The organism is Georgenia satyanarayanai (assembly GCF_009193135.1).
GTDB classification, from domain to species: Bacteria; Actinomycetota; Actinomycetes; order Actinomycetales; family Actinomycetaceae; genus Oceanitalea; species Oceanitalea satyanarayanai.
The window spans coordinates 1-57,671 of sequence record NZ_VUKC01000007.1 but is presented as its reverse complement, the minus strand read 5'-3'; the positions used below and the strand labels follow the sequence as shown (position 1 = coordinate 57,671).

Below are 57,671 nucleotides of genomic sequence, written 5' to 3'. Positions count from 1 at the left end.
CCACAGCGCCATGGAGGGCGAGACGATCCAGTCGTTGAAGCGGATCGCGCCGTACTCCTTGAGGAGCACCGCGGCCCAGAATACGGGCAGGGAGTACATCATGAACGCGAAGAACGTCACGATGTAGTCGAAGCCGGAGTACTGGCGGATCGCGGTGAGGATGCCGACCGCGATGCCGATGACGATGGCGAGGAGCGTCGAGAGGATGACGAGGCGCAGGGTCGCCGCGGCCGCGTTGCCGAGGAGGTCGATGACCGGGATCCCGGCTCGGTTGAGGCCGAGGTCGCAGGAGCCGACGACGCACTTGCCCACGCCCGCGAGCCACGCGCCGTAGCGCTCGTACCACGGGTCGTCCAGGCGCATGTTGGAGATGCGCTGGGCGATGAGGCTGTCACGGTTGGGGTCGTTCGACTCCCGCAGGTCCGCCAGAGGGTCGCCCGAGTTGATGGTGAGGACGAACATCAGGAGGGACCCACCGAGCAGGACGAGGGAGGATATTCCCAGCCTGCGCAGGATGAACTTGATCACGAGCTTGCCCTTCGGGTCTTCCGGGTGAGCCCGGACAGCCTAGCCCTGTCCTCGTGGGACTCCGGCCCGGCGCCGAGAATTCACGTCAACGCACCGTACACGCGCGCCGGTGGGGCAGGAGGAGGACTCTCCTCCTGCCCCACCGGCGTTCTCGCGTGTCTCAGGTGCTGGGGGTGACAATCACCTCAGCTGAGGTGCGGTCACTCCGCGAGGAGCCACTGCTCAGCGTTCCAGGCCACCTGGTTCTGGGTGGACGTCTGACGGACGTTCTCCATGCCGGCCGTGTAGGCGACGACACCCGGGTGGGCGAAGATCGGGATGCCGAAGAGCGTGTTCCACAGCTCCTCCTCGATGATCTTCGTCTGCTCGAGGTGGACGCTCTCGTCGAGCGACGCGGCGAGGGTGGTCCACGCCTGGTCGACGGTCTCGTTCGAGTAGCCGCCGTAGTTCTGCGGGGCGTTGGTCGAGTAGATGTTCTGGCCCGAGGCGATCTGGCCGGAGCCGGCCCACGCGAAGAGCGCGACCTCGTAGTCACCGGCGGGCAGCGCGTTCGCGAAGAAGTCCGCCGTGCCGACGTCGGTCACGTTGAAGCCGGCCTGGTCGCAGCTCGACTTGATGAGCTCGATCTCGGAGGTACGGCGCGGGTTGGGCGCCGAGTAGCCGATGCGGACGTCGATCGGGGTCTCGATGCCGGACTCCTCGATGAGGCGGGTGGCCTCCTCGAGGTTCACCTCGTCGTAGCGGCCGTCGTAGGCGGCCTCGACGACCTCGTCGTACGCGGGCTGGAACGGGAAGACCTCGCGGGCGTTCATGACGACGGCCTCGGGGTCGATCGGCTTGATGAGGTTGTCGACGATCTGCTGACGCGGGACGCAGTAGGCGAAGGCCTCGCGCAGCGCCTGGCCGCCCTCCTCGTCGGAGAACACGCCGTTGTTGAAGTTGAAGTCCAGGTGCTCCCACGTGAGGGTGGAACCGGTCTGGATCTCGACGGCGTCGCCGAGGCCCTCGAGCTGCGGCAGGGTGTCGACCGTGGCCTGCGGCTCGATGACGTTGAGGTCACCGTTCTGCAGGGCCTGGTTGTGGCCCGAGGCGTCGAGGAAGCGGAAGGTGATGTTCTCGGTCGCCGCGGGCGGACCCCAGTAGTTGGGGTTCGCCTCGATCGTGATGGACTGACCGGCGGTCCAGCCGCCCTCCATGAACTGGTAGGCGTTGCCGGACGGCGCGATGGCCGGGTCCGGGACCTGGCCGGGGCTGGAGAGCCAGCCCTCGTTCCAGAACTCCGCGGCCTGCGTGAGGGTGTCGACGTCCTCGTCGAGGATCGCCTGGACGAGCTCCTCCTCGGTGATCCCGATCTGCTCCGCCACGACGTGCGCCGGGAGCAGGTAGGCACCGGTGACCAGACGCCAGTCGGGGTACTTCTCCTGGTACTCGACCGTGAAGGTCTTCGCGTCGAAGCTGTCGGCCTGCGGGCCGGTGGGGACGTTCGTCTGGGTGTAGTCGGTGCCCGAGACGTGGTTGAAGACCGGGTTCGCCGGGTCCGGGGAGAGCCATGCCGGGTTCTGCGAGACCCACTCGAAGAGGAAGTCCGCGAAGTCGATCGCGTTGCCGTCGGACCACGCGGCGTCGTCGGCGACGGTGTACTCGATGACGAGCGGGTCGTCGCCCTCGAGGCCCGAGGTGACGTTCGCGGTCCCGAAGACCTCGTTCTCGTAGATCGTGCCGTCGGTGCCGAAGTAGAAGAAGCCCTCGGGGCGGATCCGGTCCATGATGACGCTGTTGTACGTGCTGTACGTGTCAGCGGTCAGCGAGTTGTACCCGGTGAACTCGTCCTGGCCGGTCGAGTAGAAGATGTCGCCCTCGACGGTCTGGATGTCGCCGAGGTCCTCCTTCGCCGTGGAGCCGGCCTCGCCGGAGTCGGTGGTCTCTTCGGTGGCGTTGTCGCCGCCGTCGCCCGTGGTCTCGTCGTCGCTGGGGCTGGTGCACGCCGCGAGGACGAGCGAGCCTGCCACCAGCACGGCGGCCGCCTGGGCCGTACGCCTGATCTTCAATGTTCCTCCTGGATGCTGGGACGTGACCACGGGCTGCGCCGGGGGTACCCGGTGGCCGTGCCGCAGTGCACGCCGAGGTGCCGTCACGGTACACACGGGTCAGTGGTCCATACGACGGACGAAACAATCCGGCAACCGTTTCGTTATGGACTTGAGACAGCCTGTGGGGCAGATCTCACCATGTGGACCGGGGCGTCGCCCCACCCCTCCATCTCGCCAATTGGTCAGTTGACCGACGGTTCCGGCGGACGGAGCGTCAGCCAGCCGACCAATTGCGAAGGTGGCGGGCGGGGAGGTGGCCGAAGCGGTGCCGCGTGCGCGACACCGCCTGCTCCCGCACGACGGCGAGAAGCTCGCGGCGGCCGGTGGCGAGGACCGGGCCGGCCAGGACGGTGACCTGCGGTGACCACAGGGCGTCGAGGAGCGCACCGGCCTGCGGGCCGACGACGCGCACCCGGTCGATCCCCTCCTCGTGCACCCGCGCGAGGAGCTGCGCGTCCGTCTCGGCGCGGGTGACGTGCCGGCCCAGACGGCGCAGGCCGGCGTGGGTCTCGCGCCCCCGCAGCGCGCGGAGGGCCGCGCTCGTCACCGGGTCCAGGCTCACCCGCACGTCCGCCCCCACCGCCTCCCCGGCGAGGAGGACGCGCAGGAGCTCGACCGGGGCCGCGCCCGGCACCGTGCGCACCGTGAGCGGCACCGGCCGGTAGCGGAAGGCGTTGGACTCCGCCCGCAGTCCGGTGTGGTCCTGCGCGTCGCGGATCTCGGCGTCCCACGCGGCGGCGTCGGAGCCGGCGGCGCTCTCGAGCCAGGTCCGCTCCGCGTCGTCGGGGACGAGGGCGGCGTAGTCGGCGAGCGCGGCCCGCACCGCCGCGGACGGCGCGGCGGTCCGCGCCGGGAGCCCGTCCATCGCCCACTCCCCCAGCTGGGCGACGTAGTTCGGTCCGCCCGCCTTCGCACCGGGGCCGACGGCGGAGGACTTCCACCCGCCGAAGGACTGCCGCTGGACGATGGCGCCGGTGATGTGCCGGTTGACGTAGGCGTTGCCGACCTCGACGTGCTCGAGCCAGTGGTCGATCTCCTCCTCGTCCAGCGAGTGCAGGCCACCGGTGAGCCCGTAGGCAGTGGCGTTCTGCAGCTCGATCGCCTCGTCGAGGGTCTCGGCGCGCATGATGCCGAGCACCGGCCCGAAGCACTCGGTGAGGTGGAGGAAGGAGCCGGGCGCGACGCCGTCCTTGAGACCCGGGGACCACAGCCGCCCGGTGCCGTCCAGTTGTCGGGGCTCCACAAGCCAGCGCTCACCCGGCTCGAGGGTGGTGAGGGCGCGGCGCAGCTTGCCGGTGGGCGGCTCGATGACCGGGCCCATCGTCGCGGCCAGGCCCGTGGGCCAGCCCACCCGGAGGGATCGGACGGCGTCGACGAGCTGGCGCAGCAGCCGCTCGGAGCGCCCCGCGGAGCCGACGAGGATCGCGATCGACGCCGCGGAGCACTTCTGCCCGGAGTGCCCGAAGGCGCTCTTGACGAGGTCGGCGACGGCGAGGTCGTAGTCCGCGGCGGGGGTGATGACGAGGGCGTTCTTCCCCGACGTCTCCCCCAGCACGCGCGGGCCCCCGGGCCGGCCGGTGCGCCACGAGCAGAAGAGCTCGGCGGTCTCGGCGGCGCCGGTGAGGACGACGGCGTCGACGCCGTCGTGGGCGACGAGCGCCCGGCCCACCTCGTTCTCGGCGGCGCGGACCACCTGGACGACGTCGTCGGGCACGCCGGCGGCGTGGAGCGCGGCGACGGCCGTCTCGGTGCAGCCGGGGACGGCGGGGGCCGGCTTGATGACGACGGCGCTGCCGGCGGCGAGCGCGGCGAGGACACCGCCGATCGGGATCGCGACCGGGAAGTTCCACGGCGGGGTCACGAGGGTGAGGACGTGCGGGGTGAAGCGGGCGCCGTCGGTGTGGAGGGAGGCGCCGGGCTCGAGCTCGAGGGCCCGGTCGGCGTAGTAGCGGGCGAAGTCGACGGCCTCGGAGACCTCGGGGTCGGCCTGCTCGATCGTCTTGCCGCCCTCGGCCGCCATGAGCGTGACGAGCTCACCGCGGCGCGCCTCGAGCTCGTCGGCGGCGCGGCGCAGGAGCGCGGCCCGGTCCGCGGCAGGTCGCGTGGACCAGCCGGGGTGGGCGGCCCGGCCGCGGGCGACGACGGCGTCCACCTCCGCCGTCGTGCGCAGGACCGGGGAGGCGAGGGGCGCGGGCCGGGCCCGCACCCGCTCCCTCGCCCACGCGCGGACCTCGGGCAGGGCCGGGTCCGCGTCGGTCGTGTTGTCGAAGGACGGGCCCGCCGGCTGCCGGTCGGCGGTGCGCCGGCGCTCGGCGGCGACGGTGCCCATCGCCGCGACGGAGGCCCGGAAGCGTGCCTCCTGGTCGGCCATGGACGCCTCGCCCGCGCCGTCGTCGCCGTCGAAGAGGGCGCGGAGGAAGTTCTGCGGCTGGGCGTTCTCCTCGAGGCGCCGCACGAGGTAGGAGACGGCGACGTCGAAGTCCTCGGGCGCGACGACGGGCGTGTAGAGCAGGACGGTGCCGACGGCCTCCTTGACCGCGCGCGCCTGCGCCGGGGCCATGCCCTGGAGCATCTCGACGTCGAGCATCGCGGTGACGCCGCGGCGCTCGGCGAGCAGGTGGGCGAGGGCGACGTCGTAGAGGTTGTGGGAGGCCACGCCCAGGCGCAGCGCGCCGGCCAGCTCCGGGCGCAGCGACCGCTCGACGAGCCGCAGGTAGTTGGCGTCGACGTCGTCCTTGGTCTCGTACGGCGCCTGCTCCCAGCCGTGCACCTCGGCCTCGACGCGCTCCATCGAGAGGTTGGCGCCCTTGACGAGGCGCACCTTGATCCCGGCGTGCCCGGCGGCGGCGCGCCGCCGGGCGAAGGTGATGAGCCGCTCGAGGGCGGCGACGGAGTCGGGGAGGTAGGCCTGGAGGACGATGCCGGCCTCGAGGTCCGCGAACTCCGGCTCGGCGAGCAGGCGGGTGAAGACCTCGAGCGTGAGGTCGAGGTCGCGGTACTCCTCCATGTCGAGGTTGACGAAGGCGTGCGGGCTGCGGGCCGCGGCGGTGCGGTACAGCGGGCGCAGCCGGTCGAGGACGCGCTCGACGGTGCCGGCGGTGTCCCAGGTGGAGATCTGGGAGACGAGGGAGGAGACCTTGATCGAGACGTAGTCGACGTCGTCGCGCTCGAGGAGGGCGCGGGTGCGCTCGGTGCGGGCACGGGCCTCGTCCTCCCCGAGGACGGCCTCGCCGAGGAGGTTGATGTTGAGGCGGAAGCCGTCGCGGCGGGCCCGGGCGAGGTGCTCGGCGAGCGCGGGGTCGTGGGCGTCGACGACGAGGTGCCCGACGAGCTGGCGCAGCCGGCGGCGCGCGAGCGGGACGACGAGCCGGGGGGCGAGCGGGGCGGCGAGCGCCCCGGCCCCGAGGAGCGTGCGGTCGACCGGGCCGAGGAAGCCGGCGGCGCCGGCGGAGATGCGGGACAGCTCGCGGGCGGCGACCTCCTCGTCCTCCGGGCGCGCGACGCGGTCGACGAAGCTGACGGCGAGGTCCAGGCCCTCCGGGTCGCTGACGAGGGCGGCGAGCTGGGTGGAGGCGGCCCGCTCCCGGCGCGTCTGCCCCTCCTCGGTGGCGGCGAGCCACGCCTCGGCGAGGGCGACGGCGTCCTCCACAAGGTCGGCCACGTCCGGCGGGGTGGCCGGCCGCTCGTCGGTGGGGGTCGCGGTCGTCATGACGCCTCCTCGGGGATCACCCGGCGCGGGAGCTGAAGTCGGTCCTCCCAGGTTCCCACGACCCGCGACGCGGTGGCACTCGGCTCAGCGCAGGTGGAGCCGGCACCGGGCCTCGTAGGCCTCGGTGCCGCCGACGTGCTCGGTCCGCGGGACGCGCGCGTCGCCGACGTCACCGGCGACCGTGCGGACGTGGAAGGGGGCGTCGCGTCCGCACACGGCGCAGACGGCGGTGAGCTTGGTGACGTCGTCGGCGAGCGCCATGAGGGAGGGCAGCGGCTCGAAGGGCCGCCCGTCGAAGGTGACGCACAGCCCGGCGACGACGACGGTGGTCCCGGCCAGGACGAGCGCCTCGACCACGGGGACGAGGCCGTCCCCGAAGAACTGCGCCTCGTCGATCGCGAGGAGGTCCGGCGCGCGGCCGGCCAGGAGGGCCTCGAGCGAGCGCACGTCGGTCGCCGCGCGGGACGGGATGCTCAGCCCGGCGTGCGAGGCGATCCGCCCGGCGCCGTGCCGCTCGTCCCACGAGTGGTTGACGATCTCGACCGTGAGGCCGGCGAGCTGGGCGCGGCGCACCCGCCGCAGCAGCTCCTCGGACTTCCCGGCGAACATCGGCCCGCACACCACCTGGAGCCGGCCCAGCCTCTCCTCGCTCATGCGGCACACCCTAGTGAGCCGGGGATATGTTCGAAGTCGTGAGCAGCCAGACCGAGACCGTCGTCCGTTCCCTCCTCGACCTGCGCACGTGGGTGGCCTTCGACGTCGACGACGCCGGCCGCGTCCTCGCGGGGCACGACGAGCTCGGCACCGTCCAGCTCGTCGAGATCGCGCCGGACGGGGGCCGCACGCCGCTCACCGCGCTGCCCAGCCGCTGCTCGGGCCGCTACGTGCCGGGCCGCCGCGCCGTCGTCGTCCAGCACGACACGGACGGTGACGAGCTCATGCAGCTCTCGCTCCTCGACCTCACCTCCCCGCCCGCGGAGCCGGTGACGCCGGCCGGGCTCACGCCGCTGGTCCACGACCGCCGCTACATGCACGTCCTCCAGGACGTCACCGCGGACTCGCTCGTCTTCCACACCAACCGCCGCAACGGCGTCGACATGGACGCCGTCGTCCGCGACCTCACCACCGGGGCCGAGCACGTGGTGCACGACGGCGGGGGCTACGTCACGGCCGCCGCCGTCTCCCACGACCACACCTCCGTCGCCGTGACGGGGCTGAGCCTGCGTCCCGCCTCGACGCTCGTGCGGGTCTCCGGGCCGCGCGCCGTCGGTGACGGAGCCGTCACCGACCCCGACGAGCACGCCCGCCACGCACAGGTGGCGTGGACGCCCGGTGACGAGGCGCTGCTCGTCGAGTCCAACCACGAGCGGGAGTTCACCGCCGTGGCCCGGGTCTCCCTCGACGGGCGGGAGTGGACGTGGCTCGTGACCGACGACGCCCACGACCTGCACCTGTGGGCCTCCCCGAGCGGGCGGGCGATGGTCGTCGGCACCGTGCGTGACGGCGCCGTCGCCCTCGCCGTGCACGACGGCGACGGCGGCCTCCGCTGCGCCGTCGACCTGCCCGGGGAGGGGGTGCCCGACGTCGTGTGGGCGGCGGACGAGCAGCGGCTCGTCGTCACGCTGTCCACGCCGACGGACCCGTCGAGCCTCCACCTCGTCGACGTGGCGACGGGCGCGTCGACGCCGCTCGCGGCGGTCCCGGTGCCCGGCGAGGTGCGCGGGCGGCTGGTCGCGCCCACCGTGCACCGCGTGCCGACGCCCGACGGCGAGGAGGTGCCGCTGTTCCAGTACTCCCCCACCGGTGAGGACGGCACGCTCGGCGGCGCCTCGGTGCTGCTCGTCCACGGTGGCCCGGAGGCCGCGTCGATGCGGAGCTTCAGCCCGGTGGTCCAGGCGCTGTGCTCGGCCGGGCTCACCGTGCTCGTCCCGAACGTCCGCGGCTCGACGACGTACGGCAAGCGCTGGTACTCCCTCGACGACGTCCGGCTGCGTCTGGACTCGGTGGCCGACCTCGCCGCCGTCCACGAGTGGCTGCCCTCGCAGGGGCTGGACCCGGCGCGCAGCGCCCTGTGGGGCGGCTCGTACGGCGGCTACATGGTGCTGGCCGGCGTCTCGATGCAGCCCGCGCGGTGGGCGGCGGGGGTCGACATCGTCGGGATGAGCTCGCTGGTGACCTTCCTCGAGAACACCTCCCCCTACCGGGTGGCCTACCGGGAGCGCGAGTACGGCAGCCTCGCCGAGGACCGCGAGTTCCTCGAGGCGGCGTCACCGATCACCTACCTCGACGACATCGTCGCGCCGCTGTTCGTCATCCACGGCGCCAACGACCCCCGTGTGCCGCTGAGCGAGGCCGAGCAGATCCGCGACGCCCTCGCCGGCCGCGGCGTGGACTGCGAGCTGCGGGTGTACGCGGACGAGGGGCACGGCCTGGCGAAGCGCGAGAACCGGCAGGACGCCTACCCGGCGGCGATCGAGTTCCTCGGGCGGCACCTGGCGCGGTGAGCCGGACTCCGGCCGGCGTGCCTGGTCCCCCTGGGTGTGGACTTCTCGACCTCTGAGGTCGAAAAGTCCACACTCAGTCCGGCAGGGTCGCTCGGCCGGCGCTCCGTCGCGTTGTCACGCCGCCACCGGCCGGCGTCGCTCGCGGCGCGCCGCGACCCGCTCGGTGACCTTCTCCAGCGGGAGGAAGGCGAACCAGCACACCACCGTGGGGAGGAAGTGGATGCCCATCGCCACGAAGGTGGCGAGGTGGAAGGCGAGGAAGCAGCCGATGGCGAGGTAGAGCCACCGCCCCCGCAGGAAGAGGACCAGGGGCGAGAGGATCTCCAGGGCGAGGGACCCCCACTGGGCCGCGCGCAGCAGCATCGGGTAGGCCAGCGTCCACTCGACGAAGTGGGAGCCGCGGCGGACGATCGCCCAGGTGAGCACCGACCCGTTGGCCCAGGTGACCAGGCTCCCAGCGCGCGACCACTTGGCGAAGACCGAGCCGAAGTAGGTGAGCACCGTGGCGATCTGGACGGTGCGCATCGCCCAGCCGGCGGCCTGCGAGAGGGTGTGGTCGCGGTAGTGGGCGACCCCCGCCGTCGGGAGGACGAGCGTGGCGATCATGAGCGCCATGTGGTCGTGCTGGACGTAGGAGAAGCCCTGCGAGTTCAGCGCCCACACCCAGAAGGTCAGGGTCACCCCCCAGCCCGCCACCCGCTGCGCCCTGCCCGCGATCGCCAGCACGCAGGAGAGCACGAGGGCGGCGAGCAGCGCGTAGGAGACGGCCGTGCTCAGCGGCGGCAGGTGGACGAGCCGCGCCAGCAGCGTGGGCTGGTAGAGCTCGGGGACGTAGGAGTGCTGGATGACGTCGTCGAAGTTGAACAGGACGTCCCAGATGACGAAGGCGTAGACGAGCGCGCGGAACGCGGCAACCCTGGCGAGCGGCACGGGCCGGGCCAGCCAGCCGACGACGGCGCGCACGTCAGTCCTCCTCCGCGGTCGAGTCCCAGCGCAGCAGCTCGACCTCCTCGGGCTCGCCGACGACGTAGCCGTCCTCCAGCTGCTGGATCGAGCGCATGAGGTAGAGCGTCTCGATCGGCTCCCGCCCGGGCCCGAGCGCGGCGTAGCCGTCGACGAGGGACTGCATGAGCCCGGGGTTGTCGAGGATCCGCTGCAGCTGCCCCTCGACCTCGGCACGGGCGACACCGATCGTCCGGTCGTTCATCGGGATGCGCCGGCCCTGCTCCGTCGCGGTGTCGGCGAGCAGGTACGTCGACCGGACCGTGCCGTCGAGGTCGCGCGGTGTCGCGAACTGCGAGAGCGTGCCGAGCGGGAAGAGGTCGTTGGTGTCGGCGACCTGCCCGTAGGCCAGCACCCCCAGGGCGGCGACCGTCCCGGCGACGCGCACCGCCAGCCCCGCGGCCGACAGCCGGCGGACGTCCTGCTTCCCGTCCGCCGGGCGACGCTGCACTCGGGGCGGCTCCATGACCGGCAGCGTATCGGCGCTGTGCGGCGGCGACGCCGACCCCGGCGGGGTGGGTCGGGGGGCTCGCCGTGCCGCAGCGCGGCGCCGGGGCTACCGTGACGCGATGGGACCCGCCACGCGCGCCACCGACGCCCTCATCCGGCTCTACCAGCAGCGCCTGTCCCCGCGGAAGGGGTGGACCTGCGCCCACCTCGTCGCCCACGGCGGTCAGTCGTGCTCCGCCGCGGTGCGCGACGTCGTCGTGAAGCGGGGAGTCGCGAGGAGCGTGGTGCCGGCCGTCGTCCGCTTCGTCGCCTGCTACCAGGCGGCGAGCATGCTCGCGGCCACCCAGGTGCAGGGGGTGTGCTGCTGCGGCGGCATCCCCATCCCGTTCCGCTTCCGCCGCTGACCGACCGGGGTGCTCAGGGGCGCGCGGTCGTGAGACCGGCGCGCAGGTGCTCGAGGCCGTAGTCGAAGGCCTCGTCGACGCTGCCGCCGAGGCGGAAGGCCCCGGCGAGCTCCATCTGGAGGAAGCCGGTGGCCCAGGCGGTGAAGAGGCGGGCGGCGGCGAGCGCCTCCTCCTCCCCCACGAGGTCGGCGGCGGCCCGGAGCACCGGGGCGGACGAGCGCCGCAGCGCCCCCTCCTCGGCGTACGGCGTGAAGACGAGGCGGAACGCCTCGGGCTGCTCGTGGGCGAAGGCCCGGTACGTCGTCGCGAGCCTGCGGAGGTCGGGGGCCGCCTCCTCGAGCCGCGTACCCAGGTCGTCGACCGTGGCGGCGACGACGGCGGTGAGGAGGGCGTCGCGGTCGTGGAACCGCTTGTAGAGCGAGGGCGCCCTCACCCCCACGCGCGCGGCCACCGCCTGCATCGTGAGGCCCGCCGGCCCGGCGCTCTCAAGGATCTCCCGCGCGGCGGTGACGACCTTGGCGTTCGTGGTCCGGTTGGGCGAGGGCATGGGAATACTCCTTGGCTATTGACGTTAGCCATGATGGCTAACTACCGTAGCCATCCTAGCCCGAAGGGACCGCCATGAAGATCGCGCCGCACCTCCACCGCCTCGGCAACGACGTCGTCGCCTCCTACCTCGTCGAGCTGCCCGAGGGCATCACGCTCGTCGACGCCGGCCTGCCCGGACACTGGACCGACCTGCTCCGCGAGCTCAAGGCGATCGGACGGCCGCTCTCCGACGTCCGCGGGCTCGTCCTCACCCACGGCGACAGCGACCACATCGGCTTCGCCGAGCGCCTCCGCACCGAGACCGGTGCGCCCGTCTTCGTCCACGCCGCCGACGCCCACCGCGCGAGGACCGGGGAGAAGCCGAGGACGCCGATGGGGCCGGCCCGGCTCGGGCCGATGCTCGGCTTCCTCGCCTACGGGTTGAAGAAGAAGGCTGTGCGCACCCGTCACGTGGGAGAGGTCGTCGAGGTGGCGGACGGGGACGCGCTCGACCTGCCGGGGCGCCCCGTCGTCGTCGGGATGCCCGGCCACTCGCCGGGGAGCATCGCCGTCCACGTCCCGGCGGTCGACGCCGTCTTCGTCGGGGACGCGCTCACCACCCGCCACGTCCTCACCGGGCGCGAAGGGCCCCAGCCGGCGCCGTTCACGGACGCACCGGAGGAGGCACTGGCGTCCCTCGACCGGCTCGCGAGCGTCTCCGCCTCGTGGGTGCTGCCCGGCCACGGGGCGCCGTGGCACGGCACACCGGCCGGCGTCGCCGCCGCGGTCCGCGCCGCCTGACGCGCCGGCGGCTCCTTCCACGACCGTCGCGTCGTCAGTCTCTCGACGGATGTGTAACCGTGGCTTTACGCTTTGCCGGTGACCGTGTTCGAGGCGCTGGCCGACGAGACGCGACGCCGCCTGCTCGTCCGGCTGGCCGGCGGCGCGCTCTCGGCCGGCGACCTGGCCGCGACCGAGGCGGCCTCCCGCCCGGCGATCAGCCGGCACCTCAAGGTGCTCCGGCAGGCCGGCCTGCTGGAGGTCCGCCAGCACGGACGGCATCGCATCTATACGCTGCGTCCGGCCGGGCTCTCCCCCGTCCGGGAGCTGCTGGACCGGCTCGACACGGGCGACCGGCCGGCCGTCGCGCCACCGGTCTCCGAGGGGCGGCTGGCGGCCCTCGACCTCGAGGTGCGCAGGACGGTGCGCGAGTCTCGCCCGCCCGTCTCCGACCGTCTACCCCAGAGGAGCTCGTCATGACCACGACACCACAGCCGCGCGGACGCCTCGGCGCCGGAGCCCACGGGCGCGAGGTACAGATCGAGCGTCAGTTCCGCGCCCCCGTCGAGGACGTGTGGGTGGCGATGACGGAGTCCGACCGCCTCGAGCGGTGGATCGGGCGGTGGGAGGGGGACCCTGCCACCGGGAGGGTCACGTTCTTCATGACCGCCGAGGGTGAGGACGTGGAGCCGGAGGAGCTGACGATCACCGAGTGCCACGCGCCCCACCGCTTCGCCGCGGACACCAGCGTGGGGGACGGGGTGTGGCACCTGCGCTTCGAGCTGAGCCAGGACGGTGACGTCACGACCCTCGTGTTCGCCCAGGCGCTCGGGGACGACCCGCTCGGCAGCGTCGGGCCGGGGTGGGAGTACTACGTCGACCGGCTCGCGCGGACGCTGGAGGGCGGGGACGCCGCGGACGTCGACTGGGACGACTACTACCCGGCCATGAGCGCCTATTACGACGAGCTCGAGCGCTGACCGTCAGCCGCGCGTCAGCTCCTCGGCGAGCATGACGATGATGCCGCTCGGGCCGCGGACGTAGGTGAGCCGGTAGAGGTCCTCGTAGGTCGCCACGCCCCGGAGCGGGTGGCAGCCGTGCCGTGCCGCCACGGCGAGGGCGGCGTCGAGGTCGTCGACCGCGAAGGCGACCCGGTGCATGCCGATCTCGTTGGGCCGGGTGGGCTCGGTCTCGATCGGCTCGGGGTGGAGGTACTCGAAGAGCTCGAGCCGCGCCTGGCCGTCGGGCGTCTGGAGCATCGCGATGTTCGCGTGGTTGCCGTCCAGCCCGACGGCGGTGTCGGTCCACTCCCCACTCACCGTGTCGCGGCCGAGCACGGTGAGACCGAGGTCGGTGAAGAAGGCGATCGCGGCGTCGAGGTCCCGCACCGCGATGCCGACGTTGTCGAGCCTGATGGCCATGCGCGGCACGCTAGCGAGAGCCGGGTCGGGGGACAAGGGCGTTGCCGGGACCGCGGCGGCAGTCGCCCCTACAGCTCGGTGACCCGGCCGGCGTCGACGTGCCACCGGCGGTCCGTGCGCACCGTGGCGAGCATCCGCCGGTCGTGGGTCACCAGCAGCAGGGTGCCGTCGTAGGACTCGAGCGCCTGCTCGAGCTGCTCGATGGCGGGGAGGTCGAGGTGGTTCGTCGGCTCGTCGAGCACGAGGAGATTGACGCCGCGCGCCTGCAGCAGCGCCAGCCCGGCACGGGTGCGCTCCCCCGCCGACAGGTCATCGACCGGGCGGTTGACGTGGTCGGCCTTGAGCCCGAACTTCGCCAGCAGCGTCCGCACCTCCCCGGACGCCAGGTCCGGGACGCGCTCCTCGAAGGCTGCGACGAGCAGCGCGGACCCGGCCAGCTGGGCGCGCGCCTGGTCGATCTCACCGACGTGCACGCCTGCTCCGAGGCTCGCCGTTCCCTCGTCGGGCAGCTGCCGGCCGAGCAGCGCGCGCAGCAGGGTCGACTTCCCGGCCCCGTTCGGTCCGGTGATGCCGATCCGCTCCCCCGCGTTCACCTGGATCGAGACCGGGCCGAGCGTGAAGGAGCCTTGGCGGAACACCGCCGAGCTGAGCGTCGAGACCACCGACCCGGAGCGCGGCGCCGAACCGATGGTGAACTGGAGCTGCCACTCCTTGCGCGGCTCCTCGACCTCCTCGAGCCGGGCGATGCGGCTCTCCATCTGCCGGACCTTCTGCGCCTGCTTCTCGCTCGACTCACTCGACGCCCTGCGCCTGATCTTGTCGTTGTCCGGGGCCTTCCTCATCGCGTTGCGCACGCCCTGGCTCGACCACTCCCGCTGGGTCCTGGCCCGTGCGACGAGGTCGGCCTTCCTGTCGGCGAACTCGTCGTACCTCTCCCGCTGGTGACGGCGGACGGTCTCCCGCTCCGCGAGGTACGCGTCGTAGCCGCCGCCGAAGACCCGGTTCGTGCCCTGGGCCAGGTCGAGCTCCAGCACCCGTGTCACGCAGCGCGCGAGGAACTCGCGGTCGTGGCTGATGACCACCACGCCGCCGCGCAGCCCGTGGACGACGGCCTCGAGCCGTTCGAGGCCGTCGAGGTCGAGGTCGTTCGTCGGCTCGTCCAGGAGCACGATGTCGAACCGGGACAGGAGCAGCGCCGCCAGCCCGACACGTGCGACCTGCCCTCCGGACAGCGAGGTCATCAGGGCGTCCTCGGGTCGCGCGCCGCCGAGGTCCAGCCCCAGCTCGGCGAGCGCCACCGGGAGGCGCTCGTCGAGGTCGGCGGCACCGCTGGCCATCCAGCGGTCCAGCGCCGCGGAGTAGGCATCGGCGGGGTCGACCCCGCCGACGGCGAGCGACGGGTCACCGAGTGCCGCCGCCGCGGCATCCAGGTCCCGGCTCGCCTCGGCGCACCCCGTCCGCCGGGCGATGTACTCGGCCACGGTCTCACCGGCCACCCGCTCGTGCTCCTGGGGCAGCCAGCCGACGAAGGCGTCCGGCGGCGAGAGCGTGACGGTGCCCGCCTGCGGCTGGTCCCGGCCGGCGAGCAGCTTGAGCAGCGTGGACTTCCCGGCGCCGTTGGCACCGACCACCCCGAGGACGTCACCAGGGGCGACGGTGAGGTCGAGGGAGTCGAAGAGGGTGCGATGGCCGTACCCGCCGGCCAGGCCGTGGGTCACGAGGGTTCCGGTCACCAGCCGATCTTGCCATCGAGGCACGAGCCCGTGCGCTGGACGTCGGGCGGCCGGCGCCGTGCCGTCGTCGGCGGCCTCACCCGCGGCGACAGCGACTCCGGCCCGTCGGGAAACGGATCGGGCCGTCTCGCTGCGCATGAAACCTCGACGACACCGCCCGAAACTCCGTCGAAACAGCACCGTGGAACCGTGCCGATCGGCCGGTCGACATGCCCCGGCTCACGTCGACCGAGGAGCACCATGAGAACCAGAGCACGACTCACCGCGCTCGCCGCTGCACCGCTGGTTGCGGCCGGCCTGATCGTCCCGGCGAGCACGGCGGGCGCCTTCACCTACGTCACCGACGCCGAGGGCACGGCCTGGGGCATCCACACCGCCGCACCGCCTGCCGCCGACACCGGGAGCATCCGGGCCACGCAGAGCGGCACCGGCGTGCAGGCGCCGTACTCGACCATGCTCAACGGCTACGGCGGGATCCGGGTGAGCGTCGATGCGACCGAGAAGCACCGCTTCGACGGCGAGCTGCTGCGTGGGTTCGGTCTGACCGAGCGCAGCGAGGGGCAGTTCGAGACGACCCGGTCGGTCGACCTGAGTGGCGTGCGTGTCTCACGGGCGGTCCACGTCGAGACCGGTTCCACCTTCGGTCGCTGGCTGGACACCTTCACCAACACCACTGGGCAGACACTGACCGTCGAGGCGGCGTTCGGCGGGCAGACCGGCTTCGGGTCCACAGGCACCAACGCGAGCCGCGTCGTCGCGACCTCCAGCGGTGACGAGGAGGTGACGCCGGAGGACTCGTGGACCGCGTCCGCCAGCGGCACCAACGGGGACCGCACGTCCGGCGGTCCGACCGCGACCGTCGTCGGGGAGTTCGACCGCACCGGCAACTGGCTGCGCGAAACCTTCACCCAGCCGATGGGGTCGGAGGGGCACGCCGCCAACTTCCCCGCCTACGTCACCACGCTCACGCTCGCACCGGGCGAGACCGCCTCGCTGCTGCGCTTCGTCGTCGTCGGGCAGCCCGTGACGGCCGACACCCTGGGCGCTGAGATCGACGACGTGAGCGCCGTGGCTGCGGAGCTGGCAGCCGACCCGGAGCTCGACGGCCTGTCGCGCGCGCAGATCTGCTCCATCGTGAACTTCGAGGGCCTCACGCCCGCGGCCGCCGGCGCCGAGCCCGGCCACTGCCTCGGCGACGACGCCACGAAGGTCGAGCAGCCGCAGGCGCCCGCCGCACCGGCAGCGGTCACCACCTCGTCCTACGACGTGGTCGACACGACGATCGAGCAGATGCGGGCGGACCTGGAGGCAGGTCGCACCTCCTCCGTCGAGATCACCCAGGCCTACCTGGACCGCATCGCCGCCTACGACGAGGGTCAGTTCGGGTTCAACGCCTACACCACCGTCGCGAGCGACGCCCTGGAGCAGGCCGCGGAGGCCGACCGTCGTCGGGCCGGCGGTGAGACCGGCGCGATGCTGGGTATCCCGATCGCGGTCAAGGACCTCTACCACACCGCGGACATGCCGACCACGAACGGGTCCCTGACCTTCGACGGGTTCCGACCGGACGAGGACGCCTACCAGGTCGCGCGGCTGCGCGAGGCCGGGGCAGTCATCATCGGCAAGGCCACCATGGAGGAGTACGCGACCAGCGGCTCCTACTCCGACAGCGGCTACGGGACCGTGTGGAACGCGTTCGACCCCTCGCGGTCCGCGCTCGCCAGCTCGGGAGGCTCGGCCGTCGCCACCGCGACCAGCATGGCCGCAGCGGCCCTCGGCTCGCAGACGGGTGACTCCCTCTACGCCCCTGCCACCGCAGCGAGCCTGGTCACGCTCCGCGGCACGGACGGCATGCAGTCCGACCGCGGCGTCATGCCGCTCGTCTGGCTCCAGGACTACGCCGGCGCCATGACCCGTTCGGTCTCCGACCTGGCGGACATCCTCAACGTGACCTCGGGAACCGACCCGTTGAACCCGGAGACGGCCGAGGCCGACGCTCACCGCCCCGAGGACTGGCGCACCGTCCTCGACGAGGACGCCCTGGAGGGCAAGCGCATCGGGATCCTGCCCTCCGTGTGGGTGGACCCGTACGGCACGACCACGACGATCGACGCGTCGGTCGCCGCGCTGCAGCACATCGAGACGGCGGGAGCCGAGATCGTCGAGCTGCCCGACGGCCCGGTCGCACCGCAGCGCGGGTCCTGGAACCTCAACTGGGAGGGCTGGGCCCGGTACATCGAGTCGTTCCCCGAGCTCGGGATGACGTCGCCCGCGGAGATCGTGTGCTCCCAGGACAAGCTTCCGTACACGCGGTACGCGCCCGAGTACTGCGAGGGCATGGAGCGGATGTCGGACGCCGAGGTCGCCGCCTGGCGTGACTACCGCGCCCAGTACAAGGAGAACATCGCCGCCTGGATGGACGAGCACGGCGTCGACGCCGTGGTCTACCCGTCGCTGCTGTCGGAGATCAGCCTCAACGACGGCGGTGGGAACCGTTCCAGCTTCGGGCGTCGTGACACCCCGTCGGGCGGCTCGGGTGTCCCGACGGTCGCCATGCCCGCCGGGACGGACGTCAACGGTGCACCGGTCAGTGTGCAGCTGATGGGCCGCGCGTGGGACGACGCGGAGCTGGTGGGCATGGCCTACGCCTTCGAGCAGGTGGCGAACGGTCACGTCGCTCCGGACACCGCCCCGGCGCTGACGGTCGTCGAGGTGCCCACCGAGGAGCCGACGGAGGAGCCCACCGAGGAGCCCACCGAGAACCCCACGGAGGAGCCCACCGAGCAGCCCACCGAGGAGCCCACCGAGAACCCGACCGAGGAGCCGACAACTGCGGAGCCCACGGAGGAGCCGACAACGGGTGAGCCGACTGCAGGGCCGGCGACGGGCGGGCCGACCGCGCCCGGCGGCAGCCTGCCGAGTACAGGTCCGGAAGGGATCGCGGTGAGCCTCATCGCCGTCGCGCTCCTCCTCGCGGGCGGTGCCGCACTCGCCACACGCCGAAGGACGCACGCCGGATGACCCGGCGGTGAACCACCACCGATGACGAAGGCCGCCGGCCGCAGCTCTCACGACGAGAGCTGCGGCCGGCGGCCTTCCTGCGAAAATGAGCGCTCGGCAGCGCTGGGAACCCTGCGCGAAGGCTCCGATTCACACGTTGAAGCGGAACGAAAGCGGCCGTTTTCGGGTGGTCACGGACATCGTCGGCTGACCCCGGAAAATCCGGGCTGACCTGCATAAACACGCCTCTCGGACCGTTGGGGCTGGATGGTCACCATCGGCCCCCGCCGGACTTCTTGCGGACTGTTTGCGGACCGCTGGACTCACGGCGCGACCCGAACGACCGCCGCCTCGAACAGCATCCGAGCGACCTGCTCAGCCTTCTCGGTCGCCGCGGCACCCACCGGCTTGGCCTCGTAGCGGTCCTGGTTCCGAGCGCGCCGTAGGCGGTCGAACTCCCGCGCCGCCCTCTCGGCGGGCGGCTTGTCGAAGATCGCGCGGAGGTAGCGGCCGAGCGCCTCGTGCTGGCCGGGCCCGTTGGTCGTTCGAAAGCCGTACGCCGCCAGCAGCGCCTCGCCAACATCGTGACAGGCGTCGTAGGCGATGCCGTACCTGACGACGACGCTGGTGAGCAGCGGCAGCTGGGTCAGGCGCTCCTCGGCCTGACGCAGGAATGAGGTGGCACGTGCGAGGTCGGCGGGCACGACGTCGAGGCGTCGCGCCTCGACCAAGGCGAGGATCGTCGCCTGCTGGACGCGGGTGAGTGGGGTCAGCGCCATGGCAGCTCGCGTATCACGGGTACCGCCGGGCCGCTGCGCACGTTGTCCAGGAACGAGGAGCGCTCACCGAACTCCTCTGGGGTGAGGATCGTCGGGTTCACGGGTCGGCGCACGGCGGCCTCCGCCCGGGCGCATGCCTCGTAGACGGCATCGATGTCGGGCTCACCGAGCACCATGACGTCGATGTCGTGCGGTGCCGGACCGGCATCCCCGAGCATCCGCGCTGCGAAGGACCCGTACAAGAACGCCGACTCGATCCGCTCAATATGGGCGAACTCCTCGGCCAGGATCACGACCGGGCCGGTCGCGACCATGAGGATCTCGCGCAAGGGGCGCACCAGCGGGCTCTCGCGGTTGGCGCGGATCAGCCTTGCGCGACCCACCTGTCGCTCGCTCAGGATGCCGGCGTCCAGCAATCGGGCGACCTCGCGGTGCGCGGTCGGGTAGGCGAGGTTGGCCTGTGTGGCCAGATCGGTGATGCTCAGCTCGTCGCCGGTGAGCAACAGAGTCGAGAGCAAGCGCGCCTGACCGTCCGACCGGAAGATCGGAGCGAGGAGCGGCGACTCTGTTCTCATATAACTGAGATTACCCTCCATTATATCGATAGTCAACGCTGGCGCCTTGTTACCCCGAGAAGATCGGTTCCGCACCGCTGTCGATGTAGTCCAGCAGCGCCTTCACGCTCTTGGCAGGTCTCGTGCGCTTGTACTCGTGGAACTTGAGGTTGCGGTCACGCCAGTAGATCGCCAACATGCCGGTCGACTTCGTGTAGCGCAGCCGTGAGATAGGGAATCTCGTGCGCTCGCCGACGCCGTCCCACGCTGGGCGCACCTCGACGATGTCGACGTGGCGGTCAGAGACGTCGGCCTCGACCTGGACCTGATCCCACAAGTGCTCGGGCACACGCACCCGCCCCAGAGTCGGATGCGGTGGAGATCTGTCTCGGGCAGAGCCACCAACCCAGCCTGCCCCTCGGTAAGACGCGCACCAGAGGGCGTCACGGCCCCCCTCGCCGTAATGAATCGAATTGCGCGCCAGCGACGCCTACGTAGCTCCTGCCCCACGGAGTCGGGGTTTATTGCCGAACCGTTGTCAAGCCTCGAAGCGGCGGCGACGGGTCGAACGGCGTGACAGACAGGTTTGCCGATCGGCGGGGGTATCGCCGCAAGACCACCCCTTTACGGGAGGGAGCCCGGTTTGACGACCGGTTCGCAGGTCGACACCGCCGTCCGGCCCCCGATTTGAGGATCGAGTCCGCCGATCACCTCGTCGAAGCGAGCAAAGCCCAGTTCGGCGACGAACACCACGCGAAGTCAGGCGCTGCGGCTCAACGAGTTCGCTCCTACCCAAGCCTTCGGGACGGAACTGAGCAGCGCGACAACGATGCGGATCGAAGTGCGCGGGACTCTTCGCAAACTCCCATGAATCGAGGTACAAAGGCGCAGCGTTGTCGTATCCTCGACAGGTGTCTAGGCATGGGGTGCTGCCCTTCATCAATGGGCTCAGCGAGAAGCTGGCGTCGCGGTCGCGCCACGTCTGCGTCTTTGTCGGCGCCGGGGCGTCGCGTGCGTGCGGGCTCCCGGATGTCGCCGGTCTGGAGGAGCACCTGCGCACGAGCCTGTCCGGCGAGTCTTTGGCCAAATTCGAATACCTCCTCGATGGGCGCAATCTCGAGCAGGTGTTGAGTCGACTTCGACGCATTGCGGCTCTGCTGATGGACACCACAGACCAGGTGGACGGCTTGACCAGCCACCAGGCGAGGGACCTCGATGTCGAGATCTGCAGGCACATCGTCTCCAAGCTCACCATAAACCCGAGCAAGATGGATCCGATGCTCCGGCTGGCGTCGTGGGCCGCACGCGCCGACTATCACCATCCACTGGAGGTATTCACAGTCAACTACGACCTGCTGGTCGAGACCGGCCTCGAAGGGCTCGGAGTGCCCTACTTCGACGGCTTCGCCGGCACGATGCAGGCCCGGTTCCGCAGCGACCTCGTCGAGGCGACCGCCGGGGAGGAGCGCCACTGGCTGCCAGCGTTCCTGGTACGGGTGTGGAAGCTGCACGGATCAGTGAACTGGGCCTGGAACATCACTCCCCGCCCGTCGGTGGTCCGGCTGGGCACAGCTGTCCCCGAGGACCAAGTGGCAGCGATCTACCCCTCGGATGCGAAGTACGACGAGTCCCGGCGAGTACCGTTCGTGGTGCTGCAGGACCGGCTACGCAAGGCGCTCGAACAGCCCGAGACCCTGACGTTGATCACCGGATACGCCTTCGGTGATCAACACCTTAACGAGATGATATTCGAAGCTGCCCGCCGGCGGCCCCGCTCGGAGTTTATCGCCTTCTGCTACTCCACGATTCCTGACGACCTGGCTGCGCTAGCCACAACGGCGCCGAACGTGCAGGTCGCGAGTCCGGCCGAAGCCATCCTCGGAGGAATCCGCGCAGACTGGGATCCGCCGGATGGCGCTCCGGACGACGTTTGGGCAAAGGAGACGTTTCTGCTGGGCGACTTCACCCACCTCACCCGGTTCCTAGCTCGCAGCTCACCACCTCAGGCCGAACTCGAAGCCCGGCTCAACGAGCTTCTAGCGAAAGCGATAACCCCGGATGCCTGAACGCGAACCTACGTGCATAGGGCGGGTCCGGCACGTCCTCGGCGCGCAGGTCACCGTGGCACTCGACCCGGACCTCGCCGGCGTCGCTCCGATCTATCGCGGCAAGTTGCAACGGGTAGGCCAGATCGGCTCGATTGTCCGCATCCCCCAGGGTCTAGTCGACCTGGTCGGACAAGTTAGCTTGCTCGGAATCGCAGAGCTCAGCGGCACCAGCCCGTCCGCGGAGGGAGTCCAGGTCGGCGAACGCTGGCTGCAAGTCGAGCTCCTGGGCGAAATCGACCGCGGTACCAGCGGCTTCCGCCGCGGTGTAGGCACCTACCCCGGCCTAGACGATCCAGTGCATTTCTCCACCCCCGACGACCTCCGGGCGGTGTTCCCGGCCCCTGACGATGGGTCAATCAGGCTGGGCCGACTGGCTGCCGCGGAGGAAGTGCCGGTGTGTGTCACGGCCAGCCCGTTCGTCACTCGGCACGCGGCCGTGGTCGGGTCCACGGGAGCTGGAAAAACCAGCTGCGTGGCCTCCATGCTCCAACGTTTCACCCGCGGCGGATGGGATGCGGCCAACATCGTCGTCATCGACCCCCACGGCGAATACCCCGCCGCACTCGGTGACCATGCCTCGGTCAGATCAGTCCTCGGAAGCGGGAATCAAGGCATCCGTGTTCCCTTCTGGGCGCTCCCCGCCGCCGACATCATGTCCGCCATCGCCGGCACTACCGGTGGCCCAACGACCCAGAGCCGCTTTTCCGAACTCGTCACCGAACAACGCCGAGCCTTCGCCGCCACAGCGAGCTGGCTCAGTCTCGACCCATCCGCTGTCACTGCGGACACTCCGATTCCGTTCAACCTCAAGGCGGTCTGGCACCAGCTCGACGCTGAGAACAACGAGACTCGAGGCAGCGTCAAGGACCCAGCCACCGCGGAGATCGAACAGCAGGGCGACCCGGCCACCCTCACCCCGACCCGATTCGCGCCCTACGGACAAGGGGGTGCGGCGCCCCACAAGGGCCCCTTCCACGGCCACCACGCCACCGTCCCAGAACTTCTGCGTCTTGGTCTGCTAGATCCCCGGCTGGCCTTCCTGCAGCAGCCCCAAGGCGACCCGCATGGGTCCGATCCGCTCGTTGAAGAGCTGGCCAACTGGCTGGGCCGCGACCAGCCGGTTTCCATTCTCGACTTCAGTGGCGTGCCCGAACGGGCCAGCGATGTGGCGATCGGAGTCATCCTCAACCTGATCTTCGAAGCCGCCGTCCGCACCCCGCCCGACGGCGTGGGCATCGGCCGTCCGCGACCGGTGCTGATCGTGCTGGAGGAGGCGCACCGCTACCTCGGCGACGCAGCCGCCGCGATGGCACGCATAGCAGCCAACCGCATCGCCCGTGAGGGCCGAAAGTACGGTGTCGGGCTCATGTTGGTCACCCAACGCCCCTCCGAACTTCCCGACACCGCCCTGGCGCAGTCCGGCACCCTGGTCGCGCTCCGGCTCAGCAATGCAGCAGACCAGGCCAAGATCCGCGCAGCACTTCCGGACAGCGTCACTGGACTGGCCGCCGTGCTGCCCTCCCTGCGCACCGGCGAAGCGATCATCACAGGCGAGGCCGTCGCGCTGCCGGCACGCACCCTCATCGACGCCCCAGATCCTTTCCCTAACGCACACGACCCTTCGCTGACATCGTGGAGACACCCCAGCACAGTCCCCGACGTCAGCGCCGCACTACAGGCATGGCGTGGCATCTACAACGCAGGGGAACAACCATGATCGACTGGCAACCCGTCACTGGCTCCAGCAGGATCATCGCCGAGGCCTATCTGCAGGAAACCGAGACCATTCTCGTTCGGTTCCCTGACGGCGTGGAATGGGCATACCAGGCCTGCCCGCCGACCGTGTGGCAGGAGTTCACCGCTGATTCTCGCGGGAAGTATATTGCGACCGTGCTCGACAGCAAGCCGAACGGCCGATGGACCGGGTGACCTGAAGACACACGAGCGGGAGGACAGAGAACAGCGTCGTCGTAGACGTCGTCGGGTGCTGGACTGGTCCTCGGTCAGGCACCGTCTCCACAGCGGATCCCTTGCTGGGGACAGCGCAACCACGGCCGCAGCCGCTCTGCCTCGGGAGCGGCGGTGGTCTAGATCGCCCAGCACTCTGCGGCGGACGCGGGCTCGCCGAAGGATTAGCCGGCTACGGGATCAGCAATCCGGTCTACTGGGTCGCTGGACCTAGTCATCACACGGCGGACGTCCGCGGGCAGCCCTGCGCAGGGGGTGGCGTGCGGTTGTCCGGGCCCTGTTGACCGTGCCCCCTGGGTGCGGCGTCAACGCCGGGAGCAACTACCCACCGAGCACCTGAGGGCCGAGAGCTGTGATCAGTTGTCCCACCGCTGAGGTCAGTGCGGCAGTCCCCACCCGTTCGGCGATCTCTTGCAGACGCTCTGCGCGACGGCGAACCGTGCCCGGCTCCGGGAAGCCGTCGGCGGCCTCGTCCTCAATCGTCGCGATTGCCCGGCTTGCCGTCGCGCGATCGTCGTCTCCAAGTTCCTCGACGGCTGCGGCGACCGCTTCCAGCGCGGATCGGAGAGCCTCCGGATCGGTGCCCAAGTTCTGCACCTGCTGGAAGTGGCTCCCTTGTGCGATTTGACCGACGGAGCCGTGTATGACGTTCGTGAATGATGGGGTGGAAGTGGCCGGGACGTACAACCTTCCACCCTGCTCCTCGACCAGGCGAAGCCCCCGATCTGTGATTTTCGACCGGACCGGCCCCGCTGATTGTGCCGTGTCAATCCCGGCGATCAGACCCTGATTCTTGAGAAATGCGGCAGCCCGGTCCACCTCCGACTCGGCGAATGGGTCTCCGAAAAAGTAAGCCCGCGTGTCGCCGAGGAAATGACTCGTGACCGGGTAGTGGCTCGGCCTTGGGCCAACCTCGTTCTCATATAGCCAGTCAAGCAGAGCTTCTCGGCACGCGATTGCTCGCTTTGATCGGTCCGACCGCGCTGCCTCGATGCGCTGCGCTTCCACATGCCCGGCGTTCGTGACGTCAGCCCAAGTCTCATCGGCGACCATGAAATCGGGGCGCTCGGTGAAGCCCTCGCTTCGCAGGCGCCGCATGGCGGACAGCAAGTCCTCCGCTGCGAGCCCGCGATCCTCGCGGAAGGGCGCGGTGTCCCCGTCGTGCCCTGACGGCTGCTGCGCCAGCCACACAAGGACCTGCCACGCGATCAGTTCCGCTCGGTCTCTGGTCCAGCCAGCAGCGCTTTGCGTCATCGTCGTCTCCCTCGCCCGGTTCCATCATTTATGCCACGACTCGACCGTACCCAGTGCCACCGACACCCTCACCGCCAGTAGCCGAAGTCCGGCGTCGAGTATCGTTCGCCGGAGTGCCTGGCGCCAAGGGCGGGGGGCCGTGCGTCGAGCCACTGGCTGTAGAGCTTTCTCGCGAACTTCGGGACTCGGCACGTCGCCGCGACGACGAACGCCGTCCGCGGCAGACCCCACTCGCGAACGGGTAACAACTGTGGCAGAACTCGGTGTCCGGCTGGCGAGGGCCGGTGTGCTGCGGGCTGCCCAACCCAAAACGCGCTGCGCCTCAAAGGTCACGCCCGGCGCCGTCGGTCAACGTCGTGGCGCGATTCGTCGGGTGTAAGAGCGCTGTGCGGAGCCCGCAGGGGATCTCCTCCCGGGGCGCCGCTCCGGCCTCCGGGCCCCACAACGTGTTTCGTCCGGACGTTCCTATGTTGAACGGCCTCGGTCGGCCCAGTGCACGTCTCGCCCAATTACGAACGCGGATGCCCGCATGCGAGGCCACGGGGCGGCACCGGGTCAGGAACCTGGTTGGCGCCGCGCACGACGGCCCCGCGACCACGTAACTTGTACCTATGTCGATAGGAGTAGTTGAGCGTAAGCTGTTATGGGGACGAGCCAACAATCTGTGCGCGTTTCCGGGCTGCTCGCAGGAACTCACCATCAACCTCGATGACCCTGAGTCGCGGGTCTTGGGCGAAGCAGGAGCAGTCATTGGCGAAGAAGCCCACATCCGATCGGGCAGGGTCGACGGTCCTCGGCATGATCCCGAGTACCCGCGAGATGAGATCGATACTTATGGCAACTTGATCCTCTTGTGCCCGACGCACCATACGATGGTCGATAAAGACTCAGGTCGCGGCTACAGCATCGAAGACCTTGAACAGATGCGGGTCGACCATGAGGCCGCCATGCGTGCCACGAGATCTACGGCCGACGAGGCGCGTCGGCGAGTCGCAGAGCGCGTAGCCGCCTCGGCGAAGGTCTGGGAAGACAAGATGCTTGTGGAGGAATGGCAGGACCTCACATTCAACCTGAATTACCCGATCCCCCTCCTCCCGGACAGATTTCGATCCGCGATGCTGGAGACCAGTGAGTGGCTACTCGCAAAAGATTGGCCATCGGACTTTCCCGCGATCCGGGAGGCTTTCGGTCGATTTCGCGAGGCTCTCGACGCGATCACTGCTCACATCCTCGAAACCTTCGACCGGGACGGCGAGCAACGATGGGAGCTTGACCGTGAGTACAAGCGGATCGGCTGGAACCCAGAACTATACCAGGAACTCTCCACCAAGTTTCAGTTGGAGTGCGCGATAACTTGGTGCCTCACGATCGAGTTGACGAAGGCAGCTAATCTGGTCGTCCGTGCAGTTCGAGAGGATATTGACCCGTTCTACAGATTCGACGAAGGTGTGCTCCTCGCCCGGGATGGCGACGGGATCATCAGCATGCGGATCGTGCGACTGGAACATGAGGATCACGAGTGGGGCGAGAAACTCCCAGTGATCGATGTGGAGCAGTGGCGGGCGATAATCCAGGCCGAAGCCAAGGAACGTAGCGAGCGTCCGGACGCTATCAGTCCTTATGAAATGGCCTCCATCATTGATAGCAGGATCTCCCGACAGTCCAGGGCAGAATAGGCTGTGACGGTCCGGTTCCGTACGAGGAACCACCAGCGGACGCTCGCCGTGCCAAGAGGTACGGTCGCCGGTCGAGCGTGCCATAAGACCCGACCGACGGCGCAGCTCGCAATGGGGCCACGTACGAGGCGTGGTCTGCCTCCGATGCTCCGTGCTCGGCTCGTGAAGGAGCTCATCCTCAGCGGCCTGACTGCCCCGTGTCCGCATCTGCGCTCACGCCTGACACCGACGCCTGATCTCTAGTTCTCACTGGAATTCGTTGACTCTCCACGGCCGCGAAAATCCGGTCCCACCTAATACTTCAAGTCCTCTCTCAGGGCCTCCCAATCGAGCGGCACGCATGCTACGAATGACGTAGATGGGCCGCCCGGCATCGGGCGGCCCACGCGGCATTTCTGGGGGTCCGTTGGTTGTCGACGGACGTCCGCGGAGGTGGTGGTCCGGGTGCACGGCGGAGTGAAGTTCTACCGCGGCGCGGCGAAGGCCGCCCGGGCTTACGTCGAGCGCGATCGGTCCCGGGCCGACGACTACTACCTCGGTGAGGGGTCCGGCGTCGCCGAGCGATTCACCGCGACGCCGGAGAGCGTTGGGCACGCGGGTTCGATGGACGGCGAGACCTACGAGCGGTGGGTCGCCGGCGTCGACATTGACACCGGCCGCCCGAAGGGCTGGGTCCGCCAGGACGCGAACGCGCTGCGGTTTGTCGAGGTCACCGTCAACGGGCCCAAGACCTGGTCACTGGCCGCTGCGCACCATCCGGAGGTCTCAGCCGCGCTGGACGACGCGCAGGACCGGGCCGCCGCAGAGATCGTCAGTTGGGTCGCCCAGCACGCGACGACGCGGGTCGGGCCACGTGGGCAGCAGGTGCAGGTGCCGGTCGAACGGATCGAGGCCGCCGTCATCCGGCACTACACCTCCCGTGCCGGCGACCCGCACCGGCACCTTCATCTCCAGATCAACGCCCGCGTCTACGCCGCCGGTGCCTGGCGCGGCATCCACTCCGTCGGAATCCGCGACAGCATTGAGGCGATCAACGGCATCGGCCACGCCGCAGTCGCGACCGACCCACAGTTCCGGGCGGTGCTCGCCGCGCACGGGATGACGCTCGATCCGACGACGAGCGAGATCCGCCAGCTGGTCCCGTACGTCGGGGCGTTCAGCGCCCGCACCGCGCAGATCCGGCGCAACGCGGACCGCTACGAGGCAGCCTGGCGGAGCGCGCACCGTGGCGAGGAGCCAGGGCCCCGGCTGCGCGAGGGGTGGGACCGGCGCGCGTGGGCTGAGGCCCGTCCCGACAAGATCGTCCCGCAGGACGGCCGCGACCTCGTGGCACGTTGGAACGCCGAGCTCCGTGACCTCGGCTACCGCGACCCAACCCGACCCGTTCCGCTCACATGCCCACGCCCGGGATGGATCGACCGCGACGCCGCAGCTGACCTTGTCGTCTCCATCCTCGGGGCGAAGCGGTCGGCATGGAACACCGCCGACATCCGCGGGACGGCCGAGGTCCTCCTCGCACAGACCGGCCTCCTCGCTGACCCGGCCGCGCGAGGCGAGCTCGCCGAGGACATCACCGCTCGCACCGTCGGGCGATGCGTCAGGCTGCTGGACCGGACCGACGTACCTGAGCACATCCGTTCGTTCACCTCGCCGCAGGTTCTGGAGGTCGAGGCCGACGTCGTCGCCCGGATGGCGCGCCGGGCACACCCGGCCCGCACGCTCGGCCTGACCGCGCGCGGCCCGATCCGGCTCGACGCGGCCCAAGCCGCCGTAATCGGTGCCCTGGCTGGCGACGGACCACTCGTGGTAGTCGAAGGGGCCGCCGGTGCGGGGAAGACGACGGCGCTTCGGGCCACGCAGCACCTGCTGTCCCGACGGGGCCATCAGCTGATGGTCGTGACGCCGACGTTGAAGGCGGCGGAGGTCGCCGCCGCCGAGACCGGGGCCGGCGGCCACTCTGCCGCCTGGCTGATCCACCAGCACGGATGGCGCTGGGACGCCGACGGGCACTGGACTCGCCGGCCGAGCCCAGCTCCCGATCCGAGCGCCCAACTCCGGCCCCGCGACCTGCTCCTCGTCGACGAAGCGGGGATGCTGGACCAGGACACCGCCCGAGCACTGCTCACCATCGCCGACGAGGCCGGTGCACGGGTCGCGTTCGTCGGAGACCGGCACCAGCTCCCCGCCGTCGGGCGCGGCGGCGTGCTCGATCACGCGGCGGCATGGGCGCACCCGACCGCGGTCGTCACCCTTGAGAAGGTGCGCCGGTTCGCCGACTCCGAATACGCCGCGCTGAGTCTGCGCATGCGCACGGGCGACGACGCGGGCCGGGTGTTCAACGCGCTCCACCGCCGCGGACACATCGCGATCCACGCCTCCGACGTCGAACGCACGGCCGCTCTCGCCGACGCCGGCGCGAGCGGCGACCTCGTCATCGCCGACACCCACGAGCAGGTCGCGGACCTCAACGCGGCCATCCGGCACCAACGCCACCACGAGAACACACGTGTGGAGATCACGACGGCCAGCGGCGACCGGATCGGGATCGGGGACCGCGTCGCGACGCGGCGCAACGATCCGGACCTGCAGGTCGCGAACCGCCAGACCTGGATCGTCGCCCGAATCGGCAGGGATGGCAGCCTGCTGCTCCACGGCCGGGGGCGAGATCGAGAGGTCCCCGCCATCTACGCCTCACGATTCGTCGAGCTCGCCTACGCCACCACCGTCCACGGCGCCCAGGGCAGCACCGTCACGAACGCCCATGTCGCCATCGGCGAACACACCGGCGCCGCATCCGCGTATGTCGCCATGACCCGCGGCCGGCAGACCAACGTCGCTCACCTCGTCGCCGAGAATGTCGAGGATGCCCGCAGCCAGTGGATCGAGATCTTCAGCCGCGACCGCGCCGACCTCGGACCCGCGCAGGCGCGACAGCAGGCACTCGAGGCGCTCAACCGCTACGGCCCCCGACGCCGTCAACCAGGCACGGCCGCCCGCGACCGCGGCCTCAGCCTGTGACGGGAATCCGGCGCCAAGCCTTGCCTTTTCGTGGCCAAACGACGCCCATGTCGGCCGCGATCCGCGCGTTGTACCCAGCGGGGTCGAGCGGTGGATCCTCACGGGAGGCCCCGCCCTTGGCCTCGTCGATCAACGGCTGCCACGCCGCGCGGACCGAATCAGGAAGGCGCATGCTCGGCCAGGCCCCGACCAACAGGGCGCCGTCGACCGTCTCGAGGAGTACGTCGTCGGGGGCGTGGCACAGCGCCAGTTCATAGAACTCGATCCGCTCGGCAGGATCCGACAGGTCCCAGATCTCCTTGCCGTCCGCGTATCCCCGGACCGGAAAGAGCTGGACGCGCGAGAAGCACCGGGGCACCGGGACCTGCCAGAGCCTGTTCGGCACCGCAAACAAGTCGAGCACGGGATCCTCCAGGTAAACGAAGTCGACCCGGGGGTTCGTCGTAAGCTCCGAGTCCGCAGCGTCCAGCAACCGCTCGACGACCTCTAGCGTCGGTGACTTCCGGCGCTTCTCGTACTCCGACACCGACGACTGCTGGGTCCCCGCCAGCTCGGCCAGCCGGCGCTGAGACAAGCCCGCCGCTCTCCGGGCAGACTCGATCACCGTCATCTTCACCACCGGTCAATGATCGCCGATCATCGATTGGTGCGCCATGCACACCTCTCTATTGACGCCGGAGACACCGGCTGACGACCCAGCCGGGTCGAGCACCGAGGAGCATGACGATGACCGCCTCACCGACCAACCCCATCGAGAACCGTCCGATCACGAACCCCGGCGACGAGATGCTCACCCTCCAGGAAGCCTGCGCCTTCCTCCGCGTCCCCGAGGGCACCCTGCGCTACTGGCGCCACCTCGGCGCCGGACCACGGAGCTTCAAGATCGGCCGCCACGTCCGCTACTGGCGCAGCGAGCTCGTCCGCTGGCTCACCGAGCAGGCGAGCCGTCCACAAAACCACCGCTGAGGCCGCCTGCCGTTCTCTCGCGGAGTAACCATGGAGTCATCCCGAAAGGAGCATCGTCATGGCGGGGAACATCGCCAAACGGGAGAACGGCAAGTGGCGGGCGCGGTACCGCGACGAGGCCGGCAAGGAGCACTCGCGGCACTTCGACCGCAAGGTCGACGCCCAACAGTGGCTGGATCAGGTCACCTCGGCGGTCGTCACCGGCACGTACGCCGATCCCCAGGCCGGACGGGTCACGTTCGCTGCGTTCTTCGGCGAGTGGTCGGCCCGCCAGGTTTGGGCACCCGGTACCGTGCTCGCAATGTCGCTGGCGGCCAGAACGCCGTTTGCGGGGAAGCCGATGAAGGAGGTCCGCCGCTCCGACATCGAGGCCTGGATCAAGCAGATGAACGCCGCAGGTCTCGCCCCCGGCACGATCAAGACTCGGTACGTCAACGTCAGGTCAGTGTTCCGCGCCGCCGTCAAGGACAAGGTGATCGGCTCCGACCCGACCGACGGCGTGCGCCTCCCCCGCCGCCGTCGGTCCGACGTCGCCATGTCGATTCCCACTCCCGAGGAGGTGGGACAGCTGATGGCCGTGGCCGAAAAACGGTTCCGGCCCTTCATCGCCCTCTGCGCGTTCGCCGGCCTACGGCTCGGCGAAGCCGCCGGAGTCCAACTTGGCGACGTGGACTTTCTGCGCAAGACGCTCACGGTCTCCCGCCAGATCCAGCGCCTCAACGGCGGGGAGATCGACGTACGAGCGCCGAAGTATGGCTCCGAGCGCGTGGTCTACCTGGCCGATGGTCTGGTGAACGTGCTCGCCAAGCACGTCGCCGACTACGGCACCGTCGGGAAGAGTCGCTGGCTCTTCGCCGGCGACGAGGAAGGCCCTCCGCACCAGAACACCGTCGGCTACTGGTGGCGTAAGACGCTGCGCGACGCGGGTCTATCCGGCATCAAGCTCCACGACCTGCGCCACTTCTACGCCTCCGGGCTGGTCGCGGCCGGATGCGACGTCGTGACCGTCCAGCGCTCGCTCGGCCACGCGAAGGCGACGACGACCCTCAACACCTACGCCCATCTCTGGCCGACCGCTGAGGACCGCACGAGGAAGGCGGCGGAGTCGATCATGTCCGCGTCGCTCGGCCAGCCTGCCCCGCCTCCAGACGAATCGGCGGCGAGCGCCGGGCGAGTGAGCCCTGGCTTTGATCGCAGATAGACCGCCCTGGGCGTCGCCTCGGTCGCCGCCGGTGCGCGCCCAGGGCGGCGTGCCAGACGCACGGATCTGCCGATGACAGCGCGCCTTGCCGCCCAAGCTGGGAACCGTCAGCAGTCCTAACGAACGAGTAAGGTGTTCTTCGCGAGTCGCATGCGTCTCAGCGGAAGACCTCGGCGAAGGTGAAAGCTAACTCCAGCGCCGGCTCGCTGCCTGCTGCAGCGAACGCTGCCAAGAGCTGCCGGAACGCAACGACACCTTGCGGGTCGAACAGGACCAGATGTCGATGCTCAGCCAGCAACCTCTTGAGATGTGGAACAACCACGTTGCTGGAGATGCTGTCGGATGCGTACTCACCGCCCTTCGTGATGGCCTTCGACAAGGCGAGTAGGGCACGTCGTTCGTCGAGCGGTGCCAGGTAGATGAGGGTCTCGGCCGCATGGTGCACGATGGGGGCGGCCCTCGTGCCTGAGCAGGTGACGAGCACAGGAACAGCACGTTCGGCGAACCGCTTGATCTCGTCGTTCACGACGACTGGCTGCCCGTCGCGCTTGCCGTTGTACGCCCCGCTCGCGAAGTAGACCTGGTCCGCTATGTGGTTGAGCGTCGAAACGGCTTGTTCAAGCTCCTCTTGCACGTCGGTGGGGAGCGTGGCGGCACTCGCGTGTGAAGCGAGGATGCTGTCGAAGTGCTTGAGGCAGGTCTCGGCCGTCGTCGCGGTGAACTCGAAGGCTCGGCTTTGCGACGACTCGTCAGAGCCTGGCCGAAGGTAGTCCCGGACGTGCCGCACCACGCGGTCGGCTTCCTCGATCTCGTGAGCGTTCAGGGCCCAGGTTTCGAGACGCCGCGTCGCGTAGGGCGTCCGATGCGTCAGGGCCAGGTACGTGACGATGCGCACCTCCATGTCGCGCACGTCTTTCGCGTCCCTACCCCGGTGCGCCATGCCTGGCGCGTCGGAATCGCGTGCTGCGCTTCGCTGGAGGAGAGCGTCGACTGCTTGGGGCGCCCGGGGGGCCAAACTGTACAGGACCTGCAGCAGGACGCGTCTCACCGCCGGATGGGGTTCACGCGCCAACCAGTCCTCGAGTCGCCCCACTTGAGTTTCGAGTTCGGCGTTGCCGTACAGAGTTGCGAACGCCCGAGCTGCGTGCATACGGACGACCGGGTTCCGGTCAGTCTCCGACGTCTCGAGGGCCGCGATGATGGACGGTCCGTGCGATGACGCGCACCACTCCTCGCGACTTGCCAATGCTACGAGCCCACTGATCGCTTGGTCGCGCATTCCGGGACTCCATGCCGTCATGACAGGAAGCTTCCGGCGTCGTCACTGCGCCAGGCGTCTAACAAGACCTCGACAACCAAGCGACCAGTCGGCGTGGATGGTTTGACCGCGATGGCGGAGGCGAGGCGTTCAGCTGCGCGGACCAGCACGCTGCGAAACTGGACCGGCGTGTCCGGCGGGGAGAACACCGTGCTGGCCTCGATGAAGCGCGCAGCAAGTCCTTCCAGTGACGACGTGAGGTCCTCAGTCCTGTCGTCCAACAGTTGCATCGCATGCTCCAGGTCTCGCGCGACAGCTTCGAGCTCCGGGCGCACTTCCACACCCTGCCCCCGAACGTGGTCGATGACGGAGTACGGGCGAACTGTGGTGACGGCTCGGTTCGGAGCCGGAACCTCGGGAAGGTCGTCGCCGAGCGCCCGGCGCTGCGTAACAAGGGCAGGGGCGGTGAGCTGCTTCGCATCAAGGCAACCCACGAGGAGTTCCTTGCGAGAAGGACCCAAGTCGTGGCGGTCAACCAAGGTGATCGCAGCCAAGACAGCAGACTCCGCATCTACATGGTTAACAGAGTTCGTCTGAACCGCGCTCGCCAGCAGGTGCGCGGCGTATGTGAAGGTGTCCGGGTGAGCCAGCAGGGTCCCGGTTTTGAACGCGGGGAAGAGCACCGAGGCAAGCTCGGCGGGATGAGCCGGGTCCTGCATCAGCGCGGCCCAGCCCCAAGGCTCGTGAAGCTCACAGACCAGAACTCGCAACACGTCGGCGCCTGCCTGAGGGTCGGCGGTGATGGCCTCGGCGAGCGCTGAGAACATCTTTTGCTCGTCTTCGTGCGCGTAGTCGCTCAGCCCGAACCCGTAGCCGTGGGCCAGCCATCCGTCCACGGCCTGCGCGGTCAGCGGCCACTCCACATTCCGACCCGAGGACCTCGTGCGCGCCGACGAGGCTTCCTTATGCGTTTCGGCGTCTGTGGCGAGGTCGTGCTGCACGCCGTCTTCATCGTCGGTGACGAAGCCTGCGAGCGGGTCTTCCTGCCGTTGAACCACGTCGCAGAGAACCAGCGAGGCCGTCACCGGGTCCTTTGCGGAGACCTCGGGGAACACTTCGACGAGGCGATAGCGGGCCATCTCGGCTTGCTGTTTCCTAGATTCGCGCATAGGCAGGACGGCGCTTCCCCAGAATGAGACGTCCTCATCCCGCGTCTCTACAAAGGTGAACGGCTCAGTCGCAAGCCGACGGGCTAAGGGCGGATCGACGTCCAGCGTGGGAAGGATCGAGTCCGGCAACCACGAGAGCACCGAGCCGCCCCATTGCGCCAGAGCCGCCTCGTCGTCGAGGAGACGTCGCAGAGCTTGACGCAACTCGAAACTTCCGCCAACGAGAAACTCAGTCTGGCGCGCCAGAGCAGCAGCGATGTGTTCCGCACGCGCGGGCATGGATCGGCAGGCATCCAGCAGGCTGGCGACCACCGCCCCACGGTCGCTTACGAGAGTCTCCGGGGCCCCTTCGTCTGCCGGGACGCGAAGCTGCACCGTGATGATCAAATCCGTGGCCACGGCGATGTTTCGCAACGAGCCGGCACCCGCCGCCGCCAACTGGTGTGCGAGGGCGACCGCGGGCCGAACGATCACCGACGGGTCACTTAGCACGGCGCGTACTCGCATCGCGCCGATGAGATGCCTCGTCAGGCGCTGCTTGGGACTCGGCTCGGTCAGATCGCTTGGATCACCTGCGTCCGGGCCGAGCCCTGTGAGGTCGTCGGTCAGGTGGGCGAGTTGAACTATGCGCGCTGCCACAGCCATCGACGCGAGTTCGTGCTCGGTCGCCGATACCGCGAGCGCCGTCGGCCAAAAGCCGCCGGTCTTACGTGACTCCCACAGCATGTCCACCAGGAAGTCAAACGCTGGACGCGCGATGAGAGGAAGGGTCGGGTCCGCGTCGAGCAAGTCAACCAGAGCCTTTGGCGTGTGGTCACCGCGGTACAAGAGATGCACCGCCGTTGCGTAGTCGAAGAGGATGTTGTGAGAGAACGTGACCATGCCGCCAACGCCGCGGATCGGACCGTCGACGACCACCAGCACCCCGTGGGTCAGCAGGGTGTCCAGTGCTGCGCTGTCCTCCGCGCGGACCGTGGGTTCGTCGATGGCAACCTCAAGACGGCGTTCGGCGACCATGGCGGTGACCAACCGCCGGATAAGAGCCTCGCGGCCGTACTGGTCTTCGCCGCGCACTCGATAGTCCCAGTACCGGTGCAACAGTTCCACGCGGCTGCGGATGCGCAGCAGGCCGTCGCGTTCGCGCCTTGTGAGGTGCTCGGAGAGCTCCGCGGCCAAGCGAAGGTTGAACGGGTTGCGAAGAAGTGTTCGCAGGTCGTCCGAGGCAGCTCGGAGCACGCCTGCGAGCGGCATCGGCGGAACGATCTGCTGATCGAGGTCGTCAGCGCTCAGGTCGCCGACCCGCAGGTGGCGAACACCCTCGAGGCGATCGTCGAACATGGCCGGGTCGTCGGAAATCGGGTCACCGGCGAACGCTCGCTGAAGCGGCTGGCTGTTGCGCGTGTCAAAAGTCCTGGCAGAAGCGACAACCTGCCAACGAGTTCCGACAAGCGCCTCAACGACTGCGCTGAGGGACTGCCGGTCGCCTGATCCGCGAAGTGCGTCCACGCCGTCGATAACCAGCAAGCCCGGGCCGCCGGGCCACGCGCGAAGAACCTGCTCGACGGGCTCGCTGGTGTGGAGACGGTTAGCTCCTGCGACATCGCTGGCGCGCAACAACACGACGTCCTCGCGGGTCGAGCGGGCCGAGGCCAGGTCATAGGCGATCGCAGACTTCCCCGCACCCGCGTCGCCGATGATGAGGATCGGATCACGACTCCTGTCCTCGCGCAGCACCGCAGACACTGAACGTGGAATATGCAGCCCTTCGCCGACGGGCAGCTGTGCCTCCGTACGCATCGCCACCATGTTCATGCTCGAACGCGTCTTGATGATGTTGATGTCTCGTGAATGGAGTCGAGGCTCCCTCACGGCAATGCCGACCTGCGCCAGGGTGAGGGCCAGGGCACTGCGATCTCGCCATTCGCGACTCTGGGACGCCGCTTGACCTTCCCCCACCAAGACTGCCCAGGCATCAGACGCCCTCGCGGGATTTTCGAGGGAGCGGTGCAAGACGCTGAGTGCGGCCTCTCGATGTTGCTCGCCTGGTCGTAGCCGCAGCACCAGGATGTGTACGCACTTGAGCAACAGTCTGAGATCTTCCTCGGAGGGCGGGATACCGGCTTTCGCGGTCCACGAGCGCTTCAGGTGATCCAGGCCCACTCTGAATGCCGCGTCCTGGCGCGCCGTGAGATCGGTGCCCAATGGGGTGCCGGGGGGTTGAGATGCGACGCGGCGCACGGCGCTAGCCAAGTCGTCGGCGACGCTAGCGGGAGCCGACCCGTCGGTGCACAGCACGATTGCGTCCCGCGCTGGATCTAGCCGACGCTCATCTGGCCCGGGAGCACGGATGGTTCCACTGAGGAACATCTCGACCGCCTGGTCGAGTGCTCGGGCCAGAGCCGAATCGCCCACCCGCCCCAGTTTCAGCCCGACCTTGACCTGAACGACAAGGACGTTTCCATCCTGCGTCATCACTGCAACGTCATCGACGGCGAATGGAACCTGCGCCCCAACGTGCTGCGCGAGCCCCTCGACGAGCGCGAGAGGGAGGGGCTCCTCGGCGAGCAGGTAGGCGGCCGCCCACGCATAAACGAGATTTTGAAATCCCACGCCCGACGCGCCGGCGGAACCCCCCGCGGATGTTCTCTTTATCATCTCCGCTTACCGTCCCCGTTGTCGCCTCTCGACGCCGATCGTACCCACGCGTCGGAAACCCCTCGTTCCGAGTCGCCCACGCAACCGGGGCGATGGTCCGAAGGCTGGATATCGTCGCCGCGCGCCACCCTCTCCTAGCTGCCGATCCACTTCGCCAGGTCGCGCTGCGACTGGCGCGCTCAACGAACTTGCGCACGAACTCGCTCTGTCCTGCTGAGCGGGTTCCGGGAGGAACTCACCACGCGGCGCTCTCGAGATCCGGCAGGTCGAACGCACGCCTCCAGTCTCGTCAAGACTCGTCGGATCACCCCCTTCGGACATCCGCACATGCCGCGTTGAGGGCGGCTACGCTCGCATCAGTGCCGCTGTCAGGACGCCACTGAGTATGGGCGACCGGCTGCCGGGCACGCACGGCACGGCAGGGTGGCGTAAGGGGCGTCGAGGGCATGTCCGGCGCACCGGCGTTGTTGTCCCGTCATGGTCGATGACGCCGCCGACCCTGACGTCGAGCCCGACGACACGGGACTGCTCGACGCGTACTCGGCTGCGGTCGTGCGCGTCGCGGAGACGGTCCTGCCCAGTGTGGCCAGCCTGCTGGTGCGGACGGCGCGGGGCTCCGGGGCCGGCAGCGCCAGCGTGCTGACCCCAGACGGGTACCTGCTCACCAGCGCGCACGTCGTGGAGGGCGCCGAGACGGTCCGGGCCACCTTCACCGACGGCACCGAGGCGACCTCCGACGTCGTTGGACGTGACTCGCTGTCGGACCTCGCGGTGCTTCTGACGCGTGGCGGCGCGCCGAATCCCGTGACCCTCGGCGACGCGTCCCGACTGCGCGTCGGGCAGCTCGTCGTCGCACTCGGCAGCCCGCTGGGGCTAGCGGGCACCGTCACCGCCGGCGTCGTCTCTGCGCTCGGACGATCGCTGCCCACCCGCTCCGGGCGCGTCGTCGACGAGGTCATCCAGACCGACGCCGCCCTCAACCCCGGCAACAGCGGGGGCGTCCTGGCCGACAGCACTGGGCGCATGGTCGGGGTGAGCACTGCGGTCGCTGGCGTCGGCCTCGGCCTGGCGGTGCCGATCAACGGCACTACGCGGGCGATCATCGACACGCTGATGACCCACGGACGCGTCCGGCGCGCGTCCCTCGGCATCGTCGGTGCGCAGGCGCCGTTGCCTCCCGACCTCGCCCGGTCGCTCGGGCGGCGGACCGGTCTACAGGTCGTGGACGTGATTCCCGGCAGCGCCGCCGCGGAGGCGGGCCTGCGGCGGGGCGACGTCGTGGTGGCGATCGCCGGGCAGCGCATCGCCACCACGACGGCGATCCAGCGCCTCATGGTGGAGGGCGCGATCGGCCGCCCGCTGGGGATCACCGTCTGGCGCAACGGCGCACTCGTCGACGTCATCGCCCTGCCCCGCGAGCTGACCGGCGCCTGACGGAGGATTGCCACCCGCGCGGACCGAGAAAGCCCTCCGCCACCCAGCGGTCGCGTGGCCCGTTCTTCGGCGAGTGGTCGGCCCGCCAGGTCTGGGCACCCGGCACCGTGCTCGCGATGTCGCTGGCGGCCAGAACGCCGTTCGACAGATTCAGCGCCTCAACGGCGGGGAAATCGACGTACGAGCGCCCAAGTACGGCTCCGAGCGCGCGGTCTACCTCGCCGATGGCCTAGTGAACGTGCTCGCCAAGCACGTCGCCGACCACGGCACCGTCGGGAAGAGTCGCTGGCTCTTCGCCGGCGAGGAGGAAGGCCCTCCGCACCAGAACACCGTCGGCCACTGGTGGCGCAAGACACTGCGCGACGCGGGTCTATCCGGCATCAAGCTCCACGACCTGCGCCACTTCTACGCCTCGGGGCTGGTCGCGGCCGGATGCGACGTCGTGACCGTCCAGCGCTCGCTCGGCCACGCGAAGGCGACGACGACCCTCAACACCTACGCCCATCTCTGGCCCACCGCTGAGGACCGCACGAGGAAGGCAGCGGAGTCAATCATGTTCGCGTCGCTCGGCGAGCCTGCCGCGACAGTCTCCGAGTGACGGCCAACACGGGCAAGTGAACCGCGATCTTGGACCGCAAATGAGCGCACCGGGCATCCCTGTTGAACCCACGGTGCGTCAACTCATAACGAGGCGCGGTCCGTGAAAGCCACTGTTGTCGTCGATTTATCGACCCGTTTCATACCTGGCTGTGTTGGCTCTCCAAGCGTGCCCTCGATCCAATAAGTGATTGGATCGATCTGAGGTGACGCCGCCCTACTTGGCTTCGTCCAGGTCCTCCATCAATGCTCCCGGGGCGACCCCTTCCATGACTTCGGCCGCCGGCTCAGTGTTTGCTTCGCCGGTTGTCGCCATGGGTTCTTCGCTCGACACCTCTGCCTGCCTCCGGGCCTGGTTCATCATCTCGATGACCGGCCACATCACCAGCCGCAGGCAGAACCACCACATATATAGCGCCGAGTAGCTCCATGCCGAGTGGTCGTCGAGAAGGCCGTGCGCGATGTCATTGCGCAGGTTCGGGCCGCCTTGAACGACCAGCATCGCCTTCATCTCCATCACCATCCCAGCACCGAAAATGTCCTCGCTCTCGGCCATCTCAAGAAGCGCGTTCAGGCTCTTCTCGCTCTCCACGCCGTGCTCATCCACGAATAGCGTGTAGACGTTGTGCCGCCTCAACATGACCCGCACGACCTGCTCCAACTGTGGGACCAGGACAGAGACCGCAGCGCCGTAATCGCCCCTCAAGCCGAGCGCCAGCCCGTCGCCCCACAACGTCTCGTGCCCCTCAGGCACCGTCGGCGACTCCAAGCACAGCGACACCATGTACTGCCGACTGAACCGGTGCTCGGTTGTCAGGACCTCCTGCGCAGGTTGGATGATGCCTTTTCCGAGCAGTTGGGCGTGGAAGAACACCGTGCGGACCATCTCGACCCAAACTGCGTTCTCGTCGGCCTGATCAGGAGTCCCCGGACTCGTCGCGACCTTTCGGAGGTCAGAGGAGAACGTCGAGGATCGGAAGAGGCGACTGATGCTGCCCTCCAGCATCTTCGACGCGTTTTCGCGTGTCCTGGCTTCGTTTATCGGCGGAGCGAGTGTCGCGAACGCCCCCAGCGCGTCAAACTTGTCCGCATGGCCCGAGACTCGCGACCGCGCGTAGGACACGGCATCAGTCAGGTCGACCGGGTCCGACTCGATGCGCATCATCTGTTCCATCGACGACTCCCGGCTCTCACGCAGCCGAGTGCGGAGGTCGTCTATGAGCTCGTCAAGACCATTGTCGAGCCGGTAGGAGCGCGGGATGGTTCGCAGGACCGCGATTGCCTTCTCCAAGAAGTGACCCTCGACCAGCGCGCCCGCCTCTGGGTCCGTCTGGATGCGGGCGTCCGCTTCTGCAATGTAGGTTCGTGCAATGCGCTCAGTCGCGGCGTTCGCCGCCGCCGCGTCCGAACCACCGAGCCACGCCAGCGCCTCACGCTCCAAGTGACGTGAGAGGCGAGGGTATTCCGAGGACGCCCGTTCCGCGAGCGCGAACAGTGCCTCGCACACCTCAGCGCGCCCGGCCGCGTCGACCCGGCCGTGCTGGCGCAACGTCTCCGCGAAGCCCACAGTCCTGAAGTGGTCCGTAACCTGCCCGGCCAAGACCTGAGCCTTAAGTGCGTCCGACATTTCCTGCACCCGGGAGTGGCCGTCTTTGCCGCGCCGCGCTGCTAGCGCGAACGCTCGAACCCACGCTTCCCTCCCCACGCTGAACCACACGTCGCCCGTCAGGGGGGCGGCCCGGTACGCATCGATGGCTCGGTCCAACATCGCGATATCTGACCGGTCCCCGTAAACCCACGCGACATCAGCTATGCGAGCACGCAGATCGTCACGCTCGACCAGCGGAGCAATACGAGCCAACAACGCCACCTGGTCCGCGCTCAAGTCTGCCGGCACCACCGTCCGCTCGCCGCCAAACTGCATCGCAGGTGTAAACGGCTCGAGCCAGTCGTCGGCATTCAACATCGCCGACGACACGCTCGCCAGCACCTTCAACACAAGTTCCTGAAACTCCGTGACCGCCGGGTCAGCCGCCGCCCGTGCAAGGTACGTGGCCAACAACTCAGGCGGCTCGTACGGGTCACCCAGCGGCGCCGCCGCCAGCGCATCCTCCCACCACGATGGGTCAATCGCTTCGCTCGTCGGATCCACCGGCTCGTCCCCTTCGCTTCTCCGGGCCGTACAATTTTCTACCCTTCGAGACTACTTCTCGCAATGAGGGGCTCGCGAACGTCTCCTCGAACTCAGGATCGCTCGAGGTCAATCCGCAGCCATAATCCCGTGACATAGGTGTCTACTGGTATCGCCGAGGCGAGGGCCTTCAGAACGGTCCAATCAGGCCAATGCTGCGGACTCGATATGGACTAGCCGGCCCGATAACCCGCTGACCTGCGAAGAGCAGCGACTAACGTCGAAGCGGAGCCTCGGAGCGCCAGTCGAGTCCCTTACTCCTCGGCGGTGCGCATGCTGGTGCGCGCGGGCACCGAGCGCCGGATGCATGCCACCACGCAGGCGGCGAAGGCGACCACGACGACCTAGGCCCAGCACACATCTGCATCCAGCGTCGCGTCGGCGGTGAAGTGCATCGTCACGGGCAGCAGGCACCCATAGACGGGAGTGGCCGCCTGCCAGAGCGTCAGCACGTACATCGCCGCCGCCCAGAGCACCGACCCGGCCAGCCGTCCAACCACGCCGACATGTGCAGACGCGAGCAGGGCCGCGACGGCGACGTTGCTCGCCTACGGCAGGAGCTGACGCGAGGAGACGTCGGAGGTCGCATAGAACCCCAGTGGCAGGGCGAGCACCGCGACGAAGAGGGCCAGCGGGACGGTCACGGTCACGGTCACATTGATCAGAGCGCGATTGCGCGTCCGCCGGGCACCGTAGCGCTTCCAGTCATGAGAGCGCGGAGCAAGACCGAGGCTGAGGGCGACGGCAGGAGCACCGGGCGGTACTCGAACGGGCCGAACGTGCGCGAGGCGGTGCCGCCTTCACCGACGAAGACCTCCGTGCCGGAGACGAACACGACAAGTCCGACAGTACCGACGGCACAGATGGCAGCCGGCGTCAGCCGCAAGCGCCGGCGGCGGCAACGGCCAGTACCGGCGCGTCGATCCAGCCCAACTCATGCCGGGCGCTCGCCGCTGTACGTACACGCGCGCAGCGCGGTCGCGTTGTCGGCGTACCAAGCCAGCACCGTGCCACGGTCGACGCCGGCGAGCGGTTTGTAGTCGGGCGGTGTGGCGTACGTGCGTCCCTCGTCCGAACAGCTGACCGGGCCTACTGGTTCAAGCTCTTGCGGACTGTGTGCGGACTGGGAGCACCCCGCACCGCTCTGACCTGCGCAAACGCGCCGATTCACACGTTGAAGCGGAACTCCACGACGTCGCCGTCCTGCATGACGTAGTCCTTGCCCTCGATGCGCACCTGGCCCTTGGCCTTGGCCTCGGCCATCGACCCGGCGGCGATGAGGTCGTCGAAGGAGACGATCTCGGCCTTGATGAAGCCGCGCTGGAAGTCGGTGTGGATGACGCCGGCGGCCTCCGGGGCGGTCGCGCCCTTGGGGATCGTCCAGGCGCGGGCCTCCTTGGGCCCGGCGGTGAGGTAGGTCTGCAGGCCCAGGGTCTCGAAGCCGACCCGGGCCAGCTGGTCGAGGCCCGCCTCCTCCTGCCCGGCGTCGGCGAGCATCTCGGCCGCCTCCTCGGGCTCGAGCTCGACGAGCTCGGACTCGAACTTCGCGTCGAGGAAGATCGCCTCGGCCGGTGCGGCGAGCGCACGCAGCTCGGCCTGCATCGCGGTGTCGGCCAGCCCCTCGTCGTCGGTGTTGAAGACGTAGATGAAGGGCTTGGCGGACAGGAGCTGGAACGAGGCGACGTGCTCCATGTCGAGCCCCGCCTTGGCCGCGCCGGTGGAGATCGCCGTGCCCTCCTCGAGGAGAGCGAGCACCGCGCGCGCCGTGTCGAGGACGGCCGCGTCGGTCTTCTTGCCGCGGACCTCCTTCTCGAGGCGCGGGATCGCCTTCTCCACGGTCTGGAGGTCGGCGAGGACAAGCTCGGTGACGATGGTCTCGATGTCGTCCGCGGGGGCGACCTTGCCCTCGACGTGGACGACGTCCGGGTCGCTGAAGGCGCGGGTCACCAGGCAGATCGCGTCGGCCTCGCGGATGTTGGCGAGGAACTGGTTGCCCAGCCCCTCCCCCTCCGAGGCGCCGCGGACGATGCCGGCGATGTCGACGAAGGAGACCGTCGCGGGGAGGATCTTCTGCGAGCCGAAGACCTCCGCGAGCCTGTCCAGCCGCGGGTCGGGCAGCGGGACGACGCCGACGTTCGGCTCGATCGTCGCGAACGGGTAGTTCGCGGCGAGCACCGTCGCGCGGGTCAGGGCGTTGAAGAGGGTCGACTTGCCGACGTTGGGCAGTCCGGCGATTCCGATGGTGAGGGCCACGGGCACCGAGTCTACGTGCCAGGCGAGGCGCCGGGCCGGTGGCCTCCCCCACCCCGCGGCTGAAACGGGGCCGCGCTGTCGATATGTCCGCAGCGCGGACCCGTCTCAGCAGCGCGGATCGTCGGGGTCAGCCGCCGGCCACCTCCACCGCCGCCTCCCGGCGCGGGTCGACGGCGCCCGTCAGCTCCCCGGTCTCCGGGTCGACGGCGAGCGCGTTCACCGAGCCGAAGGCGTAGGCCGAGGGCGGCACCACCTCGGTCGCGTACCCGCGGGCGGCGAGCCCGTCGACGACCTCCGACGGCGTGCCCTCCTCGACGCGCATGGTCCGCCCCTCGAGGTGGAAGCGCGGCGCGAGGACCGCCTCCTCGAGGCTCTGCCCGTGCCACGCCCACCGCGCGTACACCCCGGTGAGGATGTTGGGGATGAGCCGGCCCCCGGGTGAGCCGATGACGAGGACCGGCCGGGCGTCGTCGTCGAGCACGAGGAGGGGCGCGGACCAGCTCACCGACCGCCTGCCCGCCTCAGGCCGGTTGGCCGGGGAGTCGATGGCGCCGAACCGCGAGAGCTGGTCATTGAGGAAGAAGCCCTCCCGGTAGGTGCCCGAGCCGAACCAGTGGGTGAGCGTGTTGGTCATCGACACCGCCGTGCCCGCGGAGTCGACGACGCTGATGTGGGTGGTGTTCTGCGCGTCGTCCGACGACGTCCGGGAGGCCGCGTCGGGCGCGACCCGTGCCGCGAGGCGCGCGTTGCGCTCCGGGTCGGTGAGCTGGGCGACGGGGACGTCGACGAAGGCCGGGTCCCCGAGCACCGTGCCGGCCGACTCGTCGGCCACCGTCCACGCCGCGGAGACGCGCTCGACGAAGGGCACCGACCCGGGATCGGCCGCCCCGACATCGAGCGCCTCGGCCACCTGCAGCATCTGCACGACCGGTGCACCGGGCAGCGGCGGCCTCGGGGCGAGCACCTCGTGCTCGCCGACGGCGCCGCGCACCGGCTCCCCGCTCACCACCTCGTACCCGGCGAGGGACGCCGCGTCGATCCCCGGCACCGTCGTGAGGGAGTCCGCGAGCGCCCCGGTGTAGAAGGACCGCGGCCCGTCCTCGGCCAGCGTCCGCATCGTGCGCGCGAGCTCCTCCTGGACCAGCAGCTCTCCCTCGGCGAGAGGCCGGCCACCGGACCGGAAGTGCGGCAGCTCGGCCGCGATCCCCGGCCCCACGTCCTCGCGCAGCCGCACGCCGAGCATCCCGGAGACCGGGTGCCCGTCGGCGGCCAGCTCGATCGCCGGGGCCAGGACGTCGGCCCAGTCCGCCTGCCCGTGGGCCTCGTGGAGGGTCGCCATCCCGGCCACGAACCCGGGGATCCCGGTGCCCGACGCCGGCACCACGCCGTCGTCGGCCACCACCTCCCGGTAGTCGTAGGCGACGGCCTCCTTGCCGTCACCCTCGGGGACGACGATGCTCGCCCCGCCGCCGCCGATCCCGGACGCGTACGGCTCGACGACGGCGACGGCGAAGGCCGCGGCCACCGCGGCGTCGACGGCGTTCCCACCGTCCTCGAGGAGCCGCATCCCGGCGGCGACGGCGGCCGGGTCGCCCGCTGCCACCCCGTACTGCGGCTCGACCGTCGGGGTAGGGCTGGGCTCGGGCGCGGGAGTGGTGGGTGGCGCCGTCGTCGGGGCGGTCGTGGTGGGGGCTGCCGGCTCGGGCTCGGTGCTCGTGCAGGCGGCGAGGGCGACGGCGGTGAGGACGGCCGCGGCCAGGCGCGCGGCCCGGGTGTGTGGTGGCACGGGTTGCCTCCTTGGTCCGGGTATCTACGGTAGGAGCAGATCCGACGGGCGCATCCCGCCGGCGAGGATCGGAGGCGGACATGGCCGACACCGCCGATCCGCTCACGCGAACCGGCGCCTCCGCCGGCAGCCGGCGGCGGGTGCTCGCGGTGGACGCGGCGCGGGCGCTCGCGATCGTCGGCATGGTGTCCGTCAACGTCGGGCCGACCGACGTCACCGGGCCCGGTGGCTACCTCTACCTGCTGCCCCACGGCCGCGCGTCGGTGCTCTTCGTCCTCCTCGCGGGCATCGGCTTCTCCCTCATGACCCGGCGGGTCCGCGAGTCCGCCGCCGCCCGCGCCCCGCTGTGGGCGGCGCTGGGCTGGCGGTGCGCCCTCCTCCTGATCGGCGGTCTCGCCCTGCAGCGCCTGGGCCACGAGGTCAACGTCATCCTCGCCGTCTACGCCCTCCTCTTCGTCCTCGCCGGCGCACTGGTCCGTGCGCACGACGGCGCACTCCTCGTCGTCACCGCGCTGAGCACGGTGCTCGGGCCGCTGCTGTGGCTCGCGCCGCAGGTGAGCGCGGGGAGACCTTTCGACGGGCGTCCGCCGCAGCTCGGTGACGGTCCCGGCGAGGTGCTCACCGCCGTCGTGCTCACCGGCCCCTACCCGCTCGTCACCTGGGTGGCGCCGTTCACGCTGGGCATGTGGCTCGGGCGGCGCGACCTCACCTCACGGGTCCTGCAGCGGCGTGCGGCGCTGGTCGCAGCCGTACTCGCGCTCGGGTGCCCGCTCGTCGCGCGCGTCGCGGCGTGGCAGCGCGGCGGCCTCGTCGGGGACACCTCGTGGGAGCTGCTCCTCACCGACGCCCCGCACGGGCAGATGCCCCTGTGGCTCGTCGGGGCGACGGCGGTGTCCGTCCTCGTCCTGCTCGGCTGCCTCGCCGTCGAGCGGCGGCACGGGTCGCGGCTGCTCCGGCCGCTCGCGGTCCTGGGCCAGCTGTCCCTCACCTTCTACGTCCTCCACCTGCTCGTCCTCGCGTGGCTGCGTCCGTTGCCCCACACCCTCGGCCAGGGCGTGCTCATCAGCGCCGTCATGGTGCTCCTCGCCGCGGTGGGCGCGGTCCTGTGGCGCCGCCACCACCGCCGCGGACCGCTCGAGCTCGTGCTGCGAGCGCCGTGGACCTGGCGGGCCCGGCCCGCCTGAGCACCGTCCCACCGACCGCTCGGTCCACCGTGCTGCCGGTCGACCGGGCGCACGGTGGGCCGAGGGGGCGCACAGCCGGCGCGCGAGCGGGGCGGTGTCCCGTGCGGGCGCCCGTGCGCTGTGCCACGGTGAGAGCACCCGTCCGCTCCCCGAGGAGGACCGATGCCCGACCTCATGCCGCTCGTCAGCTCCCACATGCAGGCCGCCCGCGCCGACGAGCACGGCCGGAGCGCGGAGCTCGTCCTGCGCGACGGCGTGCTGCGCCAGTCGATCCTCGCGCTGCGCGAGGGCGCCGAGCTCGCCGAGCACAACGCCCCGCACGCCGCCAGCCTCCAGGTGCTCGTCGGCCGGGTCCGGGTCACCGGCGAGGACGAGCCGGTCCTCGCCGCGGGCGAGCTGCACGCGCTCACCCACCAGCGGCACGCCGTCGTCGCCCTCGAGGACTCCGTCTTCCTCCTCACCACCGTGACCAGCCAGCCCGGGGAGCCCCCGCAGCACGGGTGACAGCGCCTGGGATGATGGGGCGGTGCAGCCCGCCATCGTCTTCCGCGCCGCAGCCAGCCGCGGCTACGCCGTCGCCACCTGGGTGGTGGCTGCCGCCGTCCTCGCCGCGTTCGCCGTCAACGGCGGCGTCGCCGAGGTGCTGCGCTACGGCGCCCTCCCGCTCCTGCTCGCCGCGCTGGGCTGGGCCGCGTTCTGGCGCCCCCTCGTGCGGGTCGAGCCCGACGGCGTGCGGGTGGCCAACGTCATCACCACCATCTGGCTGCCCTGGGCGGCCATCACCGGCACCCGCACCCGGTGGGGCTTGGAGATCACCACCCACGACGGGAAGGTCGGGGCCTGGGCCCTGCCCGCCCGCAGCGCCATCGGTCGCTGGACGAGGGCGAGACGGGACGTCCCGGTCGTGTCCTCCCTGCACCACCTCGACGGCATCGAGGCGGGCGGCGCGGACCCCGACGTCGTCGCGGGGATCGTCGAGGAGCACCGGACCGGGCACCTCGCGGGCTCGGCTGCGCGTCCCGAGCGGCACCTGGAGATCCTCCCGGCCGCGCTCCTCATGGCGACGGCGGGCCTGGCGATCGTCTCGCTCCTCCTCTGACGTCCCGCCGATGTCGGTGGTCGCTGCCACCCTGAGCGCATGGACACGACGACGGCGATCTTCCTGGCCGTAGCCACCCTCGCCACCGGTCTCGTGCTCGGTCTGCTCCTGGGCCGGGTGCGCGCCGAGGCGGCCACCTCCCGCGCCCGGCAGGAGGCCGCCGCCGCCCGCGCACGCGCCGAGGCGCTGGCCGAGGAGTGCGCAGACCTGCGCGAACGCGCCTCCCGAGACCACGACGTCCTGCGTGCCCTGGCCCCGGTGCGGGCCACCCTGGCCCAGGTCGGGGAGCACGTGGCCGAGCTCGAGCGCGAGCGCACCGAGCAGTACACGGTCCTCGCCGAGCGCCTCCATGCCGCCCAGCGCAGCGACGCCGAGCTGCGCGCCACCACCGCCAGCCTCGCCGGTGCGCTGCGCTCCGGCGCGGCGCGCGGCCAGTGGGGCGAGGTCCAGCTGCGGCGCGTGCTCGAGGCGTCGGGCATGCTCCGGCACGTCGACTTCCTCGAGCAGACCGCCGTCGCCTCGCTGCCCGGGGCTCGGGCGGGGGCCGGGGCGGCCCGGCCGGACGTCGTCGTGCGGCTGCCCGAGGAGAAGTACCTCGTCGTGGACGCCAAGGTGCCCTTCGACGCCTATCTCGAGGCCAGCGCCATCACCGCCGTGGACGATCCGGAGGTGGCCGACCGCCGTGCGCGCCTCCTCGCCGCCCACGCCCGGGCCCTGCGCGGGCACGTCGACGCCCTCGCGTCGCGCCGGTACCACGAGCAGCTGGCGGGCAGCCCCGAGCTCGTCGTCATGTTCGTCCCCTCCGAGGGCCTGCTCGCCGCCGCTCTCGAGGCGGACCCCAGCCTCCTCGAGCACGCGCTGCGCCAGGGCGTGGCGCCGACGTCTCCGTCCTCGCTCCTCGCGCTCCTCCGCACGACGGCGACGATCTGGTCCTCCGCCTCGGTCACCGAGGACGCCAAGCGTCTCCTCGAGCTGGGCCGCACGCTCTACAACCGGCTCGGCACGGTGGCCGGCCACGTCGGCCAGCTCGGCCGCACCTTGGAGAGCGCGGTGCAGCACTACAACCGGCTCGTCGGCTCGGTGGAGTCGCGCCTCCTCGTCACCGCCCGCGGCTTCGAGGGCCTCGACCCCGGCGGCCTGGAGGTGCGCGAGGTGGACGCAGACCGCGCCCAGGTCCGCCGCTTCACCGCCAGCGAGCTGACGGACCCGCTCGCCGGCGAGCTGCCCGAGCAGCTCCCCCTCGGCCGCTGAGGGCGCCGTCACGGCTCCGTGGCGCGCGGGTCCTGGCCATCGAGTGCCCCCGGGGCGGTCGTCGTGAGCACGTGACGCGGGTCATGTCCGTCGCGCGACGTGCCCGGCGGCCCCGGTTGGGAAGGCCTTCGCCGTCAGGACGGCTGGCGGGAACCGAGCAGCTGCTCGCGCACCACCCGGCGCAGCACCTTGCCCAGCTGGGAGCGCGGCAGGTCCTCCAGGACCGTGACCGCGCGCGGCATGGCGTAGGCGGAGATCCGGTCCTCGGCCCAGCGACGCACCGCGGCGAGGTCGACGCTCGCACCGGGCTCGAGGACGAGAGCGGCGACCACACGCTCGCCGCGCGGGCCGTCGGGCACGCCGACGACGGCGACGTCCCGCACGCCCGGCATCGAGCGGACCGCGTCCTCCACCTGGGAGGGGTAGACGTTGAAGCCGCCGGTGATGATGAGCTCCTTGCGGCGGTCGGCGAGCGTGACGAAGCCGTCCGCGCCGCGCCGGACGAGGTCGCCGGTGCGCAGCCACCCGCCGTCGAGCATGACCTCGGCGGTGGCCTCGGGGTTGGCCCAGTAGCCGGCGAAGACCTGCGGCCCGCGGATGAGGAGCTCGCCGACCTCGCCGGTGGGGACCTCGACCTCCGGCTCCTCCGGGTCCACGACGCGGATCTCCGTGCCGGGGAAGGGCAGCCCGAGGGCGCCCGGACGCCGTTCCGGGCTCAGCGGGTTACCGAGCGCGACCGGCGAGGTCTCGGTCATGCCGTAGCCCTCGATGATGAGGCCGCCGGTGACCCGTTCCCAGTGGGCGGCGACCTCGGGAGCGAGGGACATCGCGCCGGAGATCGCGAAGCGCACGGCACCGAGGTCGACGCCCTTCTCCTCGGCGGTCTCGGCGAGCCGGGAGAACATCGGCGGCACCCCGCCGAAGAAAGTGACCGGCCGGCGGCGCACCGCGGCGAGGACCATGTCGGGGTCGAAGCGCGGGAAGACGAGCTGGGTGGCCCCGAGCCGCACCGCGGTCGTGAGCGAGAGCGTCATCCCGAAGGCGTGGAAGAAGGGCAGGACGGCGGAGAACACCTCGCTGCCGTAGCGCAGCTCGGAGATCCACGCCGCGTTCTGGGTGACGTTGGCGACGAGGTTGCGGTGGGTGAGGACAACGGCCTTGGGCGTCCCGGTCGTCCCGCCGGTGTGGAGGAGCACGGCGGTGTCGAGCGGCCCGGGCCCTGGGGTGCCGGGAGCCAGCGGGCCGGCGCGCCGCAGCTCGCGCTCCCAGGAGCGCACGCCGTCGGGGACGGGGCCGCGCATCTCCGCTCGCTGCGCCCGGGCGGCGGGGACGGGCAGGCGCAGGAGGAAGCGGGAGCGGCGCGGCAGCGCGGCGGTGAGGTCGACGGCGAGCACGGTGCGGCCCTGCCGGTCAGCCCCGGGGCACACCTTGTCGAGGGACTTCTCCCAGGCGACGACGACGCGGGCGCCGTGCGCGTCGAGCTGGGCGCGGATCTCACCCGGGGAGGCGAGCGGGTTGTGCTCCGCGACGACCGCCCCCAGCCGCAGCACGGCGTAGAAGGCGACGACGTGCTGGGGACAGTTGGGCAGCACGAGGGCGACCCGGTCCCCGGCCCGGACCCCCGCCGCGGCGAGCACCGCGGCGGCGCGGTCGACCTGCGTGGCCAGCTCCCGGTACGTCGTCGTCGCGCCGAGGAAGTCGAGGGCCACGTTGTCCGGGACCCGCTCGACGGCGTCGGCGAGGAGGTCCGGGACGGTGATCTCGGGGACGGTGAGGTCGACTGTGGGCATGAGTCCTACTTCGTTCGCGCGGTGCTGCGGTCCAGCCCCCTGACGCCAACGTAACCTACGGTCGCGTAACCTCGCGCGGCGAGGGTCCCGTCAGAGCTGGACGGGCAGGGACCGGCGCCCACCGCGCCGCGGGCGGTCCGGCTCGCTGCCGGTCGCCTTGAGGTCCGCGCGCAGGTTCTTCGGCAGGGAGAAGATGATGTCCTCCGTCGCCGTGCGCACCTCCTCGACCTCGCCGTAGCCGAGCTGCCCGAGGTGGGTGATGACGTCGCGCACGAGGATCTCGGGCACCGAGGCACCGGAGGTGAGCCCGACGGTCGTCGCCCCCTCGAACCACGCGTCGTCGATCTCCTGGGCGCGGTCCACCCGGTAGGAGGAGCGCGCGCCCGCCTCGAGGGCCACCTCGACGAGCCGCACGGAGTTGGAGGAGTTGGCCGAGCCGACGACGATGACGACGTCGCAGTCCGCCGCCATCTTCTTCACGGCGACCTGCCGGTTCTGGGTGGCGTAGCAGATGTCGTCGCTCGGCGGGTCCTGGAGGGCCGGGAAGCGCTCGCGCAGCCGGCGGACGGTCTCCATCGTCTCGTCGACCGACAGCGTGGTCTGCGACAGCCACACGACGTTCTCGGGGTCGCGCACGACGACCTTGTCGACCTCGTCCGGCGAGTTGACGACCTGGATGTGGTCGGGGGCCTCGCCCTGGGTGCCCTCGACCTCCTCGTGGCCGTCGTGGCCGATGAGGAGGATGTCCATGTCGTCGCGGGCGAAGCGCACGGCCTCCTTGTGCACCTTCGTCACGAGGGGGCACGTGGCGTCGATCGTCGAGAGGTTGCGGGCCGCCGCCGCCGCGTGGACGGCCGGGGAGACGCCGTGGGCGGAGAAGACGACCCGGGCGCCCTCGGGCACCTCGTCGGTCTCGTCGACGAAGATCGCGCCGCGCGAGGTGAGGGTCTCGACGACGTACTTGTTGTGGACGATCTCCTTGCGCACGTACACGGGTGCGCCGTAGTGCTCGAGCGCCTTCTCGACGGCGTCGACGGCGCGGTCCACGCCCGCGCAGTAGCCGCGCGGCGCGGCGAGCAGGATGCGGCGGCCGGGAACGGCGGCGGCTCCAGGCGTGCGCGCGGGCACGGCGTCGGGGAAGGCGGACGCGCCGGCGAGGGACTGGACCTCGCGGCGGTCCGGCGCCTGGGCGCCCAGGGAAGCGTCAGAAGGCACGGTAGTCACATCGACAGGCTACGTTGCGGGGACGGGAACGTCTGCCCCCGGTGTCATGCTGTGAGCGATGCGACCCGACCTGTACATCGACGACTACCGGCCGGCCGACCGTGCCGCGCTCTACGAGGTGTGCCTGCGCACCGGGAACCTCGGCGCTGACGCCGGCCCGGACCACGAGGACGGCGAGCTCCTCGGGCACGTCTACCTCGGGCCCTACCTCGAGCTCGAGCCGGGCCTGGCCCTCGTCGTGCGGGCCACCGCCGGCTCCGGGCCGCTGGGCTACGTCGTCGCGACGGCGGACACCGCCGCCTTCGAGGCCGCCTGCGACGAGCGGTGGTGGCCGCCGTTGCGCGCGCACTACCGCGCCCACCCGCCCCGGCCGGGCGGCGCGGACGCCCGGCTCGTGCGGATGATCGACGACGGCGTGCACACCGAGGGCGCCTGGCTCGCCGAGCACCCGGCGCACCTCCACGTCGACCTCCTCGAGCCGGCCCGCGGCGCCGGTGCCGGCCGCGCGCTGCTCACCCGGCTCTTCGCTGCGCTGGAGGACCGCGGCGCGCCGGGCGTCCACCTGCAGGTCGCGCGCGCCAACGCCGGCGCGGTCGCGTTCTACGACCGGCTCGGCTTCGCGGTGGTCGAGGAGCGTCCCGACAGCCTCGTCATGGCGCGCCGACTGGCTCCGGCGGTGGCCTCGTGAGCGCCGCGCCGCTGCCCGAGCGGGCCGCGCAGACCTCCCCGGACCAGCCGTGGCCGCTGCGGCTGCTGTCGGCCAAGATCGCCGAGTACGTCGCCCGGATGTCCCCGGTGTGGGTCGAGGGCCAGATCGTCCAGCTCAACCGCCGGCCCGGGGCGGGGATGGCCTTCCTCACCCTGCGTGACGCGGACGTCGACATGTCCATGACGGTGAAGATCTTCGCCCGTGACCTGCCGGAGGTGGCCGAGGGCTCGCGCGTCGTCGTCCACGCCAAGCCGGACTTCTACCAGAAGAACGGGTCCCTCTCCCTGCACGCCAGGGAAGTGCGCGCCGTCGGGCTCGGCGAGCTGCTTGCGCGGATCGAGCACCTCAAGGGCGTGCTCGCGGCCGAGGGGCTCTTCGCCGACGAGCGCAAGGTCCCGCTGCCCTTCCTCCCCGGGACCGTGGGTCTCGTGTGCGGGCGCGAGTCCAAGGCGGAGCACGACGTCGTCGTCAACGCCCGGGCCCGGTGGCCCGGGGTGCGCTTCGAGATCCGGGAGGTCGCCGTCCAGGGGCCGGGCACGGTCGCGCAGGTGAGCCGCGCGATCGCCGAGCTCGACGCCGACCCGTCCGTCGAGGTCATCGTCGTCGCCCGCGGGGGAGGCTCGGTCGAGGACCTCCTGCCCTTCTCCAACGAGCAGCTCGTGCGGGCCGCCGCGGCCTGCCGCACCCCGCTCGTCTCGGCGATCGGCCACGAGACGGACACGCCCCTGCTCGACCTCGTCGCCGACTACCGCGCCTCGACGCCGACGGCGGCCGCCAAGCGGGTGGTGCCCGACGTCGCCGAGGAGCGCCGCGGGCTGCTCGCCGCCTGCCAGCGGCTCCGCGCCTCGGTGGCGGGACGGGTGCACAGCGAGCAGGTGCGGCTGGACGCCCTCCGCTCCCGCCCGGTCCTCGCCGACCCGACGACGATGGTCACCGTCCGCGCCGAGGAGGTCGCCCGCCTCACCGCGTCCGTGCGGCAGGCGACGACGGCGTGCCTCGAGCGCAACGCCGCGGCGGTCGAGTCCCTGCGGGGGCACCTGCGGGCGCTGTCCCCGCTCGCCACGCTCGAACGTGGGTACGCGGTGCTGCGCACGCCCGACGGCACGGTGGTGCGCGACCCCGCCGAGGTCGCGGAGGGTGACACGCTCGACGCGCGGGTCGCCGGCGGGCGCCTCGAGCTCGAGGTGCGGGCGGGCCACCCGCAGCCCTGAGCGGGCGACCCGCCCGCCGTCAGGCGAGCGCCCGCCCCTCGGCCGCGAGCCGCTCCTCCCGGACCTGTGCGAAGGCCGTGCCGTGGTAGGCGGCCGCCATGAGGTCCTTCATGTCCTCGAGCATCGGCATCCGCGGGTTGGCCGGGGCGCACTGGTCCTCATAGGACCGCATCGCCAGGTCGTCCAGGCCCTCGAGGAAGGTGCGCTCGTCGACGCCCTGCGCCGCGAAGGACGCGGGGATCCCCACCGCGGCCCGCAGCTCCTCCACCGCCCGGGCGTAGGACTCCACCCCCTCCTCGGCGGTCCGGGCGGGCAGCCCGAGCGCCTCGGCGATCTCCCGGAAGCGTTCGGGCGCCACGTAGGACTCGTACTTCGGCCAGCTCGTCAGCTTGGTGGGGACGGTCCCGTTGTAGCGGACGATGTGCGGGAGCAGCGTCGCGTTGGTCCGCCCGTGGACGAGGCCGAACGTCGAGCCGATCGTGTGGGCCATCGCGTGGACGATCCCGAGGAACGCGTTGCCGAAGGCCATCCCGGCGATCGTGCCGGCGTTGTGCATCTTCTCCCGCGCCTCCGCCTCCCGCGGGCCGCCGTTCACGGACTCGGCGAGGTTGGCGAAGATGAGACGGATGGCGTGCAGCGCCATCCCGTCGGTGAAGTCGTTGGCGTAGACGGACACGTAGGCCTCGGTCGCGTGGGTGAGGGCGTCGAAGCCGGAGTCGGCGGCGAGCGACGCCGGCATCTGCCCGGTGAGCGCCGGGTCGACGATCGCGACGGTCGGGGTGAGCGCGTAGTCGGCCAGCGGGTACTTCACGCCCGTCACGGGATCGGTGATGACGGCGAAGGGGGTGACCTCCGCGCCGGTGCCCGACGTCGTCGGGATGCACACGAGCTTGGCCTTCTCCCCGAGGGCCGGGAACTTGAAGGCCCGCTTGCGGACGTCGAAGAACTTCTCCCGGATGTCGGTGAAGACGACGTCGGGGTGCTCGTACTGCAGCCACATGACCTTGGCGGCGTCCATGGGTGAGCCACCGCCGAGCGCGATGATCGTGTCTGGCCGGAACTCCCGCATCGCGCTCGCGCCCTGCTCGACGGTGGTGATGGACGGCTCGGGCTCGACGTCGTCGATGATCTGGAGGGCCACCTTCCCGGGCCGGCGGCCCAGGACGTCGAGCACCCGGTCGACGAAGCCGAGGCGGGTCATCGTCGCGTCGGTGACGACCGTGACGCGGTGGACGTCGGGCATGTCCTCGAGGTACCTGATCGCGTTGGCCTCGAAGTACGTCTTCGCCGGCACCTTGAACCACTGGAGGTTGTTGTTCCGCCGGCCGATCCGCTTGATGTTGAGGAGGTTGGCCGCCGAGACGTTGCCCGAGACGGAGTTGGCGCCGTAGCTGCCGCACCCGAGGGTGAGGGAGGGCAGGAAGGAGTTGTAGATGTTGCCGATGCCGCCGAGGGACGCCGGGGAGTTCCAGATGACGCGGACAGCCTTGACGCGGGAGCCGAACTCCTCGACCGTGGCCCGGTCCTCGGTGTGGACGGCGGCGCTGTGGCCGAGGCCGTCGAGCTCGACCATCTGCTCGGCGAGCGCCATGCCGTGCTCACGGTCAGCTGCGCGCAGCACGGCGAGCACGGGGCACAGCTTCTCGCGGGTGAGCGGCTCGTGGGGCCCCACGCCGGTGACCTCGACGAGGATGATCGAGGTGTCGGCCGGCACCGTGAAGCCGGCCTGCTCGGCGATCCACTGCGGGCTGCGACCGACGACGGCCGCGTTGAGCCGCGCGCCCGAGCAGGCCGCGTCCCCCGCCTCCTCGCCGAAGATGAAGCGCTCGAGCATCGCCTTCTCGGCCGCGGTGACGCGGTAGGCGTGGAGCCGGGCAAACTCGCCGAGCGCGGCGTCGTAGACGGAGTCGTCGATGATGACGGCCTGCTCCGAGGCGCACACCATGCCGTTGTCGAAGGCCTTGGACAGGACGATGTCGTTGACCGCGCGGGGCAGCTTGGCACTGGCCTCGATCCACGCCGGGACGTTGCCCGCACCGACGCCGAGGGCGGGCTTCCCGCACGAGTAGGCGGCCTTGACCATCGCGTTCCCTCCGGTTGCGAGGATCATCGCGACCCCCGGGTGGTGCATGAGCTCGCGGGTGGCCTCGACCGACGGCTCGGTCACCCACTGGATGCAGTGCTCCGGGGCCCCGGCGGCCACCGCGGCGTCCCGCACCACCCGGGCGGCTGCGACGGACGACTCCTGCGCGGCGGGGTGGAAGGCGAAGATGACGGGGTTGCGGGTCTTGAGGGTGATGAGCGACTTGAAGATCGCCGTCGACGTCGGGTTGGTCACCGGGGTGATCCCGGCGACGACCCCCACGGGCTCGGCGATCTCGACGATGCCGTCGAGCTCGTCGCGGTTCACCACACCGACCGTCCGCATGCCCGACAGCGAGTTCGTCACGTGCTCGCAGGCGAAGATGTTCTTCACCGCCTTATCCTCGAAGACGCCGCGGCCGGTCTCCGTCACCGCGAGGCGCGCGAGGACCCCGTGCTGGTTGAGGGCGGCGACCGACGCCTTCTTGACGATGCGGTCGACGTCCTCCTGGGTGAGGGACTCGTAGGCGGACGCCGCCTGCGCCGCGCGGGCGACGAGCCGGTCGATCTGCGGGCGCGGCGAGGCGCCCGTGTCGGACTGTGCTGCGGGGGTCGTGTCGATGCTCACCGTGGGCTCCGTGTCTCGGACTTGTGTGCTGACCGGGTCCCCGTCGACCCATCTCCCACGCTAGGGAGGGCACGCGGCCCGTCCTAGAGGCCAAGGTCCCGACGCGCGACGCGCGCCCGGGGCGTTGCCGCGGCTCTGCCAGACTTGGACGCATGAGCACCCCTGACGTCGAGTCACTGAGCTACGAGCAGGCCCGCGAGGAGCTGCAGGACGTCGTCCGGCGCCTCGAGACGGGTGCGGCCACCCTCGAGGAGTCGATGCGCCTGTGGGAGCGCGGGGAGGCGCTCGCCGCCCGCTGCCAGCAGTGGCTCGACGGCGCCCGGGAGCGCCTGGCCAAGGCGCAGCAGGCGACGGAGGAGGAGAAGTGAGCGCCCCGCTGCTCGTCCTCGGCGAGAGCCTCATCGACATCGTCGACCGCGCCGGTGCGGAGCCCGTGGAGCACGTCGGCGGGAGCCCGGCCAACGTCGCCGTCGGCCTGGCGCGGTTGGGTCACGACGTCGAGCTCGCCACCTGGTTCGGGCGTGACGAGCGCGGGGACCGGGTGCGCGCCCACCTCGAGCGCGACGGCGTCGGCGTCGTCCCCGGGTCCGACGGCGCCGAGCGCACCTCGACGGCGCTCGCCCGCCTCGACGCGACCGGCGCGGCCGACTACGAGTTCGACATCACCTGCGACCTGCCGGACCTCGACGGGCGCTCCCCGCGCCTCGTCCACACCGGCTCCATCAGTGCCGTCCTCGAGCCCGCCGCCGCGCGCACCGCCCGCCTGCTCGACGCCGTCGCCGGCACGGCCACGATCACCTACGACCCCAACGCCCGCCCCGCGATCATGGGCTCCGCCACCGAGGCCCGGGAACGGGTCGAGGCGCTCGTCGCCCGCTCCGACGTCGTCAAGGTCTCCGACGAGGACGTCGCGTGGCTCGCGCCCGACGAGCCCGTCGCCGACGTCGCGCGCGCGTGGCTGACCCTGGGGCCCGCCGTCGTCGTCGTCACGAAGGGCGGTGAGGGCTCCGACGCCTACGCGGCCGACGGCGTGGCCGTGAGCGTCCCCGCGCCGCGGACGACCGTCGTCGACACCGTGGGTGCCGGCGACTCGTTCATGGGCGGCATCATCGACGGCCTCGTCCGGGCGGACCTCGTCGGCGCCGACCGCCGCGAGCGCCTGCACGCCGTCGACGCCGCGACGCTGCAGGCCGTGCTCGAGCGGGCCGCCGCCGTCGCCGCCGTCACGGTCTCCCGGGCCGGCGCCAACCCGCCCACCGCCGCCGAGCTCGCGTAGCCCCGCCCACACCCCACCCGCGCCGACAGCCGACGTACCCACACCCCACCCTCCCCGCCGACAGCCGACTTACCCACACCCACCCCGCCGACAGCCGACTTACCCACACCCCACCCCGCCGACAGCCGACTTACCGACGGCGACGCGGCGCCGGTAAGTCGGCTCTCGCCGATAAGTCGGCTCTCGCCGGTAAGTCGGCTC

Annotated in this window: 45 protein-coding genes (1 of these 45 running past the window's edge); 23 read left to right on the top strand and 22 right to left on the bottom strand. The window is 70.6% G+C overall.

Annotation, left to right across the window (positions count from 1 at the left end; genetic code table 11):
* From GD632_RS09625 to GD632_RS09610, 4 genes are all read right to left on the bottom strand, one after another.
* On the bottom strand, positions 1-528 hold the 5' portion of the coding sequence (locus GD632_RS09625) for an ABC transporter permease (RefSeq protein WP_152191478.1). It extends 996 nt beyond the left edge of the window; the window shows 528 of its 1,524 coding nt (coding positions 1-528); it begins with the start codon at positions 526-528; the stop codon falls past the left edge of the window.
* Between the two features lie 200 nt (positions 529-728).
* Positions 729-2,576, bottom strand: a complete 1,848-nt coding sequence (locus GD632_RS09620; RefSeq protein ID WP_152191476.1) for an ABC transporter substrate-binding protein — start codon at positions 2,574-2,576, stop codon at positions 729-731.
* Positions 2,577-2,832: 256 nt separating this feature from the next.
* A complete protein-coding gene (locus tag GD632_RS09615; RefSeq protein WP_152191474.1) occupies positions 2,833-6,327 on the bottom strand; it encodes a bifunctional proline dehydrogenase/L-glutamate gamma-semialdehyde dehydrogenase in 3,495 nt (1,164 codons plus the stop codon).
* 84 nt (positions 6,328-6,411) lie between these two features.
* Complete coding sequence (locus GD632_RS09610; protein WP_152191472.1) at positions 6,412-6,981, bottom strand: thymidine kinase; 570 nt, start codon at positions 6,979-6,981, stop codon at positions 6,412-6,414.
* 38 nt (positions 6,982-7,019) lie between these two features.
* Between GD632_RS09610 and GD632_RS09605 the strand changes: the two genes are divergently transcribed.
* The gene (locus GD632_RS09605; RefSeq protein ID WP_226924781.1) at positions 7,020-8,831 is read left to right on the top strand and encodes a S9 family peptidase; all 1,812 of its coding nucleotides are present in this window, start codon (positions 7,020-7,022) and stop codon (positions 8,829-8,831) included.
* A 114-nt stretch (positions 8,832-8,945) separates the two neighbouring features.
* On the opposite strand, the gene GD632_RS09600 is transcribed toward GD632_RS09605, so the two are convergent.
* Together GD632_RS09600 and GD632_RS09595 are read right to left on the bottom strand one after the other, a co-directional pair.
* Complete coding sequence (locus GD632_RS09600) at positions 8,946-9,794, bottom strand: hypothetical protein (RefSeq protein ID WP_152191467.1); 849 nt, start codon at positions 9,792-9,794, stop codon at positions 8,946-8,948.
* A 1-nt stretch (position 9,795) separates the two neighbouring features.
* Positions 9,796-10,299, bottom strand: coding sequence for a hypothetical protein (locus tag GD632_RS09595; protein WP_152191465.1), 504 nt, complete (start codon positions 10,297-10,299; stop codon positions 9,796-9,798).
* A gap of 103 nt (positions 10,300-10,402) precedes the next feature.
* Here GD632_RS09595 and yidD point away from each other — a divergent pair, with 103 nt between their 5' ends.
* Entirely contained in the window at positions 10,403-10,687 is a 285-nt protein-coding gene (gene yidD, locus GD632_RS09590; RefSeq protein WP_152191462.1) for a membrane protein insertion efficiency factor YidD, read from the top strand.
* A gap of 13 nt (positions 10,688-10,700) precedes the next feature.
* Here yidD and GD632_RS09585 read toward each other — a convergent pair whose 3' ends face one another.
* Positions 10,701-11,234 carry a TetR/AcrR family transcriptional regulator gene (locus tag GD632_RS09585; RefSeq protein WP_152191460.1) on the bottom strand — a complete coding sequence of 178 codons (534 nt, stop codon included), beginning with the start codon at positions 11,232-11,234 and terminating at the stop codon, positions 10,701-10,703.
* Positions 11,235-11,308: 74 nt separating this feature from the next.
* Here GD632_RS09585 and GD632_RS09580 point away from each other — a divergent pair, with 74 nt between their 5' ends.
* The 3 genes from GD632_RS09580 (at position 11,309) to GD632_RS09570 (ending at position 12,975) form a co-directional block, all read left to right on the top strand.
* Positions 11,309-12,016, top strand: coding sequence for an MBL fold metallo-hydrolase (locus GD632_RS09580; protein ID WP_152191458.1), 708 nt, complete (start codon positions 11,309-11,311; stop codon positions 12,014-12,016).
* Between the two features lie 78 nt (positions 12,017-12,094).
* Complete coding sequence (locus GD632_RS09575; protein WP_152191455.1) at positions 12,095-12,475, top strand: ArsR/SmtB family transcription factor; 381 nt, start codon at positions 12,095-12,097, stop codon at positions 12,473-12,475.
* Positions 12,472-12,975: an SRPBCC family protein gene (locus tag GD632_RS09570; protein ID WP_152191453.1), complete on the top strand. Its 504-nt coding sequence runs from the start codon at positions 12,472-12,474 to the stop codon at positions 12,973-12,975. The genes GD632_RS09575 and GD632_RS09570 overlap by 4 nt, the downstream gene beginning before the upstream one ends.
* 3 nt (positions 12,976-12,978) lie before the next feature.
* Here GD632_RS09570 and GD632_RS09565 read toward each other — a convergent pair whose 3' ends face one another.
* Positions 12,979-13,416 carry a VOC family protein gene (locus GD632_RS09565; RefSeq protein WP_152191450.1) on the bottom strand — a complete coding sequence of 146 codons (438 nt, stop codon included), beginning with the start codon at positions 13,414-13,416 and terminating at the stop codon, positions 12,979-12,981.
* A gap of 68 nt (positions 13,417-13,484) precedes the next feature.
* Entirely contained in the window at positions 13,485-15,149 is a 1,665-nt protein-coding gene (locus GD632_RS09560; protein ID WP_152191446.1) for an ABC-F family ATP-binding cassette domain-containing protein, read from the bottom strand.
* A gap of 240 nt (positions 15,150-15,389) precedes the next feature.
* Here GD632_RS09560 and GD632_RS09555 point away from each other — a divergent pair, with 240 nt between their 5' ends.
* Positions 15,390-18,170, top strand: a complete 2,781-nt coding sequence (locus tag GD632_RS09555; protein ID WP_152191444.1) for an amidase — start codon at positions 15,390-15,392, stop codon at positions 18,168-18,170.
* Positions 18,171-18,472: 302 nt separating this feature from the next.
* Here the strand turns inward: GD632_RS09555 and GD632_RS09550 are convergent, their stop codons facing one another.
* Genes GD632_RS09550 through GD632_RS09540 form a run of 3 tightly spaced genes read right to left on the bottom strand, consistent with a single transcriptional unit; the run spans position 18,473 to position 19,837 of the window.
* Positions 18,473-18,928 (bottom strand): HEPN domain-containing protein, encoded by a 456-nt coding sequence (locus GD632_RS09550; protein WP_152191442.1) that lies wholly within the window; start codon positions 18,926-18,928, stop codon positions 18,473-18,475.
* Entirely contained in the window at positions 18,919-19,503 is a 585-nt protein-coding gene (locus GD632_RS09545; protein ID WP_152191440.1) for an ArsR family transcriptional regulator, read from the bottom strand. The genes GD632_RS09550 and GD632_RS09545 overlap by 10 nt, the downstream gene beginning before the upstream one ends.
* A gap of 49 nt (positions 19,504-19,552) precedes the next feature.
* Positions 19,553-19,837: a DUF3024 domain-containing protein gene (locus GD632_RS09540; protein ID WP_226924780.1), complete on the bottom strand. Its 285-nt coding sequence runs from the start codon at positions 19,835-19,837 to the stop codon at positions 19,553-19,555.
* 571 nt (positions 19,838-20,408) lie between these two features.
* On the opposite strand from GD632_RS09540, the gene GD632_RS09535 reads away from it, so the two are divergent.
* The 3 genes from GD632_RS09535 to GD632_RS09525 are packed head-to-tail and all read left to right on the top strand — an operon-like array spanning position 20,409 to position 23,519.
* A complete protein-coding gene (locus GD632_RS09535; protein ID WP_226924779.1) occupies positions 20,409-21,548 on the top strand; it encodes an SIR2 family protein in 1,140 nt (379 codons plus the stop codon).
* A 55-nt stretch (positions 21,549-21,603) separates the two neighbouring features.
* Positions 21,604-23,307, top strand: coding sequence for an ATP-binding protein (locus GD632_RS09530; RefSeq protein ID WP_152191438.1), 1,704 nt, complete (start codon positions 21,604-21,606; stop codon positions 23,305-23,307).
* Positions 23,304-23,519: a KTSC domain-containing protein gene (locus GD632_RS09525; protein ID WP_152191436.1), complete on the top strand. Its 216-nt coding sequence runs from the start codon at positions 23,304-23,306 to the stop codon at positions 23,517-23,519. The genes GD632_RS09530 and GD632_RS09525 overlap by 4 nt, the downstream gene beginning before the upstream one ends.
* 360 nt (positions 23,520-23,879) lie before the next feature.
* Here GD632_RS09525 and GD632_RS09520 read toward each other — a convergent pair whose 3' ends face one another.
* Positions 23,880-24,812, bottom strand: coding sequence for a hypothetical protein (locus tag GD632_RS09520; protein WP_152191434.1), 933 nt, complete (start codon positions 24,810-24,812; stop codon positions 23,880-23,882).
* A gap of 611 nt (positions 24,813-25,423) precedes the next feature.
* Between GD632_RS09520 and GD632_RS09515 the strand changes: the two genes are divergently transcribed.
* Together GD632_RS09515 and mobF are read left to right on the top strand one after the other, a co-directional pair.
* On the top strand, positions 25,424-26,488 hold the full coding sequence (locus GD632_RS09515; protein WP_152191431.1) for an HNH endonuclease family protein: 1,065 nt from the start codon (positions 25,424-25,426) through the stop codon (positions 26,486-26,488).
* Positions 26,489-26,944: 456 nt separating this feature from the next.
* On the top strand, positions 26,945-29,506 hold the full coding sequence (mobF, locus tag GD632_RS09510; RefSeq protein ID WP_226924778.1) for a MobF family relaxase: 2,562 nt from the start codon (positions 26,945-26,947) through the stop codon (positions 29,504-29,506).
* Here the strand turns inward: mobF and GD632_RS09505 are convergent.
* On the bottom strand, positions 29,496-30,116 hold the full coding sequence (locus tag GD632_RS09505) for a helix-turn-helix domain-containing protein (protein WP_226924794.1): 621 nt from the start codon (positions 30,114-30,116) through the stop codon (positions 29,496-29,498). The two genes, mobF and GD632_RS09505, sit on opposite strands and share 11 nt — an antisense overlap.
* Positions 30,117-30,232: 116 nt before the next feature.
* Here GD632_RS09505 and GD632_RS09500 point away from each other — a divergent pair, with 116 nt between their 5' ends.
* Together GD632_RS09500 and GD632_RS09495 are read left to right on the top strand one after the other, a co-directional pair.
* A complete protein-coding gene (locus GD632_RS09500) occupies positions 30,233-30,472 on the top strand; it encodes a helix-turn-helix transcriptional regulator (RefSeq protein ID WP_152191427.1) in 240 nt (79 codons plus the stop codon).
* Positions 30,473-30,530: 58 nt separating this feature from the next.
* Positions 30,531-31,673, top strand: a complete 1,143-nt coding sequence (locus GD632_RS09495) for a tyrosine-type recombinase/integrase (protein WP_152191425.1) — start codon at positions 30,531-30,533, stop codon at positions 31,671-31,673.
* 157 nt (positions 31,674-31,830) lie between these two features.
* Here the strand turns inward: GD632_RS09495 and GD632_RS09490 are convergent, their stop codons facing one another.
* Together GD632_RS09490 and GD632_RS09485 are read right to left on the bottom strand one after the other, a co-directional pair.
* Positions 31,831-32,574, bottom strand: coding sequence for a hypothetical protein (locus GD632_RS09490; protein ID WP_152191422.1), 744 nt, complete (start codon positions 32,572-32,574; stop codon positions 31,831-31,833).
* 395 nt (positions 32,575-32,969) lie between these two features.
* The gene (locus GD632_RS09485) at positions 32,970-36,710 is read right to left on the bottom strand and encodes an NACHT domain-containing protein (protein WP_152191420.1); all 3,741 of its coding nucleotides are present in this window, start codon (positions 36,708-36,710) and stop codon (positions 32,970-32,972) included.
* 522 nt (positions 36,711-37,232) lie between these two features.
* On the opposite strand from GD632_RS09485, the gene GD632_RS09480 reads away from it, so the two are divergent.
* Both GD632_RS09480 and GD632_RS09475 read left to right on the top strand, forming a co-directional pair.
* Positions 37,233-38,189 (top strand): S1C family serine protease, encoded by a 957-nt coding sequence (locus GD632_RS09480; RefSeq protein WP_152191417.1) that lies wholly within the window; start codon positions 37,233-37,235, stop codon positions 38,187-38,189.
* Positions 38,190-38,262: 73 nt separating this feature from the next.
* Positions 38,263-38,787 (top strand): tyrosine-type recombinase/integrase, encoded by a 525-nt coding sequence (locus tag GD632_RS09475; protein WP_226924777.1) that lies wholly within the window; start codon positions 38,263-38,265, stop codon positions 38,785-38,787.
* Positions 38,788-39,003: 216 nt separating this feature from the next.
* Here the strand turns inward: GD632_RS09475 and GD632_RS09470 are convergent, their stop codons facing one another.
* The 3 genes from GD632_RS09470 to GD632_RS09460 form a co-directional block, all read right to left on the bottom strand.
* A complete protein-coding gene (locus GD632_RS09470; protein WP_152191415.1) occupies positions 39,004-40,938 on the bottom strand; it encodes a DUF4209 domain-containing protein in 1,935 nt (644 codons plus the stop codon).
* Positions 40,939-42,144: 1,206 nt separating this feature from the next.
* Positions 42,145-43,230, bottom strand: a complete 1,086-nt coding sequence (gene ychF / locus GD632_RS09465; RefSeq protein ID WP_152191413.1) for a redox-regulated ATPase YchF — start codon at positions 43,228-43,230, stop codon at positions 42,145-42,147.
* Between the two features lie 127 nt (positions 43,231-43,357).
* Positions 43,358-45,016: a gamma-glutamyltransferase gene (locus GD632_RS09460; RefSeq protein ID WP_152191410.1), complete on the bottom strand. Its 1,659-nt coding sequence runs from the start codon at positions 45,014-45,016 to the stop codon at positions 43,358-43,360.
* An 80-nt stretch (positions 45,017-45,096) separates the two neighbouring features.
* On the opposite strand from GD632_RS09460, the gene GD632_RS09455 reads away from it, so the two are divergent.
* The 4 genes from GD632_RS09455 (at position 45,097) to GD632_RS09440 (ending at position 48,550) form a co-directional block, all read left to right on the top strand.
* Complete coding sequence (locus tag GD632_RS09455) at positions 45,097-46,200, top strand: DUF418 domain-containing protein (protein WP_152191408.1); 1,104 nt, start codon at positions 45,097-45,099, stop codon at positions 46,198-46,200.
* Positions 46,201-46,362: 162 nt separating this feature from the next.
* Entirely contained in the window at positions 46,363-46,704 is a 342-nt protein-coding gene (locus GD632_RS09450; RefSeq protein WP_152191406.1) for a cupin domain-containing protein, read from the top strand.
* A gap of 22 nt (positions 46,705-46,726) precedes the next feature.
* On the top strand, positions 46,727-47,299 hold the full coding sequence (locus tag GD632_RS09445) for a PH domain-containing protein (RefSeq protein WP_152191404.1): 573 nt from the start codon (positions 46,727-46,729) through the stop codon (positions 47,297-47,299).
* Between the two features lie 39 nt (positions 47,300-47,338).
* The gene (locus GD632_RS09440; protein WP_152191402.1) at positions 47,339-48,550 is read left to right on the top strand and encodes a DNA recombination protein RmuC; all 1,212 of its coding nucleotides are present in this window, start codon (positions 47,339-47,341) and stop codon (positions 48,548-48,550) included.
* Between the two features lie 134 nt (positions 48,551-48,684).
* Here GD632_RS09440 and GD632_RS09435 read toward each other — a convergent pair whose 3' ends face one another.
* Positions 48,685-50,340 carry an AMP-binding protein gene (locus GD632_RS09435; RefSeq protein WP_152191399.1) on the bottom strand — a complete coding sequence of 552 codons (1,656 nt, stop codon included), beginning with the start codon at positions 50,338-50,340 and terminating at the stop codon, positions 48,685-48,687.
* 90 nt (positions 50,341-50,430) lie between these two features.
* Entirely contained in the window at positions 50,431-51,468 is a 1,038-nt protein-coding gene (locus tag GD632_RS09430) for a 4-hydroxy-3-methylbut-2-enyl diphosphate reductase (RefSeq protein WP_152191601.1), read from the bottom strand.
* Positions 51,469-51,622: 154 nt separating this feature from the next.
* On the opposite strand from GD632_RS09430, the gene GD632_RS09425 reads away from it, so the two are divergent.
* A complete protein-coding gene (locus GD632_RS09425) occupies positions 51,623-52,252 on the top strand; it encodes a GNAT family N-acetyltransferase (RefSeq protein ID WP_152191397.1) in 630 nt (209 codons plus the stop codon).
* The gene (xseA, locus tag GD632_RS09420) at positions 52,249-53,484 is read left to right on the top strand and encodes an exodeoxyribonuclease VII large subunit (RefSeq protein ID WP_152191395.1); all 1,236 of its coding nucleotides are present in this window, start codon (positions 52,249-52,251) and stop codon (positions 53,482-53,484) included. Before GD632_RS09425 ends, xseA begins: the two co-directional genes overlap by 4 nt.
* 19 nt (positions 53,485-53,503) lie before the next feature.
* Here the strand turns inward: xseA and adhE are convergent, their stop codons facing one another.
* Positions 53,504-56,188 carry a bifunctional acetaldehyde-CoA/alcohol dehydrogenase gene (gene adhE / locus GD632_RS09415; RefSeq protein ID WP_405002532.1) on the bottom strand — a complete coding sequence of 895 codons (2,685 nt, stop codon included), beginning with the start codon at positions 56,186-56,188 and terminating at the stop codon, positions 53,504-53,506.
* Positions 56,189-56,346: 158 nt separating this feature from the next.
* On the opposite strand from adhE, the gene GD632_RS09410 reads away from it, so the two are divergent.
* Together GD632_RS09410 and GD632_RS09405 are read left to right on the top strand one after the other, a co-directional pair.
* A complete protein-coding gene (locus GD632_RS09410) occupies positions 56,347-56,562 on the top strand; it encodes an exodeoxyribonuclease VII small subunit (RefSeq protein ID WP_152191391.1) in 216 nt (71 codons plus the stop codon).
* Positions 56,559-57,470 (top strand): carbohydrate kinase family protein, encoded by a 912-nt coding sequence (locus tag GD632_RS09405; RefSeq protein ID WP_152191375.1) that lies wholly within the window; start codon positions 56,559-56,561, stop codon positions 57,468-57,470. Before GD632_RS09410 ends, GD632_RS09405 begins: the two co-directional genes overlap by 4 nt.
* Positions 57,471-57,671: the final 201 nt, after the last annotated feature.

What these genes read in the sequence shown, in the direction of transcription:
- GD632_RS09615 (WP_152191474.1), bottom strand. Translation starts at nt 6,327, where the DNA reads ATGACGACCGCGACCCCCACCGACGAGCGGCCGGCCACCCCGCCGGAC.
- GD632_RS09610 (WP_152191472.1), bottom strand. Translation starts at nt 6,981, where the DNA reads ATGAGCGAGGAGAGGCTGGGCCGGCTCCAGGTGGTGTGCGGGCCGATG.
- GD632_RS09595 (WP_152191465.1), bottom strand. Translation starts at nt 10,299, where the DNA reads ATGGAGCCGCCCCGAGTGCAGCGTCGCCCGGCGGACGGGAAGCAGGAC.
- yidD (WP_152191462.1), top strand. Translation starts at nt 10,403, where the DNA reads ATGGGACCCGCCACGCGCGCCACCGACGCCCTCATCCGGCTCTACCAG.
- GD632_RS09585 (WP_152191460.1), bottom strand. Translation starts at nt 11,234, where the DNA reads ATGCCCTCGCCCAACCGGACCACGAACGCCAAGGTCGTCACCGCCGCG.
- GD632_RS09580 (WP_152191458.1), top strand. Translation starts at nt 11,309, where the DNA reads ATGAAGATCGCGCCGCACCTCCACCGCCTCGGCAACGACGTCGTCGCC.
- GD632_RS09570 (WP_152191453.1), top strand. Translation starts at nt 12,472, where the DNA reads ATGACCACGACACCACAGCCGCGCGGACGCCTCGGCGCCGGAGCCCAC.
- GD632_RS09565 (WP_152191450.1), bottom strand. Translation starts at nt 13,416, where the DNA reads ATGGCCATCAGGCTCGACAACGTCGGCATCGCGGTGCGGGACCTCGAC.
- GD632_RS09555 (WP_152191444.1), top strand. Translation starts at nt 15,390, where the DNA reads ATGAGAACCAGAGCACGACTCACCGCGCTCGCCGCTGCACCGCTGGTT.
- GD632_RS09550 (WP_152191442.1), bottom strand. Translation starts at nt 18,928, where the DNA reads ATGGCGCTGACCCCACTCACCCGCGTCCAGCAGGCGACGATCCTCGCC.
- GD632_RS09545 (WP_152191440.1), bottom strand. Translation starts at nt 19,503, where the DNA reads ATGAGAACAGAGTCGCCGCTCCTCGCTCCGATCTTCCGGTCGGACGGT.
- GD632_RS09525 (WP_152191436.1), top strand. Translation starts at nt 23,304, where the DNA reads ATGATCGACTGGCAACCCGTCACTGGCTCCAGCAGGATCATCGCCGAG.
- GD632_RS09520 (WP_152191434.1), bottom strand. Translation starts at nt 24,812, where the DNA reads ATGACGCAAAGCGCTGCTGGCTGGACCAGAGACCGAGCGGAACTGATC.
- GD632_RS09515 (WP_152191431.1), top strand. Translation starts at nt 25,424, where the DNA reads ATGTCGATAGGAGTAGTTGAGCGTAAGCTGTTATGGGGACGAGCCAAC.
- GD632_RS09505 (WP_226924794.1), bottom strand. Translation starts at nt 30,116, where the DNA reads ATGACGGTGATCGAGTCTGCCCGGAGAGCGGCGGGCTTGTCTCAGCGC.
- GD632_RS09500 (WP_152191427.1), top strand. Translation starts at nt 30,233, where the DNA reads ATGACCGCCTCACCGACCAACCCCATCGAGAACCGTCCGATCACGAAC.
- GD632_RS09495 (WP_152191425.1), top strand. Translation starts at nt 30,531, where the DNA reads ATGGCGGGGAACATCGCCAAACGGGAGAACGGCAAGTGGCGGGCGCGG.
- GD632_RS09490 (WP_152191422.1), bottom strand. Translation starts at nt 32,574, where the DNA reads ATGGAGGTGCGCATCGTCACGTACCTGGCCCTGACGCATCGGACGCCC.
- GD632_RS09480 (WP_152191417.1), top strand. Translation starts at nt 37,233, where the DNA reads ATGGTCGATGACGCCGCCGACCCTGACGTCGAGCCCGACGACACGGGA.
- GD632_RS09455 (WP_152191408.1), top strand. Translation starts at nt 45,097, where the DNA reads ATGGCCGACACCGCCGATCCGCTCACGCGAACCGGCGCCTCCGCCGGC.
- GD632_RS09450 (WP_152191406.1), top strand. Translation starts at nt 46,363, where the DNA reads ATGCCCGACCTCATGCCGCTCGTCAGCTCCCACATGCAGGCCGCCCGC.
- GD632_RS09440 (WP_152191402.1), top strand. Translation starts at nt 47,339, where the DNA reads ATGGACACGACGACGGCGATCTTCCTGGCCGTAGCCACCCTCGCCACC.
- GD632_RS09435 (WP_152191399.1), bottom strand. Translation starts at nt 50,340, where the DNA reads ATGCCCACAGTCGACCTCACCGTCCCCGAGATCACCGTCCCGGACCTC.
- GD632_RS09425 (WP_152191397.1), top strand. Translation starts at nt 51,623, where the DNA reads ATGCGACCCGACCTGTACATCGACGACTACCGGCCGGCCGACCGTGCC.
- GD632_RS09410 (WP_152191391.1), top strand. Translation starts at nt 56,347, where the DNA reads ATGAGCACCCCTGACGTCGAGTCACTGAGCTACGAGCAGGCCCGCGAG.